At 61.2% G+C, this 49,359-nt stretch carries 48 protein-coding genes and 1 riboswitch; of the genes, 10 read left to right on the top strand and 38 right to left on the bottom strand.

Going from position 1 to position 49,359, the window contains the following annotated elements; translation table 11 throughout:
- Positions 1 to 70: 70 nt before the first annotated feature.
- A complete protein-coding gene (gene tyrS / locus DW136_RS07835) occupies positions 71 to 1,282 on the bottom strand; it encodes a tyrosine--tRNA ligase (protein ID WP_117629202.1) in 1,212 nt (403 codons plus the stop codon).
- Positions 1,283 to 1,379: 97 nt separating this feature from the next.
- Positions 1,380 to 3,356, bottom strand: a complete 1,977-nt coding sequence (locus tag DW136_RS07830) for a U32 family peptidase (protein ID WP_158551615.1) — start codon at positions 3,354 to 3,356, stop codon at positions 1,380 to 1,382.
- Between the two features lie 162 nt (positions 3,357 to 3,518).
- On the opposite strand from DW136_RS07830, the gene DW136_RS07825 reads away from it, so the two are divergent.
- A complete protein-coding gene (locus tag DW136_RS07825; RefSeq protein ID WP_117629204.1) occupies positions 3,519 to 5,735 on the top strand; it encodes a transglycosylase domain-containing protein in 2,217 nt (738 codons plus the stop codon).
- A 184-nt stretch (positions 5,736 to 5,919) separates the two neighbouring features.
- Here the strand turns inward: DW136_RS07825 and DW136_RS07820 are convergent, their stop codons facing one another.
- The 23 genes from DW136_RS07820 to yqeB form a co-directional block, all read right to left on the bottom strand.
- The gene (locus DW136_RS07820; protein ID WP_006235280.1) at positions 5,920 to 6,357 is read right to left on the bottom strand and encodes an arginine repressor; all 438 of its coding nucleotides are present in this window, start codon (positions 6,355 to 6,357) and stop codon (positions 5,920 to 5,922) included.
- A 132-nt stretch (positions 6,358 to 6,489) separates the two neighbouring features.
- Positions 6,490 to 7,488 (bottom strand): glycosyltransferase, encoded by a 999-nt coding sequence (locus DW136_RS07815; RefSeq protein ID WP_158549267.1) that lies wholly within the window; start codon positions 7,486 to 7,488, stop codon positions 6,490 to 6,492.
- Between the two features lie 203 nt (positions 7,489 to 7,691).
- Complete coding sequence (gene truA / locus DW136_RS07810; protein ID WP_117629206.1) at positions 7,692 to 8,516, bottom strand: tRNA pseudouridine(38-40) synthase TruA; 825 nt, start codon at positions 8,514 to 8,516, stop codon at positions 7,692 to 7,694.
- 92 nt (positions 8,517 to 8,608) lie between these two features.
- Positions 8,609 to 9,076: a 50S ribosomal protein L17 gene (rplQ, locus tag DW136_RS07805; protein ID WP_006235277.1), complete on the bottom strand. Its 468-nt coding sequence runs from the start codon at positions 9,074 to 9,076 to the stop codon at positions 8,609 to 8,611.
- A 30-nt stretch (positions 9,077 to 9,106) separates the two neighbouring features.
- Entirely contained in the window at positions 9,107 to 10,048 is a 942-nt protein-coding gene (locus DW136_RS07800; RefSeq protein WP_006235276.1) for a DNA-directed RNA polymerase subunit alpha, read from the bottom strand.
- A 32-nt stretch (positions 10,049 to 10,080) separates the two neighbouring features.
- Entirely contained in the window at positions 10,081 to 10,677 is a 597-nt protein-coding gene (rpsD, locus tag DW136_RS07795; protein WP_006235275.1) for a 30S ribosomal protein S4, read from the bottom strand.
- A gap of 19 nt (positions 10,678 to 10,696) precedes the next feature.
- Positions 10,697 to 11,101, bottom strand: coding sequence for a 30S ribosomal protein S11 (gene rpsK / locus DW136_RS07790; protein WP_006235274.1), 405 nt, complete (start codon positions 11,099 to 11,101; stop codon positions 10,697 to 10,699).
- A 14-nt stretch (positions 11,102 to 11,115) separates the two neighbouring features.
- A complete protein-coding gene (gene rpsM, locus DW136_RS07785) occupies positions 11,116 to 11,490 on the bottom strand; it encodes a 30S ribosomal protein S13 (protein ID WP_022094275.1) in 375 nt (124 codons plus the stop codon).
- Between the two features lie 14 nt (positions 11,491 to 11,504).
- Positions 11,505 to 11,618 carry a 50S ribosomal protein L36 gene (gene rpmJ, locus DW136_RS07780; protein ID WP_006363204.1) on the bottom strand — a complete coding sequence of 38 codons (114 nt, stop codon included), beginning with the start codon at positions 11,616 to 11,618 and terminating at the stop codon, positions 11,505 to 11,507.
- 150 nt (positions 11,619 to 11,768) lie between these two features.
- Positions 11,769 to 11,987, bottom strand: a complete 219-nt coding sequence (infA, locus tag DW136_RS07775; RefSeq protein WP_035137443.1) for a translation initiation factor IF-1 — start codon at positions 11,985 to 11,987, stop codon at positions 11,769 to 11,771.
- Positions 11,988 to 12,135: 148 nt separating this feature from the next.
- A complete protein-coding gene (gene map, locus DW136_RS07770; RefSeq protein ID WP_006235270.1) occupies positions 12,136 to 12,924 on the bottom strand; it encodes a type I methionyl aminopeptidase in 789 nt (262 codons plus the stop codon).
- Positions 12,921 to 13,547 (bottom strand): adenylate kinase, encoded by a 627-nt coding sequence (locus DW136_RS07765; protein WP_055252238.1) that lies wholly within the window; start codon positions 13,545 to 13,547, stop codon positions 12,921 to 12,923. The genes map and DW136_RS07765 overlap by 4 nt, the downstream gene beginning before the upstream one ends.
- An 18-nt stretch (positions 13,548 to 13,565) precedes the next feature.
- Positions 13,566 to 14,852: a preprotein translocase subunit SecY gene (gene secY, locus DW136_RS07760; protein ID WP_035137447.1), complete on the bottom strand. Its 1,287-nt coding sequence runs from the start codon at positions 14,850 to 14,852 to the stop codon at positions 13,566 to 13,568.
- Positions 14,846 to 15,295, bottom strand: coding sequence for a 50S ribosomal protein L15 (rplO, locus tag DW136_RS07755; RefSeq protein ID WP_006235267.1), 450 nt, complete (start codon positions 15,293 to 15,295; stop codon positions 14,846 to 14,848). Before rplO ends, secY begins: the two co-directional genes overlap by 7 nt.
- Positions 15,296 to 15,298: 3 nt before the next feature.
- Positions 15,299 to 15,481: a 50S ribosomal protein L30 gene (gene rpmD / locus DW136_RS07750; RefSeq protein ID WP_006235266.1), complete on the bottom strand. Its 183-nt coding sequence runs from the start codon at positions 15,479 to 15,481 to the stop codon at positions 15,299 to 15,301.
- A 2-nt stretch (positions 15,482 to 15,483) separates the two neighbouring features.
- On the bottom strand, positions 15,484 to 16,008 hold the full coding sequence (gene rpsE, locus DW136_RS07745; RefSeq protein WP_055252236.1) for a 30S ribosomal protein S5: 525 nt from the start codon (positions 16,006 to 16,008) through the stop codon (positions 15,484 to 15,486).
- A gap of 14 nt (positions 16,009 to 16,022) precedes the next feature.
- On the bottom strand, positions 16,023 to 16,391 hold the full coding sequence (gene rplR, locus DW136_RS07740; protein WP_006235264.1) for a 50S ribosomal protein L18: 369 nt from the start codon (positions 16,389 to 16,391) through the stop codon (positions 16,023 to 16,025).
- Positions 16,392 to 16,466: 75 nt separating this feature from the next.
- Positions 16,467 to 17,003 carry a 50S ribosomal protein L6 gene (rplF, locus tag DW136_RS07735; RefSeq protein WP_006235263.1) on the bottom strand — a complete coding sequence of 179 codons (537 nt, stop codon included), beginning with the start codon at positions 17,001 to 17,003 and terminating at the stop codon, positions 16,467 to 16,469.
- Positions 17,004 to 17,036: 33 nt separating this feature from the next.
- Positions 17,037 to 17,435 (bottom strand): 30S ribosomal protein S8, encoded by a 399-nt coding sequence (gene rpsH, locus DW136_RS07730; RefSeq protein ID WP_006235262.1) that lies wholly within the window; start codon positions 17,433 to 17,435, stop codon positions 17,037 to 17,039.
- A 119-nt stretch (positions 17,436 to 17,554) separates the two neighbouring features.
- A complete protein-coding gene (locus tag DW136_RS07725; protein ID WP_022094280.1) occupies positions 17,555 to 17,740 on the bottom strand; it encodes a type Z 30S ribosomal protein S14 in 186 nt (61 codons plus the stop codon).
- Positions 17,741 to 17,819: 79 nt separating this feature from the next.
- Complete coding sequence (gene rplE / locus DW136_RS07720; RefSeq protein ID WP_006235260.1) at positions 17,820 to 18,377, bottom strand: 50S ribosomal protein L5; 558 nt, start codon at positions 18,375 to 18,377, stop codon at positions 17,820 to 17,822.
- Between the two features lie 325 nt (positions 18,378 to 18,702).
- Positions 18,703 to 19,746, bottom strand: a complete 1,044-nt coding sequence (locus DW136_RS07715; RefSeq protein WP_118289356.1) for an XdhC family protein — start codon at positions 19,744 to 19,746, stop codon at positions 18,703 to 18,705.
- Between the two features lie 9 nt (positions 19,747 to 19,755).
- Positions 19,756 to 20,550: a selenium-dependent molybdenum cofactor biosynthesis protein YqeB gene (yqeB, locus tag DW136_RS07710; protein ID WP_117583042.1), complete on the bottom strand. Its 795-nt coding sequence runs from the start codon at positions 20,548 to 20,550 to the stop codon at positions 19,756 to 19,758.
- A 102-nt stretch (positions 20,551 to 20,652) separates the two neighbouring features.
- Here yqeB and yqeC point away from each other — a divergent pair, with 102 nt between their 5' ends.
- Positions 20,653 to 21,390: a selenium cofactor biosynthesis protein YqeC gene (yqeC, locus tag DW136_RS07705; protein ID WP_117583043.1), complete on the top strand. Its 738-nt coding sequence runs from the start codon at positions 20,653 to 20,655 to the stop codon at positions 21,388 to 21,390.
- Positions 21,391 to 21,469: 79 nt separating this feature from the next.
- On the opposite strand, the gene hydA is transcribed toward yqeC, so the two are convergent.
- The 5 genes from hydA to dpaL all read right to left on the bottom strand — a co-directional run bounded on the left by hydA (position 21,470) and on the right by dpaL (position 27,853).
- Positions 21,470 to 22,837 carry a dihydropyrimidinase gene (gene hydA, locus DW136_RS07700; RefSeq protein ID WP_117583044.1) on the bottom strand — a complete coding sequence of 456 codons (1,368 nt, stop codon included), beginning with the start codon at positions 22,835 to 22,837 and terminating at the stop codon, positions 21,470 to 21,472.
- A gap of 9 nt (positions 22,838 to 22,846) precedes the next feature.
- Positions 22,847 to 23,461: a nucleotidyltransferase family protein gene (locus DW136_RS07695; RefSeq protein WP_158551618.1), complete on the bottom strand. Its 615-nt coding sequence runs from the start codon at positions 23,459 to 23,461 to the stop codon at positions 22,847 to 22,849.
- A gap of 150 nt (positions 23,462 to 23,611) precedes the next feature.
- Positions 23,612 to 24,814 (bottom strand): knotted carbamoyltransferase YgeW, encoded by a 1,203-nt coding sequence (ygeW, locus tag DW136_RS07690; protein WP_055252229.1) that lies wholly within the window; start codon positions 24,812 to 24,814, stop codon positions 23,612 to 23,614.
- 201 nt (positions 24,815 to 25,015) lie between these two features.
- A complete protein-coding gene (locus DW136_RS07685) occupies positions 25,016 to 26,401 on the bottom strand; it encodes a YgeY family selenium metabolism-linked hydrolase (protein WP_099432046.1) in 1,386 nt (461 codons plus the stop codon).
- A gap of 237 nt (positions 26,402 to 26,638) precedes the next feature.
- The gene (gene dpaL, locus DW136_RS07680; RefSeq protein ID WP_117583046.1) at positions 26,639 to 27,853 is read right to left on the bottom strand and encodes a diaminopropionate ammonia-lyase; all 1,215 of its coding nucleotides are present in this window, start codon (positions 27,851 to 27,853) and stop codon (positions 26,639 to 26,641) included.
- A gap of 277 nt (positions 27,854 to 28,130) precedes the next feature.
- Between dpaL and DW136_RS07675 the strand changes: the two genes are divergently transcribed.
- The 3 genes from DW136_RS07675 to DW136_RS07660 all read left to right on the top strand — a co-directional run bounded on the left by DW136_RS07675 (position 28,131) and on the right by DW136_RS07660 (position 30,715).
- Positions 28,131 to 28,784, top strand: coding sequence for a transcriptional regulator (locus tag DW136_RS07675; RefSeq protein WP_117583047.1), 654 nt, complete (start codon positions 28,131 to 28,133; stop codon positions 28,782 to 28,784).
- 123 nt (positions 28,785 to 28,907) lie between these two features.
- A complete protein-coding gene (locus tag DW136_RS10000) occupies positions 28,908 to 29,894 on the top strand; it encodes a hypothetical protein (RefSeq protein WP_158556477.1) in 987 nt (328 codons plus the stop codon).
- Positions 29,895 to 30,193: 299 nt separating this feature from the next.
- A riboswitch (SAM riboswitch) is annotated at positions 30,194 to 30,284 on the top strand.
- A gap of 8 nt (positions 30,285 to 30,292) precedes the next feature.
- A complete protein-coding gene (locus tag DW136_RS07660; protein ID WP_117583050.1) occupies positions 30,293 to 30,715 on the top strand; it encodes a hypothetical protein in 423 nt (140 codons plus the stop codon).
- A gap of 21 nt (positions 30,716 to 30,736) precedes the next feature.
- Here DW136_RS07660 and DW136_RS07655 read toward each other — a convergent pair whose 3' ends face one another.
- The gene (locus tag DW136_RS07655) at positions 30,737 to 31,558 is read right to left on the bottom strand and encodes a 3'-5' exonuclease (protein ID WP_117583051.1); all 822 of its coding nucleotides are present in this window, start codon (positions 31,556 to 31,558) and stop codon (positions 30,737 to 30,739) included.
- Between the two features lie 258 nt (positions 31,559 to 31,816).
- On the opposite strand from DW136_RS07655, the gene DW136_RS10065 reads away from it, so the two are divergent.
- Positions 31,817 to 31,957, top strand: a complete 141-nt coding sequence (locus DW136_RS10065) for a hypothetical protein (RefSeq protein WP_199409661.1) — start codon at positions 31,817 to 31,819, stop codon at positions 31,955 to 31,957.
- 123 nt (positions 31,958 to 32,080) lie between these two features.
- On the opposite strand, the gene DW136_RS07645 is transcribed toward DW136_RS10065, so the two are convergent.
- On the bottom strand, positions 32,081 to 32,692 hold the full coding sequence (locus DW136_RS07645; RefSeq protein ID WP_233503776.1) for a DUF4143 domain-containing protein: 612 nt from the start codon (positions 32,690 to 32,692) through the stop codon (positions 32,081 to 32,083).
- Between the two features lie 840 nt (positions 32,693 to 33,532).
- On the opposite strand from DW136_RS07645, the gene DW136_RS07640 reads away from it, so the two are divergent.
- The gene (locus DW136_RS07640) at positions 33,533 to 34,531 is read left to right on the top strand and encodes a hypothetical protein (RefSeq protein ID WP_118289355.1); all 999 of its coding nucleotides are present in this window, start codon (positions 33,533 to 33,535) and stop codon (positions 34,529 to 34,531) included.
- Between the two features lie 408 nt (positions 34,532 to 34,939).
- Here the strand turns inward: DW136_RS07640 and xdh are convergent, their stop codons facing one another.
- The 5 genes from xdh to DW136_RS07615 all read right to left on the bottom strand — a co-directional run bounded on the left by xdh (position 34,940) and on the right by DW136_RS07615 (position 44,315).
- The gene (gene xdh, locus DW136_RS07635; RefSeq protein WP_117583054.1) at positions 34,940 to 37,717 is read right to left on the bottom strand and encodes a selenium-dependent xanthine dehydrogenase; all 2,778 of its coding nucleotides are present in this window, start codon (positions 37,715 to 37,717) and stop codon (positions 34,940 to 34,942) included.
- A gap of 12 nt (positions 37,718 to 37,729) precedes the next feature.
- Positions 37,730 to 38,209 (bottom strand): 4Fe-4S binding protein, encoded by a 480-nt coding sequence (locus DW136_RS07630; protein WP_117583055.1) that lies wholly within the window; start codon positions 38,207 to 38,209, stop codon positions 37,730 to 37,732.
- Positions 38,210 to 38,220: 11 nt separating this feature from the next.
- On the bottom strand, positions 38,221 to 41,220 hold the full coding sequence (gene ygfK / locus DW136_RS07625; RefSeq protein ID WP_118289354.1) for a putative selenate reductase subunit YgfK: 3,000 nt from the start codon (positions 41,218 to 41,220) through the stop codon (positions 38,221 to 38,223).
- Positions 41,221 to 41,369: 149 nt separating this feature from the next.
- A complete protein-coding gene (gene ssnA / locus DW136_RS07620; protein WP_118289353.1) occupies positions 41,370 to 42,725 on the bottom strand; it encodes a putative aminohydrolase SsnA in 1,356 nt (451 codons plus the stop codon).
- 195 nt (positions 42,726 to 42,920) lie between these two features.
- Positions 42,921 to 44,315, bottom strand: a complete 1,395-nt coding sequence (locus tag DW136_RS07615; RefSeq protein WP_055285183.1) for a uracil-xanthine permease family protein — start codon at positions 44,313 to 44,315, stop codon at positions 42,921 to 42,923.
- Positions 44,316 to 44,667: 352 nt separating this feature from the next.
- Between DW136_RS07615 and DW136_RS07610 the strand changes: the two genes are divergently transcribed.
- On the top strand, positions 44,668 to 45,324 hold the full coding sequence (locus tag DW136_RS07610) for a transcriptional regulator (RefSeq protein ID WP_233503003.1): 657 nt from the start codon (positions 44,668 to 44,670) through the stop codon (positions 45,322 to 45,324).
- Positions 45,325 to 45,446: 122 nt separating this feature from the next.
- Here DW136_RS07610 and DW136_RS07605 read toward each other — a convergent pair whose 3' ends face one another.
- Entirely contained in the window at positions 45,447 to 45,824 is a 378-nt protein-coding gene (locus DW136_RS07605) for a RidA family protein (RefSeq protein ID WP_089572469.1), read from the bottom strand.
- 298 nt (positions 45,825 to 46,122) lie between these two features.
- Here DW136_RS07605 and DW136_RS07600 point away from each other — a divergent pair, with 298 nt between their 5' ends.
- Positions 46,123 to 48,618 (top strand): U32 family peptidase, encoded by a 2,496-nt coding sequence (locus DW136_RS07600; protein ID WP_117639607.1) that lies wholly within the window; start codon positions 46,123 to 46,125, stop codon positions 48,616 to 48,618.
- A gap of 15 nt (positions 48,619 to 48,633) precedes the next feature.
- On the top strand, positions 48,634 to 49,293 hold the full coding sequence (locus tag DW136_RS07595; protein ID WP_233509001.1) for an RluA family pseudouridine synthase: 660 nt from the start codon (positions 48,634 to 48,636) through the stop codon (positions 49,291 to 49,293).
- Positions 49,294 to 49,359: the final 66 nt, after the last annotated feature.

Raw genomic sequence — 49,359 nt, 5'->3', positions numbered from 1 at the left:
TGAAAGGCAGATTGCCGCTCTGGCGGGTTTGCAGCGTCAACCGGTTACGCGGTTTGGTAAAACCGCGTAACTAAACCAACTTAAAGCCCTTGCGCTTGCCCACGGAGAGGGTGTCGCCCAGTTTGAGGGCGCTCGGATCGATGTTGTAGCTCTTGGGAGCCACAGCCTTGCCGTTGATCTTGACGCCGCCGCCGTCGATGTCGCGGCGGGCCTGACCGGCGCTGGCCGAAAGGCCCAGGTCCTTGAGCAGGCCGGCGAGGTAAATCTGACCCTCGTCGTTGACGGTCAGCTCAACGTGCTTCTCGGGGAAGTCGGCAAGCTGGCCCTCCTTGAACACGCGGTCGAACTCGGCCTGTGCCTCGTCGCCGGCGCCGGCGCCGTGGTAGGTGTCGCACAGGTCGCGGCCCAGTGCGCGCTTGAGCTCATAGGGGTCGGCGGAGCCATCGGCCAGGGCGGCATCGATCTTGTCGACCTCGGCCGGGGCGAGCGAGCTGGCCAGACGATAGTACTTGCCGATCATCTCGTCGGGGATGGACATGGTCTTGCCGAACATATCCTTGGGAGCGTCGGTCAGGCCGATGTAGTTGCCATAGGACTTGGACATCTTGCGCACGCCGTCGGTGCCCTCGAGCAGCGGCATGGTAAGCGCGATCTGCGGCTCCATGCCCATCTTCTCCATGAGCTCGCGGCCGGCGAGCAGGTTGAAGAGCTGGTCGGTGCCGCCCATCTCGACGTCGGCCTTGATCTGAACGGAGTCGAAGGCCTGCATCACGGGGTACAGAAACTCGTGCAGGGCAATCGGCGTCTGGGACTGGTAGCGCTTGGTAAAGTCGTCGCGCTCAAGGATGCGGGCGACGGTGAACTTGGAGCACACCTGCAGCAGGCCGGCCAGGTCCATCGAAAGGATCCAGTCGCCGTTGTGCACGATGGTGGTCTTCTCGGGGTCCAGGATCTTCATGGCCTGGCTCACGTAGGTCTCGGCGTTGGCCTCGATCTGCTCCTGCGAAAGCTGCGGGCGGGTGGAGTTCTTGCCCGAGGGGTCGCCGATCAGCGCAGTGCCGTTGCCGATGATAAGGGTGACGTTGTGGCCCAGGTCCTGGAACTGACGCATCTTGCGCAGGGGCACGGCATGGCCCAGGTGCAGGTCGGGGCTGGTGGGATCGACGCCGAGCTTGATGTTGAGGGGCTCGCCCTTCTCAAGCTTCTTGCGAAGGTCGGCCTCGGGGACGATCTGCGCTGCACCCGAGGTGATGATACGCATTTGCTCGTCAACAGACAGCATTGGGTATCCTCCTTTTGCTATAGCACCCTCACCGGATACGGCGGTGCTGGAAGTTCATAAACCCACTAATAATAACCAAAACAGCGCGACGCGGCACCTACGACAGGAAAATCCTCGTCCTGCCGCACGCGTCGATAACGACCGGCAAACGCGTGCCGTCACGTTCGACCAAAAAGCGCGCCTGCTGACGGCGCGAGCAGTCACGGCAACGGACCTGCCCCGTTGCATCCGTGGCGCAGGCGCCCTCGGCAGTCAGCAAGCAGTGCTCGCACACCATGAGCTCGGGACGGTCGGCATCGACAGGCCCCAAGACACCGGGGCAAGCGGCAAGCTCGGCAACACGCTCCGCATCATTGCCGAGCAACTCGGCCGACAAGCACACCCGCCCCGCACCGAGTCCGCGCAGCCAGGTAAGCGTGGCCCGATTGGCACAGAACACCGGCGCCGCCACGTCAAACGTTGTGCCCAGCTCGCGGGCCATCGCCACTTGTCCCAGATTGCGGCAGACGACGCGCCCGGCACGCTGCATAAGCGCCCGAGTCCGCTCGGCGTCGCCCGCGCGGCACACTTCGTCGAGCACCACCGTTGTATCGGACAGATCTCGCTCATCGCGCGGACCCACATCCATCAGCTCCCAGGCAAAGACCATACGAGCAAAATCCTCGCGCTTTACCGGCCCCGCCGACCCCGCCAACTCCGTCGACGCGCCGCCATCCACCGCAGCGTCCTCAAAGGGCAGCACCTCAACGGCACGCGCAACGGGCGCAATCGCATCCGCCTCGGCCCGCATGCGCTCCAACACCGCCGTCGTCTGATCCAACACGCCGGCGCTGCGAATCAGATAGACCTCGCAGCCCGCGTCCACCTTACGCTTGCAATGCACGACGACGCGCTTCCCCGCTGCGGCATCCACCGGGCAGGGCACCTGCGGCCAGCGCTTGGGCACATCGGGACGCGCGTCGACACCCGGATAGAACCGAATCTCGAGCGTGTCACCCGCCGCCACGGCGGCATCGAGCTCAACGGTCACCTCTTCGTGGCCCACAGCGACCAAGCGCCCCACGCGCACGCCCTGGTTGATCGCGCGCTCAAAGCTCATGAGCTCGGCACCCGAACGACCCCGCAGGTAAGCATCGGTAAACCCACGGTTAAACGACCTTCCCAGCTCGCGTTCAAGCTCTTCCACGGCACCGGAGTCCCACGCGCCGTCGCACAGCATATCGAGTGCCCGACGCCACACCCTCACCACGTTGAATACGTAATCGGGATTCTTCATGCGTCCCTCGATCTTGAGCGATGCCACGCCGGCGGCAACAAGCTCGGGCAGGTGCGCGATACCCAGATAGTCACGCGGACAAAGCAGGCGGTCTCCCTCGACGGCAACAACACTCTGCCCCGCCTCGTCCACTAGGTCGTACGCCAGACGGCACGGCTGCGTGCAGTCGCCGCGCATCGCCGAGCGCCCACGCCGCAGGGCCGAGAACTCGCACGCCCCCGAATAGCCGATGCAAATCGCACCGTGGCAGAATACCTCGATGGGCACGCCCGTGGCACATAGCGCCGCAATCTCGTCGACCGTCAGCTCGCGTGCCGTCGTCACGCGCTCGACCCCCAGTTCATCGGCGGCAAGCCGCACGGCACCCTCGCTATGAGCGCCCGCCTGCGTGGACAGGTGAATCTCGACCCCGGGAATCGCCGCGCGCAGCGCGCAGGCCAACCCGGCATCGGCGACAATCAGAGCATCGGCGCCCAGCTCCAGTGCATGAGCTCCCAACGCCACCGCGTCGGACAACTCATCGTCAAACACGAACACGTTGAGCGTTACGTACACATGCACGCCATGGGCATGCGCCACGGCGCAGCCGCGCGCAAACTCGTTATCCGTAAAGCCATGGGCGCTCACACGGGCGTTAAAGCCGCCCAACCCCGCATAGATGGCATCGGCACCCGCGGCGATAGCCGCAAGCATCTGGTCGAGTCCGCCCGCCGGCGCCAGCAGCTCGGGCAGCGCCGCACTGACAACATCCAATCCAGTCTCGTATTGTCCGCTCGGCCCCATCGTCCGAATCGCCATCGACAAACTCCTTACCAAGGTATGCATTCACTCTGAAAAATGCCGTCTTCCAGCATACACGAGGCCTCGCGCGCCCCGTTTGGTTTATCGTGTAATAACTTATGTCCATCCTGCCCCGACGGCACATCCACCGTCTGGCACGACATACCTGGAGGTCAATATATGGGTCCTCGCCAACGACAGGGACACAGCCGTTCAAAGACGCACGCCCTGCCCATAATCCTGCTCTCGTTTTTGGGCTTTCTGCTGATTGCGGGCGTGGCGTTTGGCATCGGCATGGTCGGTAACGTCAACCGCTGGCTGTCCGATCTGCCCGACTACACCGACGCCAACGCGTATCTGGTGAGCGAGCCCACCGAGATCGTCGACTGTAACGGCAACAAGATCGCGAGCTTCTACACGCAAAACCGCAAGTCCATCACCAAGGACGAGGTCTCCCCCTACGTGCTGCAGGGCACCGTTGACGTCGAGGACGAGCGCTTCTACGAGCACGGCGGTATCGACCTGTGGGGTATCGCGCGTGCTGCGGTGGCAACCCTCGGCGGCGGGCACGAAGGCGCCTCGACGATCACCCAGCAGCTTGTGCGCAACACCATCCTGCAGGAGGAGCAATTCGACTCGACCATTGAGCGTAAGGTGCGCGAGGCCTACATCGCCATCAAGATGGAGGACATGTACTCCAAAGACGAGATCCTCATGATGTACCTCAACACCATCTATTACGGCCACGGCGCCTACGGCATCGAGGCCGCAGCCGAGACCTATCTGTCCAAGAGCGCCGCCGACCTCACCCTGAGCGAGGCCGCGCTACTCATCGGCCTTCCCAACTCGCCTTCGCAGTACGACCCCACGGTCAATCCCGATCTGGCACTGTCTCGCCGCAACAAGGTTCTCGACAACATGCTGCGCCTGGGCCACATCACCCAGGAGGAGCACGATGCCGCACAGGCCGAGCCCATCACCCTCAATGTGACCGAAATCTCGGGCAGCGGCGTCGACGTATACTCGCAGCCCTACTTTGTCTCCTACGTCAAGCAGCTGCTGGAGCAGGAGTTCTCGACCGACGTGCTCTTTAAGGGCGGCCTGACCGTCAAGACCACCATCGACCCCACGATGCAGCAGGTGGCAGAGAATGCCGTCCGCGAGCAGCTCGACACGCTCTCGCTTGACGGCCTGGACATGGGCATGGTCGTCGTCGACCCCAAGACCGGCTACATCAAGTGCATGGTGGGCGGCTACGACTACAACGCCGACGAGAACCACGTAAACCATGCCACGGCCAAGCGTCCCGTCGGCTCCACCTTTAAGGCCTTTACGCTGGCAACTGCCATCCAAAACGGCATGAACCCCAACGTCACCCTCAACTGCAACTCGCCGCTCAAGGCCAAGGGCACCACGACCGAGGTCCAAAATTACGCCAACCAGAGCTACGGCAACATCACGCTTAAGCAGGCGACGGCATACTCCTCCAACACCGGCTACATCCAGGTGGCGGAAGCCGTCGGCAACAGCAAGATCATCTCGCTCGTCAAAAAGCTCGGCATCGACCCCGCCAAGGACAACATCGAGGACGTTCCCGTCATGACGCTCGGCACCGGCTCGATCTCGCCACTCGAGATGGCCGCCGCCTACGCGACGTTTGCCAACGGCGGCTACTATCGCCAGCCGATCGCCATCACCGAGATTGATTCTCGTACCGGTTCGGTGCTGTACCAGCACACCGACAATCCCTCACAGGTGCTTACCGAGGGCGAGGCCGCCGCGGTCACCGATGTTCTGTCCGGCGTCATGAAGGGCAGCGGTACGGGTGCTGCCGGCGCCCTGAGTGTCAACCAGCCCTATGCCGGCAAGACGGGCACCACCGACAACACCACCAACCTTTGGTTCTGCGGCTATACCCCGCAGCTGGCGTGCGCCCTGTGGACCGGCTATTCCGCGGGCGAGATCCCCATCCAAAAGTACGGCACGGACCTGCTGGGCGACAGCACCAACCTGCCTGTCTTTAAGCGGTTTATGAACACCGTTCTGACCGGTACCGAGCGCGAGGAGTTTGCGACCGGAACGGCGCCCACCTACAAGAACAACAGCGTCTGGAAGTTCTACGGCACCAACAACACCAAGAAGTCGGAGAACGACGACAAGGACGAGGACGAAGAGGAAGAGGAAACCACCACAACAACTACCACGACGACCACGACCACCGAGACCACGGGCGGCGACACCACCGGCGGCACCGGTACGACCGGTGGCTCGACGGGCGGCTCCACTGGTGGCTCGACGGGCGGCTCCACTGGTGGCTCGACCGGCGGCGATGGCGGCACGCCTACGCCTACGCCCACTCCCGACCCCTCGCCCACGCCTGACGATACGGTCGGCTAAGAAGTACGCGACTAAAGCCAACAAGGCCCCGAGCAGCTTATTGAACTGCTCGGGGCCTTTTAGTTTGAAGCGACCTGGTGGGCGGTCTTTATACCGGCAAACAAAAAGGGGTACCGACCAACGTCGATGCCCCTTACAAGCCACTATGTCAGCGCACGCAATGCCGAGCGCGCGGCCCGCACACCTACTTGCGAGAATTGCTCAGCTTATTGATCAGCGCCTCGAGGCGCTCGCCGTCCTCGGCCGTCTGGGCAATAACCAAAATCGTATCGTTGCCGGCAAGCGAGCCAAGCACATCGGGCAACTCTGCCGCATCAACGGCGGCGGCGATGCCGGAAGCCGTGCCAGGCTGAGCCTTGATCATAACCAGATTATCGGTACGCAGAACGCCCGTTACGAGCTCGGAAACCATACGCTGCAGGTGCAGGTCCTCTGCCAGAACATAGATGCCCTCAGGGAGCTTACGCAGCCCCATATCGGCAATATCGCGAGAGACAGTCGCCTGCGTGCAATCAAAGCCCATAGCACGGAGCTCATCGACCAGCACGCGCTGCGTGCGGACATCCTTATTGCGCACAATATCTCTAATGGCATCCTGGCGCCCATTGCGTTTTTTAGCCATACAAACCCTCTCTCCAAAAGATGGCGGAGACAATCAATCAGTGATTGAATAGTTTAACGCTATTTGAAGGCTTTTGTGTATAAGAACGCATTTCGAAACAATTCTATGCAAGTTTGTTTCGTAATGAGCCGTTTAGGCGGTTTTTGCGCCCGTCCGGTTAAGAAAAGCTGCCAGATGCGTACACATCACGCAGCGCGCGGGCTTGGCGCTGGCGATCGGCCCAAACAACAGACCGAGTCCCCGATGGTTATCCTTGAGCGCGGCGACCATCTGACGGGTTCGAGGCGCCTCGAGCATATCACGCATGCGGGCGGAACGCTCGATTGACGACACTCCATGCGGGCTCAGACACAAATTCTCGATGCAGGCGACCAGTCCGGCAAAGTAGAACTTTTGGCTTGCCAGCTTGAGCCGACCACCGCTATCTGCTTCCGAGAGTGAGTCCGCAAGCTCGTCGAGCGCCCGGGCGTCATCGGATACCTTGGCATACATGGTGGGATCAAAGGCATCTGTAAGCTTAGGCGCCGCCGCGTGGAAACAAGCGTCGCCGCATCCGGAGACGCGCTGTGCCTGCGAGAGCGCGCACGCCATAAACCCAACCGTGCGAAACGTCTTATCGCACAAAAGACATGCCTCAAACAGTGGACGGCTGTACATCACGCCAGAGACTTGAGCAACCAAGCCGCCTAAAATCAACTGGGGCAGCCCAGTCACCATAGAAGACTCGTCTTCTATGGCAATAGAGGCAGCATCCAAGACGCGCGAATGACGCTCGCGATGCGCATCGTATCGATCGAGCGACACCGAGGGGAGCACAATGTCTGCCGCAGTATCGCACGCGATATCGACCATCTTGGAAAGGGCCTGCGGAGCAAACCACTCATCGGCGTTCATGGCGATGATTTGAGAGCCGCGCGAGGCATCAAAACCGGCACGAAGACAAGCGCCGCGCTTCGCGTCCTCGACGTCAATCAAATCAATATGGATGTCCCTGTCGGCAGCAACTTGAAGCGAATGGCGCACACCGGGCACAGCATCGCGGCAGACAACGACAATCTGCAAATCATAGAGGTCTTGGTTCTGGATACTCTCGAGCGCACGCATCGCATAGCTGGGCGAACCTTCTACCACAAGGATCACCGAAAGTCGCGGATGCGAACAACGTCGAACCAAGTTTTCCATCCTCTCGATAGCACCAAATCAAACTGTCGTTCATGGTACACCCGAGCTATAAAAGCAACGAGCCGCCTAACATGTTGCACGCCAAGAACAGATGTTGCACACGCGCAGCTCACACATAGTATGTGCAAGGCACAGACGCGCCGAGCACTCCCCTAGTCGAGAACGACAAGCTCGTCGGGGCCGTAATCCACACCCATAAACGTAAGGCCGCAGGCAGGCGCCGTGGGACCCGCAGCGGTTCGGTCACGGGCGTCAATAACCTCGCGCATCCACTGGGGATCGCGACGATGCATGCCAATCTCCACGAGCGTTCCTACAATGGTACGCACCATCGAGTGCAAAAACGCATTGCCCTCGATAGTGAAGGTCAGGATATCCTCGCCAAAAGCGACCTCGTGGCCAAACTCCGCACGCATCACGCAGCGGTGCGTGGGCTTGCCCACAGCAGAGGCAACCTTGCAAAAGCTCTTAAAGTCCTGCTCGCCCAAAAGCGCAGGGCAGGCGGCCGCCATCGCATCGACGTCGAGGGGATAGCGATGCCACCACACCGCACCGCGCGAGAGCACGGGGCGCGCATCGCGATCGGCAATACGGTACGTATACGTACGGGACCGCGCGTCAAAGCGGGCAGAAAAGCCCCTACGGGCCTTGTAGACCTCGTTTATGGCGATATCTTTGGGCAGGAGGGCATCCATAGCCCTCAGCCACCTACGGCGCGTCAGAGCAAGCTCAGCGTCCGTTACGGGCACGCTAATGTACTGGGCCACCGCATGCACGCCGGCATCGGTACGACCCGCACACGTCAGATCGATCGGGCGGCGCAGCAGCGTCTCGATAGCGCGGCGCAACTCGCCCGCAACGGTCGTCTGGCCCGGCTGCTCGGCAAATCCGCTATAGGACGAGCCATCATAGGCAACACAGAATACAAGCGTGGCATCGAGCTCAGGAATCGAATTGAAATCAGACGGCGCGGTCATGGGCGCTCCCAACAAACAATCAACGGTATCGCGACAAAAAAAGAGGGGTACGCGAACGTACCCCTCGAATATAGCCTATGCAGACGGATTGTCTACTCAGCGGTCTCCTCAGCAGGAGCCTCCTCGACGGCCTCGACCTTCTTGGGAGCAGCGGCCTTCTTGGGGGCCGGAGCAGCCTTCTTGGCCTTAGGCGTGCAAGGCTCGGTGACGAGCTCCATGATAACGATAGGAGCGTTGTCGCCCTTACGGTTGCCGAGCTTCATGATGCGGGTATAACCGCCGTTGCGGTCCTGCCACATGCCCTGGGCAGCCTTGTCGAAGATCTCGGCAACGAGCTGCTTATCGCCGAGCTTGGCGATAGCCAGACGACGAGAGTGCAGGTCGCCCTTCTTGGCCCAAGTGATGATCGGATCGACGACCGAACGCAGCGCCTTAGCGCGGGTCTCGGTGGTCTTGATGCGGTCGTTCTCGAAGAGGGCCTTAGCAAGGCTCTTCTTCATGGCCTTGGTGTGGCTCGCATCGGTGCCGAGCTTCAGGCCCTTCTTAACGTTGTGACGCATGGTCTAGTTTCTCCTCAAATATGCGAAGCATTAAGCCTTCAGGCTCAGGCCCATGGACTCAAGCTTGTCCTTCACTTCCTCGATCGACTTAACACCGAAGTTACGGATGTTGAGCAGATCGTTCTCCGAGAACTCAACGAGTTGACGGACCGAGTGAATGCTGGCGCGCTTAAGGCAGTTGTAAGAACGGACGGAAAGGTCCAGATCCTCGATCTGCTTGTCCAGCTCGGCGTTGTCGTTGGTGACCTCGGGAGCGAAGATCGAAGCCTCCTCCTCAACCTCGGGGGTCTCGGCAAGGTTCATAAAGGCGGCCATATGCTGATTGATGATATTGGCAGCCTGGACCACGGCGTCGCGCGGGGCGATGGAGCCGTTGGTCTCGATCTCGAGGACAAGGCGGTCGTAGTCGGTGTGCTGACCGACACGGCAAGCCTCAACGAGCTTGGCGCAACGGGAAACCGGCGAGTACAGCGAGTCGACGTGGATCACACCGATGGGATCGTTGTCGCGCTTGTTGGCCTCGCCAGAGACATAGCCGCGGCCATAGCCGATGCGCATGCTCATGGTGAGATGGCCACCCTCGGTGAGCGTAGCGATGTGCTGCTCGGGGTTGACCAGCTCAAACTCGGACGGAATAAAGAAGTCCGCACCGGTGACCTCGCAGGGGCCGTCAACCGAGATGGTGGCGGTCGCCTCGTCGGTCGTGCCGAGAGCCCTGAAGACAAGACCCTTGACATTCAGGACGATGTCGGTGACATCCTCGACCATGTTAGGGATGGTCATGAACTCGTGCTGCGCACCATCGATCTGAATAGCCTCGACGGCGGCACCCTCGAGCGAGGACAGAAGAACGCGACGAAGGGAGTTACCCAGCGTATCGCCGTAACCACGCTCGAGCGGCTCGACGGAGACACGAGCAGACGTCTCGTTGATCTCTTCGACCTGAACCTGAGGCCTAATGAATTCTGACATGTATTACCTCCAGCCTCAGCAGCCCGGATGGACTACTTAGAGTAGAGCTCGACGATGAGCTGCTCGTTGATATCACCGCTGATCTGCTCACGCGTCGGCAGAGCGAGCACGTTACCAGACAGCTTCTCGATATCGACCTCGAGCCAGCCAGGGACCTCAAAGCGCTCGGAGGAAATCAGGGCCTCCTTGATGGGGAGGAGGTCACGGAACTTCTCGCCGACAGCGACGACGTCGCCGGCCTTGACGCGGTAGGACGGGATGTCCACACGCTTGCCGTTCACGGTGAAGTGACCGTGACGGACGGACTGACGAGCCTCTTTGCGGGTGCGGGCGAAGCCAAGACGGAAGACGACGTTGTCGAGGCGAGACTCAAGGATGATCATGAGGTTCTCACCGGTGACGCCGTTCATCTTGCGGGCCTTGTTGAAGTAGCCGTGGAACTGCTTCTCCAGAACGCCATAGATGAACTTGACCTTCTGCTTCTCGCGCAGCTGCATGCCGTACTCAGATTCCTTGCGACGGCGCTTGGGCTGACGGATAGATTCCTTCTTGCTGCTGTAACCGAGCTCAGCGGGATCGATCCCGAGCTGACGGCAGCGCTTAAGAACAGGAGTCCTGTCGATTGCCATATTGATACGATCCTTTCAGTTACACGCGGCGACGCTTCTTGGGGCGGCAGCCGTTGTGCGGAATGGGGGTCTTGTCCTGGATGCTCGAGACCTCGAGGCCAGCAGCCTGGAGGGAGCGGATGGCGGTCTCACGACCGGAGCCGGGGCCCTTGACGAAGACGGAAACCTTCTTCATACCGTGCTCCATGGCCTGCTTGGCAGCAGCCTCGGCAGCCATCTGGGCAGCGAACGGCGTGGACTTACGGGAGCCCTTGAAGCCCACCTGGCCAGCCGACTTCCAGGAAATGACGTTGCCCTGGGGATCGGTGATCGAAACGATCGTGTTGTTGAACGTAGAACGAATGTGAGCCTGGCCCACGGAAATGTTCTTACGGTCCGCGCGCTTCAGACGGGCAGCGCGAACGTTCTTCTTAGCAGTAGCCATCTATCTAGCGCTCCTTATTTCTTCTTCTTAGCACCGATCTGACGCTTCGGGCCCTTGCGGGTACGAGCGTTAGTGTGGGTGCGCTGGCCGCGGACCGGGAGGCCCTTGCGGTGACGAAGGCCGCGGTTGCAGCCGATGTCCATAAGGCGCTTGACGTTCTGGTTGCGCTCACGGCGGAGGTCGCCCTCAACCATGATCTGGTTCTTATCGATATAATCGCGGATGGCGTTAACCTCATCCTCGGTGAGGTCCTTAACGCGCGTATCCACGTTAACGTTGCACTCGACGCAGATCTTCGTCGCAGTGGTGCGGCCGATGCCGTAAATGTAGGTCAGACCGATCTCAACGCGCTTCTCACGCGGGAGGTCGACACCATTAATACGGGCCAACGTAGTCTCCTCTCTTAACCCTGACGCTGCTTATGACGGGGGTTCTCGCAAATGACGAGGACCTTGCCATGGCGCCTAATGATTTTGCACTTATCGCACATCTTCTTGACCGAAGGACGTACCTTCATCGTTCTTCCTTTCGGTAGCGCTCAAACTACTTCCCTACTATCTACTCGCCCAGCCGCAGGCGTTTAAAACTATGGCTGGTCTTCACACACAATCCGACCGTAGGTTGAGCTAAGCCTGCAGCCGGAAGTGGAGTGCGTGTATGCGTGCCGCTATTTGTAGCGATAGGTGATGCGGCCACGGGTCAGGTCGTACGGGGAAAGCTCCACGACAACCCTGTCACCGGGGAGAATACGGATGTAATTCATTCGAATCTTGCCAGAAATGTTGCACAGAACCGAATGACCGTTCTCGAGCTCGACCTTAAACATGGCGTTGGGCAGCGGCTCCTTTACCGTACCCTCGAGCTCAATTGCGTCTTCCTTCTTCACAAGCAATCATCTTTCTCTAGAAAACGACAGCGATTGAGTATTCTACAATACGCATGCACGTATCGTAATATCTTCGTAATGGCTCCACAACTAAGCGGAACTTGTTACTTTTCAGAAATGTAGATGCAGACGTGTTTGAACGCGGCCCCTACATTTCACCGCCCTGCAAGGAACACCAAGCACCTTGGGCATCCGTGGTGAGAATCACCGGACCGTCATTGGTAATGGCGACGGTATTCTCGTAGTGCGCGGCGGGCAGGTGGTCGTTGGTCGTAACAATCCAACCGTCGGAGCCCGTGCTCACATGGTTGGAACCCATCGTAACCATCGGCTCGATGGCAATGACCATGCCGGCCTGGAGGCGAACGCCCCTCCCCTTCTTTCCATAGTTAGGAACGTTGGGGTCCTCGTGCATCACGCGGCCAATGCCATGGCCCACATAGTCACGAAGCACGCCGTAACCGTGAGACTCGGCGAGGGACTGAACGGCATAACCGACGTCCCCGATATGGTTACCGGGAACAGCCTGCTCGATGGCAGCCTTAAGACAATCGCGCGTGACCTCGCACAGGGCCTTAGCCTCGGGCGTGGGGGTGCCGACGAAAAACGTCCAAGCGTTATCGCCGACCCAACCGTCGACAACGGCTCCCGTATCGATGGAGATGATATCGCCATCGCGCAGGATCATGTCGGGGTTGGGAATACCGTGGACCACGGCATCATTGATCGATGCGCAAATGGTCCCCGGGAACCCGCCGTAACCCTTAAAGGCCGGGGTGCCGCCATGCATGCGGATAATCTGCTCCGCAAGCTGATCGAGCTCAAAAGTCGAAACACCGGGGCGCACCATGGCTCCAACGTGGCGGAGCGCCATCTTAGATAGCGCTCCTGCCTTCTTCATCTGCTCGATTTGCGTTGCAGACTTAATCTTGATCATAGACCGAGAGCCTCTTTGACATCCCCGTACACGGTCTCGCGAGCCTGGTCGCCGTTGACCGACTTGAGCAGACCCTGGCCACGATAGTAGTCGACGAGCGGGCTCGTGGACTTCTCGTAGACGTCGAGACGATTCTTGATGGTCTCGGGCTTGTCGTCGTCGCGCTGATACATCTCGCCGGCGCACTTGGGGCAGGTAGCATCGGCAGCGGTGCCGGTGTAACCACAGGCGCGGCAGGTGCGACGCGAAGACAGACGATCGATGATGACCTCGGGGGCCACGTCGACCAGAAGGGCGCAGTCGATCTCGCGACCCATGGCGGAGAGCTCGGAGTCGAGCGTCACAGCCTGGGCGGTGTTGCGCGGGAAGCCGTCGAGGATGAAGCCCTGCTGGGCGTCATCGGCAGCAAGGCGCTCCTTGACAAGGTCGATCACGAGCTGGTCGGGAACGAGCTCGCCAGCGTCCATGTACTTCTTAGCCTGAATACCAAGCTCGGTGCCACCCTTGACGGCAGCACGCAGCAGGTCGCCCGTGGAAATGTGAGCGACGCCAAACTCGGCGACGAGCTCCTGCGCGACGGTGCCCTTACCGGCACCCGGAGCTCCGAGCAATACGAGGTTCATGAGCAATCCTCCTCTAGCCTATTTAAAGAATCCATCGTAATCATACATCTTGATCTGGCCTTCGAGCTTATCGACCGTGTCGAGCACGACGCCGACCATGATGAGGATGGACGTGCCGCCAAATGCCTGGATCAGATGGTTACCCGTGAAGGAGAAGATGATCGAAGGCACGATGGCGATGAGCGCCAAAAAGACAGCGCTGGGAAGCGTGATCTTGTTGAGCGCGTTCTTGATGTAGGCCGCGGTAGCCCTACCCGGACGGACGCCCGGAATAAAGCCACCCTGCTTCTTAAGGTTGTCGGCCGTGTCATCGGGGTTGAACACCATGGAGGTGTAGAAGTACGCGAAGAACACGATGAGGACAACGTTAAGCACCCAGTTGAGCCAACCGGTCGAAAGCGCAGAGGCAACTGCCTGAATCCAGCCGATGCCGGGGAAGAACACGGCAATCTGAGCCGGGAAGTACAGCAGCGCCGAGGCAAAGATGATCGGCACGACGCCCGCGGTGTTGACCTTGATGGGCAGGTAGGTGGTCTGGCCACCCATCATGCGACGGCCCACGACGCGCTTGGCATAGGAGACCGGGATGCGGCGCTGGCCGCGCTCAAGGAAAACAATCAGCGGGATAACCAGCAGGATGATGGCGCAGATGATCACCATGGTGATGATGCCACCGGCATTACCCTCGGTGCTGGAGAAGATAGCCTGCGGAAGGCCGGCCATGATGTTCGCAAAGATGATCAGCGACATGCCATTGCCGATACCGCGCTGGGTGATGAGCTCACCAATCCACATGATCAGCATAGCGCCTGCGGTGAGCGTACCGACGATCATGAGGTCGAAGATGATCTCGGGAGCGCCGGCGCCATTGAAGCTGATGCCGAAGCTCTTAAAGAGGAAGAGGTAACCCACGGAGTTGAGGATTGCCAGAGCCAGGGTGAGGTAACGCGAATACTGCGTAATCTTGGTCTGACCGACCTCGCCCTCGCGGGCAAGCTCATGCAGGGAAGGCACGACGGCCTGGAGCATCTGGAGGATGATCGAGCTGGTGATGTAAGGCATGATGCCCAGCGAAAACACCGACACATAGCTCAACGCGCCGCCAGAGAAAAGATTCAGGAGGGCCATAGCACCTGCGGCGACCGAATTGTTATCGGTCGAGAAAAGGCCCAGCATCCCCTGGAAGGGAATGCCGGGCACAGGAACGTGCGCACCAATGCGGTACACGACGAGCATAGCTATGGTAAAAAGAATCTTTTCGCGCAATTCTTTGATGCGGAAAGCATTCTTAAGACCATTTAGCACGGCAGCTCGACCTTTCCGCCAGCGGCCTCGATCTTGGCCTGCGCAGAAGCGCTGACCTTGTCGACCTTGACCGTGAACTTCTTGGTGAGCTCACCATTGCCGAGCACCTTGACGGGCTCGAACTCGCTCTTGGTGATGCGAGCGGCCTTAAGAGCGGCACCGTCGATTACGGCGCCGTCCTCGAACTTACGCTCGAGACGCTCAACGTTAACAGCGGTGTACTCGATACGACGGGGGTTGCGGAAGCCCGGAAGCTTGGGCAGGCGCATAGCCAGCGGAGTCTGGCCACCCTCGAAGCCGGCACCCTTGGTGCCACCAGAGCGGGAACCCTGGCCCTTCTGGCCGCGGCCAGAAGTGGTGCCGTGACCCGAAGAATTGCCACGGCCGACGCGCTTGCGGTTCTTGGTGGAACCGGGCGCGGGAGTAAGATCGTGAAGCTGCATTTGCTACTCCTCTACAATCTCGACAAGGTGCTTGACCTTGAAGATCATGCCGCGGACGGACTCGTTGTCAGCAATCTCGCGAACCTCGCGGATCCTGTGGAGACCGAGGGCACGGACAGTACGGACCTGGTCCTGCTTGCAACCGTTGGTGCTGCGGACCTGCTTGATCTTGATGGTGTCAGCCATGCTTAGTTCTCCTTACCGACGAACATCTCGGAGACCGTCAGGCCACGGCGAGCCGCGACGTCCTCAGGGCTGGAGAGCTCCTTGAGGCCCTCGACGGCAGCCTTGATGATGTTGAGGCCGTTGTCGGTACCGAGGGACTTGGACAGGACGTTCTTGATGCCAGCAAGCTCGAAGAGGGGACGCACAGCGCCGCCGGCGATAACGCCGGTACCCTCGACAGCGGGCTTGATGATGATGCGGCCGGCACCAAAGTGGCCGAGAACCTCGTGCGGGATGGTGCCCTGCTCGGTCACCGGCACGTGGAACATGTTCTTCTTGGCATCGAGAGACGCCTTGGAGATGGCCAGGGGCACCTCAGCGGACTTGCCCATACCAACGCCGACGTTGCCCTTGCCGTCGCCAACGACGACGAGAGCGACGAGGCTCATGCGACGACCACCCTTGACGGTCTTCGACACGCGGTTGATGTAAACGACGCGCTCCTCGAACTCGGAGGCCTCGCGCTGCTGCTTCTGATTACGAGCCATGTGCTACATACCTCCTAGAACTCGAGACCGGCGGCACGAGCACCGTCGGCGAGGGCCTTGACGCGGCCATGGTAGATACGGCCACCGCGATCGAAGGCGACCTTGGTGATGCCGGCCTCGATGGCACGCTTGCCAACGAGCTGACCGACCTTCTCCGCAGCCTCCTTGTTCGAGGTGTGGGTGCCCTTGAACTCGGCCTCGAGGGTCGAGGCAGAGACGAGCGTCAGGCTGGAGCCCTTGCTGTCGTCGATGATCTGGGCATAGATGTTGGCGTTAGTACGGGTCACGCGAAGACGCGGACGCTCGGAGGTACCCGAGACCTTGCCGCGAACACGACGCTGACGACGCTTGAGGCCTTCCAGCTTCGCCTTATGCTTGTTCATACGTAAACTCCTAAAAAGGTTGATCTTGCCAGCACCTGACGGGGTGCTGGTCTTATGCGAGTGAGTCGGTTACGACTACTTGGCGGCCTTACCCAGCTTGCGGCGGATGTGCTCGCCAACGTAGTGGATACCCTTGCCCTTGTAAGGCTCGGGAGGACGATGGCCGCGGATCTCAGCGGCGATCTGACCGACCTGCTGCTTGTTGATACCCTTGACGTTCACGTGGGTGTTGTCGGGAACCTCGAAGGTGATGCCCTCGGGAGCCTCGACGATCACGGGGTGCGAGAAGCCCAGGGAGAACTCGAGGTTCTTACCCTTCTGCTGCACGCGGTAACCGACGCCGGCGAGCTCGAGCTTCTTCTCGAAGCCCTCGGAAACGCCAACAACCATGTTGTGGATGAGGGCGCGGGTGAGGCCGTGGCGGGCACGGGTCTCACGCTCGTCGTCGGGACGGGAAACGGTGAGGACGTTGTCCTCGACGTTGATAGCGAGCTTCTCAAAGACATCGAGCTCGAGCTGGCCCTTGGGGCCCTTGACGACAACGTTGTTGCCGTTGACTGCCACTTCGACTCCGGCGGGAATCTGGACAGGCTTATTACCGATACGAGACACGGTGATCTCCTTTCCTTCTACCTACCGAGCGAATTACCAGACGTAAGCGATGATCTCGCCGCCGACGTTGTGCTTGCGAGCATCGCGGTCGGTCATGACGCCATGGCTGGTGGAAATAATGGCGGTACCAAGGCCACCGCGGACGCGGGGCATGTCGGCAACGCCGGTGTACTTACGCAGGCCCGGCTTGGAAATGCGGCGGATGCCGTTGATGACCTTAGCCTTCTTGGGACCATACTTAAGCGTGATGTGCAGAGTCTTCTGGGGAACGGTGTCCTCGACATCGTAGCCCTCGATGTAGCCCTCCTCGTGCAGAACACGAGCGATCTCGACGAGCTTCTTGCTGCTCGGCATGGAGACCGTGGCCTTGTTCACAGAGTTAGCGTTACGGATGCGCGTAAGCATATCTGCGATCGGGTCTGTAAGGTTCATACAGATTCTCCTTCGTTCTTGATGAACACGTGCTCTTGGTTCTTCGCCGCCCTTAACGGCAAAGCCTTTTTAGCGCGTTTTCCCTGTTCCAAACTGATGCTTGAAACGCTGGTAGTGACTTACCAGCTGGCCTTCTTAACGCCGGGAAGCTCGCCCTTGAGTGCAAGCTCGCGGAAGCAGACACGGCACAGGCCGAACTTGCGGTACACAGAGTGCGGACGGCCGCAGCGCTGGCAGCGCGTGTACTCACGAGTAGAGAACTTCTGCTTGCGATTGCACTTGACGATCATCGATGTCTTAGCCACTTATATCCTCCTCACATAGAGTATTGTTCGCCCCAAGCGCCGCCCCCTTCTGGGAACGGCGCTCATAGGGCAGGTGAACCTATTTCTTGAACGGGAAACCGAAGGCGTCCAGAAGGGCCTTGGCCTCCTCATCGGTGTTGGCGGTGGTCACGAAAGTGATGTCCATACCACGCTGGTGATCGACGGAGTCGAAGTCGATTTCGGGGAAGATGAGCTGCTCGGTGACGCCCATGGAGAAGTTACCACGGCCGTCGAAGCTCTTGGCGGAGATGCCGCGGAAGTCGCGGATACGGGGGATTGCGACAGAGGTCAGACGATCGAAGAACTCCCACATACGGTCGCCACGCAGGGTAACCTTGCAGCCGATCGGCATACCAGCGCGCAGGCGGAAGGTAGCGATGGACTTGCGGGCACGGGTGATCATCGGCTGCTGGCCGGTGATGGCGCGCAGGTCGCGCACGGCACCGTCGATGGCCTTGGAATCGGTAGCGGCCTCGCCGACACCCATGTTCACGACGATCTTCTCAAACTTGGGGATCATCATGACGTTCTCGTACTGGAACTTGTCCTGAAGCTGCTGCTTGACCTCGTTGTTGTACTTGGTCTTCAGACGCGGCACATACTTCTCTTCTGCCATTGTTCACTCCTTCTTGGGGTTTTAAGCACGGGGCGTGGCCACGATGGGTTGTCCTCGTGCCTCCTGGCTGCATCCGCGCCGCTCATGGCATTACGCGGTTTGGACTCGACACAGCAGGAGCCGACAAAACAATCGGTACTATACGCGCATCGGGAGCGTTTTTCCAGAAAAACCTCGTCTGCCTGCACAACTCCACAACTCCCCCGCACAAACCGATCCGCATGCGACGGAGGAAAATGACAGTTGCGGTGAAATAGGGACTGTTTGACGGCTTAACTGGCTTAAACAGCCCGCATTTCACCGCAACTTATTGATGGGGATGCGACTAGCGCTTGCGGGGGACGAGTTTGGTGCGGCGCAGGTGGATCATCTCGGCGGCGATGGAGATGGCAATCTCCTCGGGATCCTCGGCCTCGATGGCAACGCCGATCGGCAGGTGCAGCTCGTCGATCTGGTCCTGCGTAAAGCCCTCCTGCTCCAAACGGGCGCGCACAAAGGCCGTCTTGCGGCGCGAGCCCAAGCAGCCCAGATAGGCGGGTTTAGCGCGCATGGCCTGAATCACCACGTCGATATCGGACTTGTGGCCTGCTGTGGCCACGACCACCAAGTCGCGCGGGCCGATGGGGCACTGCTTGCTCAGGTTCTTGTAATCGACCAGGCGACGATCGTAGACACCGGGCACCCATTCGGGCGTCAGCGTGCCGGGGCGGTCATCGCACGCCACAACGGCAAAGCCCGCCGCCGTGAGTACGCGCGCCGTCGCAGCGCCCACGTGTCCGCAGCCAAAGATGTAGGTCAGGCCCTCGGGGCAGAGCGTCTCGATGTGCGCCGGGGGAATCTCGGAGGCGGCGTTGGTGTAGGTGACCTTACTCCCCTCCTCCACCAGCGAAAGCTCGGGGCAGCCCGCAATGGTATGGCGCGATGCCCCGCCATGGTACTCGGCCACATCGCCCTCGAGCGCGTTTGCGATAAACGGTTCAAAGTCGATGACGAAGTCGCCGATGCGTCGATACGCCAAGACGTCGGCAACCGACTGGAACAACAGCACCTGCGATACATCCAGGTGCAGATAGCACAGGCAGATGGCTCCGCCGCAGATCATGCCGGTATCGGAGTTCTCGCCGCCCATGGTGTAGCGGACCAGACGCGATTTACCCCCGGCCAGCAGCTCGCGCGCCTCGTTCAGCGCAAAGAGCTCGATCTTGCCGCCGCCGATGGTACCTGCTTGGCTGCCATCGGCAAAGACGGCCATCCAGGCGCCCACGCCGCGCGGCGATGACCCTGCCGTGCCGGCAACTACCACCAGCTCGCACGTCTTACCGGCCTTCAGAGCGCCAAGCGCAGCATTCACCACATCGAGCTTTTCCATTGCAATTTCCTATCCCTGGAATACACCGGTGAGCATGGCGAGCGCCTCGAGCACGCCGCCGCCGACCGACGTCGCCTTGTCCGAAATATAGTTGATATAGCTGGCATCGCCGCGCGGGTCGACGTCGGCACATTTAAAGCCCTCGGTCACCTGAACGCCGTCGGCCAAAAGGCCGCGCAAGCAGCCATCGATCTGCGTGCACATGGGCGTATCGCCCGCGTAGCCAATCACGTCCCCGGCGCTCACGATATCGCCGATCGCATGGTCGGACCTAAACACACCGGCAGCGGGGCTGTGGATAACACGTTCCTTGCCATAGCCGGCGATGACACCCGGCACGCCCGTGTTGGGCTGGGGCGAACCTTGGGTAATGACACGGCCGAGAAAATGCCCGCGCATGGTCTCGACCACGGCGTCGCAATCGACCGGCGCGGTAAAGCCCGGCCCCACGGCAATGACGGCAGGCGCCATGTCGCGCGTGGTGCCCAAGTTGCGCTTGGCCAAAATCGCGTCGACCACAGCCGCGGGTTTCAGCTCGCCGAGCATCTTGGCCTGAGGGTCCACCACAACGGCGACGTCTCCGGCCTCGGTAATCTCAAGCGCCTCAGCCGGCGTCTGCGCCAAGCGAGCGCGAATGCCTTCGACCTCGACCTCGCCCAGGCGAATGGCCTCGCAAAAACTAATTGTGCGGCGGATGCACGTGGGAACCGCGATATCGGCCATAACGACCGACACGCCGGAGCGCACCAAACGGGCAGCGACGCCCGTGGCGATATCGCCGGCGCCGCGAACATAAACGAGCATTCCCGGGGCACCTCCCTGTGCTACGGTTTGAGCAGAGCAAAAGCGGTTCGACCGCTGCTCTGATGATTATTTATTATCACAGTATTATACGGCGGTGAACATATGGAAACGGTTAACGGTAATCTTGCCTCGGCGCTCAGGATCGAGCCGGGCATTACCGCGATTATCGGCAGCGGCGGCAAGTCGACCTTGCTCAAGACGCTGAGCCTTGAGCTTATGCGCGCTGGCGGCCGCGTGCTCCTCTGCACCACCACGCATATGTTTCCCGTCGCCGGCGTGCCGTGGGACGGATCGAGCCGTCGTCTGGACGCCGCGCCCTGGAAGCCAGGTGCCCTACACGCCCCAGGCTGCACCTGCGAGGCCTGCGCGGGGCTTGTGCGGGGAAGGATCTGCCAAGCAGGTGTCTTGGACCCCCAGACGGGCAAGCTCTCCTCCCCCGCCGCGCCGCTCGACCAGCTGGCGCAGCGCTTTGACTACGTCCTGGCCGAGGCGGACGGCAGCAAGCGGCTCCCGCTCAAGGCGCACGCCGCCTGGGAGCCGGTAATTCCCGCCGCCACGGCAAACGTTGTCTGGGTCGTCGGCGCCTCGGGGCTCGGCAAGCCCATCAACGAAGCCGTCCACCGCCCCGAGCTCTTCTGCGAGCGCTGCGGCTGCGAGCCCACCGACGCTGCCACCCCAGAGCGCGTCGCCCAGGTGCTCAATGCCGAGCTGCAGATGCTGAACCTCAACAATGCCCGTATCATGCTCAACCAAGCCGACACGCTTGCCGACCCAACAATGGCAGATCGCTTCGAGGCAGCCCTCAACCGCCCCCTCATCGCCACCAGCCTCCAGGGGTAGCAAATTTGGGACGGGGCTCTTTTTGCTACCCCGTCCCAAAAAATCATCTCCCAAATTAGCTACCCCGGCGGTCTTCCCGTTAGCGGGGCACGTAGCGGCCGGGTTGGGCTCCGGTGGGCTCGCCGTCGCGCGCGGCCAGCACGCCGTTCACAAACACGGCCTTGGCGCGGCCATGTGCCTCAAAACCCTCGAGCGGCGTGTAGTCCACAGCCTGATGCTGCATCGCGGCACTGATCGTCCAGCGCGCCTTGGGATCCCACACGCACACGTCGGCATCGGAGCCCTCGGCAAGACAGCCCTTGCGCGGGTACATGCCAAACACGCGCGCCGGGTTCTCGCTCATCAGGCGGCAGAGGTCCTCGGGGCCCAGCTGTCCCTCAAAGCTCGTGGCAATCGCGACGGGACGATGCTCCACGCCGGGCCCGCCGTTGGGAATCGCGCGGAAATCATCGCGTCCTCGGTCCTTTTGCCCGTGCAGGTTAAAGCTGCAATGATCGGTCGCAATAGTATCGATCTCGCCAGCCACAAGCGCCTCGCGCAGCGCGGCACGGTCACCGGCATGGCGCAGCGGCGGGCTCATCACGTACTTGGCGCCCGCAAAGCCGTCCTCGCCCTGCTCCAGATAGCAGGTGTCGTCGAGCATCAGATACTGAGGGCATGTCTCGACATAGATGTTCTTCTGCCCGCGCGCTTTGGCAGCGCGAATGGCCTCGAGCCCCAGCTTGGTCGAAAGGTGCACCACGTTGACCGGAGCGTCCCCGGCCAAGTGCGCCAGATACAGCAGGCGGCTCACGGCCTCGGCCTCACACACGTCCGGACGGCTGAGCGCATGGCCCTCGGGCCCGTGGATACCCTGCTCAAACACGCGCTTCTGCAGCGCGTTGACCAACGTGCCGTTCTCGCAATGCACGCACAGGATACCGCCCACGCGCTTGAGCTCCTCCAGCACCTCGAGCGTCTCGGCATCGTCCAGGCGCAGATGGTCGTAGGCAAAGTAGGTCTTAAACGACGACACGCCCGCCTCGCGCATGGCCGAAAGATCGGCGCGGTTGCGCTCATTCCACTCGGCAAGCGCCATATGGAAGGCATAGTTGGCGGTGCAGGTGCCGTCGGCGCGATGACGCCACTCGACCAAGGCATCGGGCATGGTCACGCCGCGATCGGCCGTCGCGTAGTCCACAATGGTCGTCGTGCCGCCGCAGGCAGCCGCGCGCGTGCCGGTCTCAAAGCTATCGGCTGTCCAATCCATGCCGGTCCAGCACTGCATGTGCGTGTGCCCATCGATAAAGCCCGGGAACACCCAGCAGCCCGCAGCATCCTCGACGGTATCGCCCTCGGCCGGCTCAATCGCCGCGGCAATCCGCACGATCTTATCGCCATCCATGGCAAGATCGGCGCGGCGAAGCCCCTGGGGCGTCACGAGTGCGCCGTTTTTGATGATGATCATAATTGCTCCTTATTGATTGATGCAGTTGGCCACGCGATCAAAATACGAGCAGGCGGCGATATGCTCCGTTATGCGTCGCTGTCCCTTGACGGTATCGACGTCCCACAGCTCGTAGGCACGCGCCTCGACCAGCACCACGTCGGTACGGTCCTTGAGGATCGAACCGCCGCCGTCCTTACCCTCAAGACACATAAGTGCATCGAACAATTCCGCCGGAAAGAGCACCGGGCTCGAAGGCTCGCCGTTGCACGCAAGACGCACCGGATGATTGCGGTCACGCTCGTCAAACGCACGAACCATACCCTCAAAAGAATCCGAACTCACAAGCGGCTGGTCGCCCGGCAAAAAGAGGCAGCCTTTCCAGTTGCGTTCGACTCCCCACGAAAGGCCCGCACGGACGCTTTCGCTGCGCAGTTTGCCATCGTGCAGCACACACGGGCAATGCTTGTCCTCGCAAATCTGGGCGACCTCGGGCCAACGCGTCGAAACCACGACGTCAAAGCCCCGGGGAACCGAATCAATGGTCCGGGCAATCAGCGGCTTGCCATAGATATCGGCAAGCATCTTGTTAGAGCCAAACCGCTTGCCCTCGCCCGAAGCCATAATGACGCAACCAAGTTTCATGGCGATACCTCCCCTGAAGCCATCGTACCCATAACTCGCGTCGCGGGGCATCTACATCGAAAGCGCTTATCCCGCACGCCCACGATGCAAAAAGGGGCACCCCGCCGGTTGGCAGAGCGCCCCCTTTACATGGCTTACCCCAGCGCGGCTTTAGGCCTGGAACCAACGGGCGGTGTTGCGCTCGTCGAGGGCCTTGAGGGTAGCGGCGGGATCGGCAACCTTCTGCAGGAACATCATGGCTGCGATGGCGTACGGCTTGTAGCTGGCCTCCTTGTACATGCCCACGCGGTGCATGTCAAAGACGTCGGCGTTGACCTCGCCGTGCTCGCAGGAGACACCGGAGATGTCGGCGGGCAGCGGGTGCATAAAGATGGTGTCCTGGCCGTTGGCGGTCTTCTCCATGAGCTCGGTCGTGGAGCACCAGTCCTGATGGGTGGCGTTCTGAGCGAGCAGCTCCTTCTCGAGCGCTGCGATGCCGGCGTCGTCGCCCTCGGCGTACAGGTTGGTACGCTTCTCCATGGCGGCAAACGGAGCCCAGCTCTTGGGGATCACGATGTCGGCGCCCTCGAAGGCCTCGGCCATGGTGTTGACCTGCTTAAAGGTGGTGCCGGACTCGGCGGCATAGCCCTTGGCGCGCTCGACGACCTCGGGCATGAGGTCGTAGCCCTCGGGGTGGGCCAGGGTGACGTCCATGCCAAAGCGGGGCAGCAGGCTGATCAGCGACTGCGGGCAGGACAGCGGCTTGCCGTAAGAGGGCGAATAGGCCCAGGTGACGGCAACCTTCTTGCCCTTGAGGTTCTCAAGACCGCCAAACTCGTTGATGAGGTAGAGCATGTCGGCAGAGGACTGCGTGGGGTGATCGGAGTCGGACTGCAGGGAGATGAGCGTGGGACGGTGATCCAGAACGCCGTCCTCGTAGGCCTGCTGGACAGACTCGGAGACCTCGGCCATGTAGGCGTCGCCCTTGCCGATGTACATGTCGTCGCGGATGCCGATGACGTCGGCCATGAAGGAGATCATGGTAGCGGTCTCGCGGACGGTCTCGCCGTGAGCGATCTGGGACTTCTTCTCGTCCAGGTCCTGCAGCTCGAGGCCGAGCAGGTTGGCGGCCTTAGAGAAGGAGAAGCGCGTACGGGTGGAGTTGTCGCGGAACAGGGAGACGGCCAGGCCCGAGTCGAAGATCTTGGACGAAACGTTGTTCTCACGCAGCTCGCGCAGGGCGTCGGCAACGATGTAGAGAGCCTTGAGCTCATCGGTGGTCTTATCCCAGGTGTGCAGGAAGTCGCTGCCGTACATGCCCTTAAAATCGAGGCCGTTCAGCTGCTCGACGAGCTCGGTAAACTTGGCGTCCATGTAAATATCCTTTCCATAGATGAAACGATCGCAATGAGTAGATGTGCTCCGGCATGCGCGTGTGGCTAGAACATGCAGAGCGCTATGACGAGGACCCGCTACCGTTGAGGAAGCATGGGAGATAACGACCGCGGGCCCCAAGTCAACAGGGGGTGCCGGGGACACAGGCTGTCCCCGGCTCAACAAGATCGAGGAATGGGACTAGTCGATCTTGTTGTTGGTCAGACCAGCGCGGAACACGGTAGCGTCGCCATCGGCCTGGCTCGGATCGTAGAGGTTCAAAGCAGCAACATACATGGCGGCAGCGGTGACCAGGTCGTCCTTGTAGGTGACCTCGTTGGGAGCGTGAGCCTGAGACTCGGCACCCGGGCCAAAGCCAACGCAGGGGATGCCATAGCGGCCCTGGATGGAAACGCAGTTCGTGGAGAAGGTCCACTTGTCGCACAGCGGACGGCCGGTGCGCTTGTCCATGCTGGGCTCGCAGCCGATGCGCTCGTCACCGAACATGGCCTTGTGGGCGTCGACGAGGGCCTTGACGTGCGGAGCGGTCTCCTTGTTGATCCACGTGGGGAAGTAAGCCTCGGTCTCGTAGACCTCGCCGGTCCAGGACGGACGGTCGTACATGTACATGGAGACCTTCACGTCGTCGCCGTACTTCTTGGCGGCCGGCAGGTTGCGGATCTCGTCCAGGCAGGACTCCCAGGTCTCGCCGGCGGTCATGCGACGGTCGATGGAGATGGCGCAGGAGTCAGCGACAGCGCAGCGGCTGGGGCTGGTGTAGAAGATCTGGCTGACGGTGCAGGTGCCGCGGCCCAGGAAGCGGGCGTCCTCAAAGTGCTCGGGGTTGTACTTGGGGTCGAGCATCTTGACGAGGCCCTTGATGTCGGTCGACTCGTCGCAGCCGTTGTTGTTGAGGGCGCGGACGTCGGCGATGATGTCGGCCATCTTGTAGATGGCGTTGTCGCCGCGGTCGGGAGCGGAACCGTGGCAGGAGGTGCCGTGAACGTCGACGCGGATCTCCATGCGGCCGCGGTGACCGCGATAGATGCCGCCGTCGGTGGGCTCAGTGGAAATGACGAACTCGGGCTTAATGCCGTCCTTGTTGTAGATGTACTGCCAGCACATGCCGTCGCAGTCCTCTTCCTGGACGGTGCCGACGACCATGATCTTGTAGCCCTCGGGGATGAGGCCCATGTCCTTCATCATCTTGGCAGCATAGGTAGCAGAAGCCATGCCGCCCTCCTGGTCGGAGCCGCCGCGGCCGTAGATGATCTCGTCGGTTTCGTAGCCCTCATAGGGATCGGCATCCCAGTTCTCGATGTTGCCGATACCGACGGTGTCGATGTGGGAGTCGATGGCGATGATCTTGTCGCCCTCGCCCATAAAGCCCATAACGTTGCCCAGGCCGTCGACCTTGACCTCGTCATAGCCAAGGCTCTCCATCTCGGCCTTGATGCAAGCGACAACCTCACCCTCCTCGCAAGACTCAGAGGGGTGGCTAATCATTGCGCGAAGAAAACGCGTCATATCAGCACGATGGGACTCAGCCGCAGCCTTAATGGCATCAAAATCGAGTTCTTTAGTCATAACAGTCAACCTTTCTACAAGGGTTTACCTACAGGTAGATATTTCAGATAGATCACTTGTGCCAAGCGGCGTGAGGTTGAGCACCCCACAAGCAAGTAACCATAGGAGGCGGACGGAGGACTTTGCTCCGTCGCGAGTTCCGCACGAGCCGGAGAGCACTTAATGTGCTCTCCGTGCGAGCAGGACTGTCCGAGCAGGGAGTAAAGTCCTCCGGCTGCCTCCGGACAGGTCAGTCTGCTAGCAAGTGGGGTACTCGCCCTCCCAGACGATGCGACGGTACTGATCCGGGTCCGTGTCACCTTCCGTGGAGAAGCAGAGCACGGAGCTTGTCTTGTCCAGACCGATGAGCTCTTTGAGCTCGGCGTACTCGGGATCGAGCATGAGGGTCTCGACCAGGCCGGTGGTCACGGCGCCGGACTCGCCGGAGATGACGCGCGGGTCGCCCTTCTCGGGAGCGCCCAGGGTGCGCATGCCGCGAGCGGTGACCCAGTCGGGGCAGGACACGAAGGCGGTGGTGTGGTTGCGCAGGATATCCCAGCCAAGGATGTTGGGCTCGCCGCAGCACAGGCCGGCCATGATGGAGGGCATGTCGCCGTCCACGATACGCGGGTCGCCGTCGCCGGCGGCAGCGCCCTTGTACAGGCAGGCGGCCGGTGCGCACTCAACCACGACGAAGGTGGGCGGGTTATCGGGATACAGGTTGGTGAAGTAGCCCACCACGGCGCCGGCCAGCGAGCCCACGCCAGCCTGGACAAAGACGTGCGTCGGGCGGTTGATAGCCATCTCGCGCAGCTGCTCGGCAGCCTCGGAAGCCATGGTGCCGTAACCCTCCATGATCCAGGACGGGATCTTCTCGTAGCCCTCCCAGGCGGTGTCCTGAACGATGACGCCGCGCTCGCAGGCGTCGGCCTCGGCGGCGGCCATGCGCACGCACTCGTCGTAGTTGACCTCTTCGATGGTCACCGTGGCGCCCTCGGCGGCAATGTTATCGAAGCGGGGCTTGGTGGAACCCTTGGGCATGTGCACGACGGCCTTCTGGCCCAGCTTGTTGGCAGCCCATGCCACGCCGCGGCCATGGTTGCCGTCGGTGGCGGTAAAGAAGGTAGCCTGGCCAAAGTCCTCGGCCAGCTGATCGGAGGTCAGGTAATCGAAGGTGCAGTCGGCAACGTCCTTGCCGGTCTCGTCGGCAATATAGTTGGCCATGGCAAACGAGCCGCCCAGGACCTTAAAGGCGTTGAGGCCAAAGCGATAGCTCTCGTCCTTAACGCACAGGTTGGACAGGCCCAGGCGCGCGGCCTGGCCGTCCAGGCGGGCAAGCGGAGTAACGGTGTACTGAGGGAACGACTGGTGGAAGGCGCGGGCCTTCTTCACGTGGTCGAGGCTCATGATTCCCAAGTGCTTGTCATCGCTCTTGGGCATCGTGTTGCCCGCCCACTGGATCTTATCGGCCATACGGTGAACTCCTTAAGTCCTCTCTTGCCGGCCCCCGCATACGCGTTTCAGCCCGATCCCATTCACACGGCTGAACTTTTATGTGGATGCCAAACAAAAAGTTTGTTAGTAATGTTCTATCACACTTTTTGATTGGATAACCTAACAAATTGTTAGTTGCCGCAATCGGTACCTTTTCGCCGCCGAACGGTCACATAACGCAGCAACGCTTTCGTTATTTGCGAACAAGTGTGGTTTATGGCAAAGTGTGCCCAAACTAATTTTTAGGAAGGCACCCATGACCCCCGCACAGATTGAGTTTTACAAGCGCCTTGCACACGGTCTGGCGCTCCAATTTGGCCCCAACTGCGAAGTCGTCGTCCACGATCTGGAGACCGAGGACGTGGACCACTCCATCGTAGTGATCGAAAATGGCCACGTCAGCGGGCGCAAACTGGGCGACGGCCCCAGCCATATCGTGTTTGAGTCCATGCACGAGGGCACCACCGACGTACACGACCGCGAGCCGTACCTCACTAAAACCACCGATGGCAAGCTGCTCAAGTCCTCGACCATCTTTATCCGCAACGACGAGGGCAAGCCCGTCGGCATTTTGGGCATCAACTTTGACATTACGCTTATGAAGGCTTTTGAGCGTTCGCTCGACGCCTTTACCGGCACCGGCGGCACGGGCTACACCGAGCCCGAGCCCATTACCAAGAACATCGGCGACCTGCTCGAGGACCTGCTGCACGAGTGCGAGCAGTTTGTGGGCAAGCCCGCGGCGCTCATGACCAAAGACGAGCGCATTCGTGCCATTGGCTACCTCGACCGTCGCGGCGCCTTCCTCATTTCCAAGTCGAGCGAGCGCGCCTGCGAGTTCTTTGGCATCTCCAAGTACAGCTTCTATAGCTACCTCAATGAGGCCAAGGCGGCGGCCGACGACAAGTAGGCACTCGCCTAGATTGCCCCTCCCCTTTTGGGCGCGAGTTCTGGAAAGCTCGAATCCAAGACCGAGCCGCTTGGGAAGTTCCATATAATCGATGTCATTAGTATTTCGAAAGGGTGGAATAGAATGGCGTTGAGCAAGGCATCATGCACCGGTCGCGGATTGATTCCGGCAATTGGTGGACATGTGCACCGCATGTTCGATGAGGGTGAAGACGACCTGTTTTCGCTGAGCCTTGACGACGTGATGGATGATCGCCCGTGGACCGCCGACGAACTCATGGGCGGTGGGGCTCGCCCGTCAAGCCCCAATCCCGCACTTGCGCCTAAGCCCGCATCTGCGCCGACTCCTGCGCAGCCGCCTGTTTCGACGCCCGCATCTACGCCCGCACCCATTTCGGCGCCCGCGCCCGCTCCCCGCCCCGCAAGCGACCCGTCCGAGACGGCGGCATTTCTCGCTGCAGCGACGCAGGGCAAATCGGCCGACAGCACCGTTATGTACAGCGCCCAGCAGTTGCCTGTTCCTGCGGCACGCAAGCCTCCGATCACAAGGCTCGATGAGCCCGTTGCCCATCAGGTTGCCTACGATTCCTGGGCTGCAGCCGATCTGGATGAGACCTCAACCGGCATGCCGGTGCTCGACGTTCCAGTTAACCCGCTTTTTGCCGCCAACACGAGCGCCGCGGATTATGAGGGCGGTGCGGCATATTCCGATTATTCCGATAGCTATACTGGCACCGGTCGCATCGAGACCGAGGATTATGGCACCGCATCGAGCAATTATCTCAACGATCCGTACGCTGCCGCGCCTGCACCGGAATATGACCCGGAGGCCGCGTCCGCGCCGGCGTATACCAAAAGCACGGGCGAAGAGCGCTTCGCCGATTATTACGCCGAGGAAAAGGCGCTGCGTTTCTCGGAATTTCCGCAGGCAGTCAAGGTTGCCTTTATCGCCATTGTCATTGCCCTGCTCGGCGTCATTGCGTTTGAGGGATTCCGTCTGTTCTCCGGCCCCACCCAAGCGGAGTCGGAGACCCAGCAAAAAGAGGACGATAACAAGTATCTGGACATCAACACCCTCAAGGGCGACCCCAACGACGGAGACGATGAGTAGCGAGAGCTGAAGGCTGCCGCAGGATCTCGCATCCAGCACCGGCTTCTAAGTGCTGTCTTGTCATCCAGCTACACTTTTCCTGATAATTTGCCTATCGAATTTGACACTTTTCCGAAGTTCTAAGGTGCCTATTTCGACACTTTTCCGTACTTTTAAACGGCTGATTTCGACACTTTTCCGGATGAAAGCCGAGTGATCACTTGGGAAACCAACGCCGTCCGCGCGTCATTTCGCAAGCGGCGCTTGATTTCTGTCCGCGCGCGCTGATAGACTTCCTCTTGCCCGCAGGGAGCGGGCGCGTTTTATCCAGAGTCGGGGTAGAGAGTTGGCTCCACGATCCCGACGCCAACCGGCCAAGAGGCACGGTGGCCCTGCCAACATCGATGAAAGGAGTCCGTATGGACAATTTCTCTGTGCGCAGTGAGCGCAACTTCCACAACCTGGCAGCCAAGCCAAAACGAATGCATCTTCTGGATAAGCCAAATGGCTACGCCTCGGCCATGGTCAAGAGCAGCCTCTCCCACCAGATGCGCTTTACCGTGCAGAAGCTCGAGGAAGAGCTCTGCGCCGCCGGCGACCCGCACGTGCTGCAGGTCAAGCTGCTCGGAGACGATTCGCGCGAGCCATCCAGCTGGAATCTGTTTGCCGACGGCAAGTGCGTTGCGGACGGATCCGGCACCTTTGCCCGCGAGTGTTTCTGCGAGGGAGCCGAGGTGTTCCTGAACCTGTGCCGCGACGCCGTGCGCGCGGCCGAGCTGCGCCAATGGAGCCAGAGGGAGTACGAGCTGCTGAGTGCGGCACGCGGGATTGCGAGGGCGTAGGCAGACAGGCCAGACAGCTCGTCATACTGGTTGACGCTTCGATTCAAACAGCAGGGCGGGCTCGCGCTTACAGCCCCGCCATGCCAAACCGAATGGCGTTCTCAAAAGGCCTACCCCCTCCGCCTTCAGCTTTAGCAGCAGGTCGCCCAGCTCGGGGCACTTGCTGGAAAGGCGCGTCTGAGCTCGCTCGCCCATCCCCCACCGTTGACGGACCTCCTGGGCGCGCGGGCTCACGCGGTAGTCCCCGTCCATCATCTGCTTGAGCAGCTTGGCGGTCACGCGCGCATCGGCTAGGGCGCTGTGGGCGTGACCCGTCGACTCGTCGAACTCGATGCCAAACCACGTCGCTGCGTCACTCAAAGAGACGCACCCGTGGCTGCTCATGTCCATGATCGAGGTGTAAAACGCCTGCAGGTCGGCCCAGTCCGTAGGAAATGCGGAAAGATCGATATGCTTTGCCTGGCACTCAGTCAAAAGCTGTCGACGATCCGCCCCGCTCCAACAGACCACCTGGGCGGAGTAGCGACCGATCCAATCGCTGAGCCTTTTGATCACCATGTAGAGCGGATCGGCCATCGCAGTGTCCACGGCCGATATCCCCGTAAGCTCGCGAACGGGGAACGCAACGCCTTCGGCATATTCCGTCTGCACAAACTGCGAGAACTCGCCCATCACGTTGCCGCGGTTATCGAGCTTAACCGCGCCGACCTCGATAATCTCGTTGCGCAACCCGCGGCGCTGGCGCTGCCTTGACACCGGCGCAAACTCGAAGTCGAGCACAATCTGACGCGCAAAGTTCGTCGTATCGATAGCCGAGATACACGGCGTCTTTTTGTCTGGCACGGTGAGGGCCTTTCTCCGTCAACTGCCGCCTGTTTCACAGGCAGCTACATTGCCGTAAGGATAAGTGTCCGTGCGGACATGAAATCGCACAGTGCAGCTTTCCGACATCCTTGCGTAAAGCTGCGCTTTGAGATGGTCACGTCGTTGTTATTATCGAACATATATTCGTATTTATGGCTGCAGTTTGATAGACTGGTTATTGTTGGCGGCAGTTCCATGTGCCGGGCAGCGCCCTCCATGCGACGGGAGGTGATGCCCATGACCGATCTAACTGATTTTGTGAAGCTCCTGACCGCTTTGGTCTCGCTCCTCACGGCGCTTATCGGACTTACCGAGGCACTCAAGCAGCGTACGAAGCATAAAAGAGGGGTCGACGCCGCTAAGGCGATGACCCCTTAATCCAAGCAACGGCGCTGCCCAGCTCTTCACTACTTGGGCTGCCGTCGACCTTATTTTACCCACGGGCGCCGGGTTTACCAAATGGATTTTCGGTAAAGGAAGCACGGCACGCCCGCAAAACCGCTACGCCCCAAGTGCCGCCATGGGGATCACCGCCACGCCGTCGTCGCGTGTGTAGGCAATGCTCCCCTTTCCAACCACGACCGCCAAAAACGCCGGCGCGGCATTCTGGGCGGCAGGATTGGAGAGCACTTTCCTCTCCAGCGCCTTGAGATTTCTCGCTCCATCGTCTGCTTTCGCATCACTCAGCTTGACCTCGATAGCTCCCCAGCGCCCGTCGTGCTCAACGATCAGATCGACCTCAAGGCCCTTCTCATCTCGGAAATAATGGACACTGTTGTCGACACCGCCGTAGGTGGAAAGGAACACGCGCACGTCGCGCAGAACGAGGTCCTCAAAGAGCATCCCCAGCGTTTGCATATCGCCAAGCAGCCGCTCAGGGGTAGCCCCCAGCAACGCCGCCGCAAATGACGGGTCGCAGAAGTAGCGCTTGGGGCGCACGCGAACGCGAGCCTTCGAGCGCATGGGCGGCTCCCATCCGCACAGGTCCTCGGTCAGCTTGAGCCTGTTGAAGAGATCCAGGTGCGCAGCGATGGTCCTCTCGTCGGGGCCCGCCTCACCGTACGAGGCGTCCTTTATGAGCGTCTTGTACGTGACAGCCTGGCTCTCGTTCATGGCAAGAGCTCGCAAAAGGCCGTGTGCAAGCTCGGGCGATCATGCGATATACGAAATTACGCCATTCTCAATGCGGATTTTATGCTACTTCCAATGTAGTTTTTACGCCGTTGCGGATGTAGTTTTTACGCTATGTTCATTGAAGGTTTTACGCTTGGCATCCTTAGCGCGACGCTCGCTCAACCCCTGACCACCGGATTGCCCGAATTCCGGGATGCTGCCTCCGCTCCAAACAAAAGGCCCAGCTCGCGATGAGCTGCCTCCCATTTCTTGAACATTAGAAATGGGAGACTTTCCACCCCATGCCTCTATCGGAAACGGCATCCCGTCCTGAGCATCGAATCCGGGACGTAGTTTCCGCATGCGGCTTCGTTAGGAAAGCATGTTCCACTCTGAGCGCTCATTCCGGGGTGCAATTTCCGCCAGAGACACCGCCGGGAAAGCACATCCCGGTTTGGAGCCGAAATCTGGGATGTAGTTTCCGCTTGAAGGGCGATCCGGAAAGCACGTCCCATCCCGAGTGGCAATTCCGGGTCACAGTTTCCGCAGATACAAGGCGACAGTCCGCCGCCCTTATCACATGCCTTCAAATATGCGATCCAGAAACACAAAACAGCAGATAGAATGCTCTTTTTCAAAAAGTACACGTCCCTAAACTTACCAGGTCTTCATAACTTGTTGCCGTTCACGGGAGCCGATCACCGCCCACCGATTCGAATGTAAAAATGTCGCCGAAAACAGGCCATCTACCTGCATGGTTAGATTTTGGTCAGCTTTTGGTCAGCTGAGCGGCAAGTTCCAGCTGATACGTTTTTGCTACCCAAAAGGAGGCGGTAGCTCATGACCCATTGCAATGACCAGCTCATCGACCAACTGCTCACTCAAGCCGAACAAGAGGGGCGCTGTCTGATTCCCCCGAGCACGGCGATCCGAAAAGCGCTCCTTCGGCGCACCGGCGGCACGGTTGTCTCGCCCATGCCGGGGTTGTTTGCGCGAAAAACGCGCTGGGATGAACTCAACCGAGCGCAACGCCATTGCGAGATTATCCACGCCCTTGCGATCATCCATCCCGATTGGACGTTCTGCTCGTTTTCGGCAGCTTGCCTGCTGGGGCTCGAGGTCTCGTGGCGACACCTGAACGTCGTGCATGCTTGCAGCTCGACAAAGCCGTCGGCTCGTCCGGGCGCACATATTCAGCGACACCAGATTGAGCCGGCCGGAGCAATACGCAGAGCCGACGTATCGGTAACGCCGCCCATCCAAACGGCCACAGATTGCCTGCTGCAAACTGGTTTTGCCGACGGCATGCCCATTGCCGATTCGGCGATCTCAAAGCTCGGCCTTGCGCCGGAACAGCTGATGAAGGCCGTTGAGCAACGAGCGACTGCCCGCAATGGGCGCGCGATTCGCACCGCCCTCACAACGCTTCGATATGCCGACGCCCGCGCCGAGAGCGGCGGGGAATCGGTCGCCCGAGCCGTCATGATCGAGACGGGCTTTGCACCCGACTGGCTTCAATACGAGCTGACGGACCCCTTCGATTCGGCCAAACCCATACGAACGGACTTTGCCTGGGAGCGCCAGGCGCAGGAACTCACGCTGGGCGAGCTCGACGGGCTCATCAAATATACCGACCAGACCATGCTGGCCGGACGCACCACCGCCGAGGCGCTCGTTGCCGAACGACAGCGCGAGGCGCACCTATCGCTCTACGGCCATCCGCTCATCCGCTTTACCATGATCGAAGTCCGTTCGGCAGGCATGCTCGCGAAAAAGCTGCAGACGGCAGGCATCCGCCAGACCATGCTCCCGACATGGCTCAACGATATTGAGCTGTAGGGGCTGCTGAGCTTATGCCCGTCTGCCTGCCAAACCGGGACACACTTTCCGGTTGGCAGCACCCGCGGAAACCATGTCCCAGATTGAATGCTCAAAATGGGATGCGCTTTCCCGACGAAGCTCCTTGCGGAAAGCGTGTCCCAGAATGAAGACTCAGAATGGGATGCAATTTCCGCTTGAAGGCCGATCCGGAAACTGCATCCCATTCTGAGCGCCAATTCCGGGACGCAGTTTCCGGTTGAGGGCTGTTCCGGAAAGCGCATCCCATTCTGGAGCCGAAATCTGGGACGCAGTTTCCGCTCCAAACAAAAAGCCCCGGCTCGCGATGGAGCCGGGGCCAAAGGCGCAGCATATACAGTTGATGTTGAGCGCGAACAGCCCGTCAGCAATGGGCGTCCGCGTTCTACCCTACCCGCGGTGACGAGCGCGGCTGTACGGCGTATCCACCATGGGCAGATTTGGACGCAGCTTGCCGTCAAACGCGCGGTAGGCATTCTGCACGGCGGGCGCCGTGGGGATCGTTGCGATCTCGCCGATGCCCTTGCCGCCGTATGCCACGGGCAGCAGTTCGTCCTTCTCCACGTAGATGGCGTGGATATCCGGAATCTCGGGCGCACGGAACAGCCCGAGCGTGCCGTACCTTGCCTGGGGTACGCAGTCCTTAAGCGGCCAGTCCTCGGTGAGCGCATAGCCCATACCCATGAGCACGCCGCCTTCAATCTGACCTTGGATCGAGATGGGGTTGACCACCTTGCCGGAATCGTGCGCGGCATAGACCTCGCTCACGCGGCCGTCATCGTCCAGAATGACCACGTGCGTGGCAAAGCCGTAGCAGATGTGGCTCTTGGGATTGGGGACGTCGGCGCCCAGTTTGTCGGTCGGCTCCAGATACACGTAGCCAAACTCGCATCCCTCGAGCGCCTTGATGGCGGCCGCGGGATCCTGAGGATGCATGCCCTGGCCGGCGACGAGTTCCTGTGTGCGTAGCTGATAGGCGCGACCGTCGTCGTACTCGATCTTGACGCCGTCACCATGGGCGCTCACCGGGGCGGTAGGCGCAGGCTTGCCGGCCTCGATGCCAACCATGGCATCGCGCAGCAGGAAGGCGGCACCGCGCACGGCCTCGCCGGTCACGACCGTCTGACGCGAGCCAGACGTGGTGCCGGAGTCGGGAGCGTTCTCGGTGGAGCACTCGCCGTTGGCAATGCAGCTCAGCGGCAGGCCGCATGCCTCGGCAACGTCCTGCAAAAAGACGGTGTTACAGCCCTGGCCGATGTCGGACGTGGCGGCATAGACCACGGCCACGCCGTTCTCGACGCGAATCTTGCAGCGGCCGGCATCGGGCAGGCCCACGCCCACGCCGGCGTTCTTCATGGCGCAGGCGATACCGGCGTGTCCGGGATGCGCATAGTAGGCATCTTTGACCTCGAGCAGCGTCTCCTTAAGCGCCGTGGAGCAGTCGGCAATCTGGCCGTTGGGCAAAACCTCGCCCGGCTCGATGGCGTTTCTATAACGAATCTCCCACGGGTCCAGACCGACCTTCTCGGCCAGCAGGTCGATCAGGCTCTCGAGCGCAAACTCGGACTGGCACACGCCAAAGCCGCGGTACGCGCCGGCGGGCGGGTTGTTGGTGTAGTAGCCAAAGCCGCGGATGTCGGTGTTCTGGTACTTGTAGGGGCCGACGGCATGCGTGCAGGCGCGCTCGAGCACCGGGCCGCACAGCGACGCGTAGGCGCCGGTGTCAAAGTTGATCTCGCAGTCCAGACCGGTAAAGTTGCCTTCGGCGTCGCAACCCAGCGTAAAGGTGCCGTCCATGGCATGGCGCTTGGGATGGAACGCGAGCGACTCGGCACGCGTGAGCTTGCACTTCACAGGACGCTGGAGCTTATAGGCAGCAAGCGCGGCCAGGTGCTGGATCGAAACGTCCTCCTTACCGCCAAAGCCGCCGCCCACGAGCATGGTCTCGACGACCACGCGCTCGGGCTCGTTGTCCCAGCCAAACATGTGGGCACACTCTTTGCGCGTGTCGTAGGCACCCTGGTCGGTCGACTGCACCTTGACGCCGTTCTTGTACGGGAAGGCAACGGCGCACTCGGGCTCCAAGAAGGCATGCTCGGTAAAAGGCGTGGTAAAGCGCTGTGTCACGGTGAACGCGCTCTCTGCCAGCGCCTTGGCGGCGTCGCCGCGCGTCACATGGCGGCTCTGGCACACGTTGTCCTTGAGCTCCACCGTGTTGCCAAAGGCAAAGAAGCTGTCGTGCAGGCGCGGGGCGTCGGCAGCCCTGGCCTCGACAATGTTACGCACGGGCTCCAGCGGCTCGTAATCGATCTTTACGAGCTTCTTGGCCTTCTCGAGCGTCGCTTCGTCCTCGGCGACCACCAGCACGATGGCGTCACCCACGCAGCGGGTGATATCGCCCTGGGCGATCATGACATCCCAGTCCTGGATAAGGTGGCCGACCTGGTTGACCGGCACGTCCTCGGCGCGCAAGATGCCCACCACACCGGGCAGGGCCTCGGCCTTGGAGGTATCGATGGAGAGCACGCGGGCGCGCGGATACTTGGAGCGCACGGCGCTGGCGTAGGTCAGACCCGGCTGATCGAGCTCGTCGATGTCATCGGGATACTTGCCCTCGCCGAGCACCTTCTTGCGCACGTCGATACGGAAGGCGCGCTTGCCCACGCCGTAGTCGTCGCCGCGCTCCAAGTCCTCGTCGATCTGCTTTTCGCCGCGGAGCACCGCAGCGGCCAGCGAAATGCCCTCGATAATCTTCTTGTAGCCGGTGCAGCGGCAGACGTTGCCGCGGATGGCGTACTTAATCTGCTCCTCGGTGGGCTCGGGGTCCTCGGCGATCAGCGCCGCACCCGCCATGACCATGCCGGGGATGCAAAAACCGCACTGCACGGCGCCCACGGCGCCAAAGGCGTACACAAAGGCCTCGCGCACGTCCTGAGGCAGGCCCTCGACGGTCACGATGTTGCGACCGGCGGCAAGGGCGGTGGTCAGCACGCACGCCTTGACGGCCGCACCGTCCACATGGATGGTGCAGGTACCGCACGCGCCCTCGGAGCAGCCGTCCTTGGCGGAATGGATGTGCAGGTCGTCGCGCAGGTAGCGCAGCAGCGGTTTGTTTTGGGTCGTCGTGCGCTCGACACCGTTAACGGTAAAAGTGAATTCCTGTGCCATGGTGATTCCCTTCTACACGCCGGCGGCGATGCCGGTGCGGTCGTGGATGGCGCCATGCGGGCAAACGACGGCGCACATGCCGCACGACAGGCAGTCCGCGCCGTCGATATGGGCACAGTTGTCCTCGATGCGGATAGCGCCGGCAGGGCACTTTTTGGCGCACATGCCGCAACCGATGCAGCTCGTGTCGCAGACCTTGCGCGCAATGGCGCCCTTATCGGTGTTGTTGCAGCGCACCAGAATGTTCTGGTAGCCGGGGACGAAGGCAATCACGCGCTGCGGGCATGCCATGCCGCACAGGCCACAACCCGTGCACCTGGAGCGGTCCACGCGGGCGATGCCATCAACCAGCGCAATGGCGCCGTGGGGGCAGGCCGTGACGCAGGCGCCACAGCCAATGCAGCCTTCGTTGCAGCGGGCGTCGCCGCCTGCGGAGGCACAGCCGCTTCCGCAGGCAACGTAGGCCACGTTATGTTGAATGGATTTGGCCATAAGAGACTCGCCTATTTCTTAAGAAGGTACGAATAGTTGTCGCGCACGGCCCTGATGGTCAGGCGGACGGCCTCGGGAAGACCGGTGTTGACGGCATCGACCGAGACGGTGCGGACCGTGCCGGCGACGCGGACTTTAAAGTGGTCCTCGTCCACAGCCAGGAAGCCCTCGTTCTCGGAGTTCTCCATGTCCTGCTCGCTCCAGAACAGGGTGAGCTTGTCCTTATAGGGACGACCCTCCTGGTAGGGGCAGAACACGGCGCAGTTGCCGCACTCGTTGCACATGCCGTCGACATGTACCACCTGATGCTTGGCCAGGCCCGGCACCTTAATTGCCACGTTGGCGCGGTTGGGGCACACGTCGCAGCAGACCTCGCACACCGAGCCGCAGCCCAGGCAGCGGGTCTTGGTGCAGTTGCGCTTGTCGCGGCACAGCGACCCCTTGCGCTCGTAGCAGGTGTCCTCGCGACCGGCCTGCTCGTTGCAGTCGGCGTACTTGTTAAAGTCCACGCCGGCAATGGCACGGGCGACCTCGGCGGCGTCGGCGATAGCCTCGACCACGGTAGCAGGACCGCGGCGGCAGTCGCCCGCAGCCCAGACGCCCTCTACGCCGGTGGAGGTGGCGGCAAGACGACCGCGGCGGTCGTGCTCGACGCCCGCGGCATCGTACAGGCTGGCATCGATGCCCTCGCCCACGGCGCAGATCACCGTGGTGGCGGGAAGCTCAACGGTCTCGCCCGTGGCGACGGGGCTGCGACGGCCGCTTGCATCCGGCTCGCCAAGCTCCATAACATCGCAGGTCAGCACGGCACCGTTGAGTGCCTTGGGCGCCAGCAACTCGCAGAACTCAACGCCGTCGGCAAGAGCAAAATCGAGCTCTTCCTCGTCGGCGGGCATCTGCTTCTTGGTGCGGCGATACACCAGGCGCACGTTCTTCACGCCAGCCAGGCGCTTGGCCACGCGGGCCGCGTCCATGGCGGTGTTGCCGGCGCCAATGACCACGACGTCCTCGCCCAGCTCGAGCTTCTCGCCCTTCTTGGCGGCCTCGAGGAACTCCAGCACATCGAGCTCGGCACCCTCGCCCAAGCCCGCAGAGCCGGGCATCCAGGCACCGGTGGCCACGACCACGTCGGTAAAGCCCTGGGCCTTGAGCTCGTCAATGGAATCAACGCGAGCGTTGAGCTGCACCTTGGCGCCAAAGGCCAGGCAGAGCTCGGCGTCGTGGGAGATATCGTCGCTCGCGATACGGAACTCGGGGATTACGTGACGGACCACGCCGCCAAGAGAGTCGCGGGCCTCAAAGATGGTGACGGGCACGCCGGCACGCGTCAGGAAGAACGCCGTCGCCAGACCGGCCGGGCCGCCGCCGATAACGGCAACGTTGCGCTCGGCGTCGTTGGCAATGGCCTGGGTGCGCAGCTTGGGCAGCACGGCGGTCATGGCCTCGCGGGCGGCCTTGAGCTTGCTGGCGCGAATCTGGGCGCCCTCGGGCTCGTAGAATGCGCGCTCGCAGGCACGGCCGCAGGGATGCGGGCAGATGGTGCCGGTAATGAACGGCAGGGCGTTGCGCTCGATGATATTGTTGAGCGCGTCCTCGTAGCGGCCCTCGTCAACAGCCGCCAGATAGGCAGGGATATCCTGCTGGATGGGGCAGCTCGTACGGCAAGGCGTGGTAAAGCAGTCGGAAAGCGGGCTCTTGCCGGCGACCTTGCGGTCGGGCAGCGGGCGCAGCGGCTTCTTGTAGAGCGGGTTGGTGAGCGAGTCGGTCTGGATCGCAGTCACGGCCTCGAGAGAGACGCCCGCGAACGGCTTGCCATCCAGGTCGGTAAACTCGCCGGCCATCTGGCTAAAGCGCTCGTAGCCACCGGGCTTGAGTACGTCGGTCGCCAGGGTAACGGGCCAAATGCCGGCATCGTACAGGGCACGAATGTTGTAGACCGTGGCACCGCCGGAGTAGCTGATGCGCAGCTTGCCATCGAACTGCTCGGTAATGCGGCGGGCGGCCTCGATGGTCAGCGAGAACAGTGAACGGCCCGACATGTACATCTCGGTGGAAGGCAGCTCGTTCCTCGTCACGTCGACGGGGAACGTGTTGGTCAGCTTGACGCCAAACTCCAAGCCTCGCTCGGCGCACAGGGCAATCAGGCGCTCGAACATGGGCACGGCGTCGGCCCACTGCAGGTCCTCGCGGAAGTGTGTATCGTCGAAGACGATGTAGTCAAAGCCCAGCTCGTTCAGACGCTGGCGGGCAAACTCATAGCCCAGCAGCGTGGGGTTGCACTTGATGTAGGTGTTGAGGCCCTTCTCGGTGATGAGGTAGGTCGCGATGCGCTCGATCTCCGCCGGCGGGCAGCCATGCAGCGTGGACTCGGTTATGGAGTTGGACACGCGCGCCGGGATGGACTCGACAAACGCGGCGTCGACATGCTCAAACTTGTCCAGGTTGGCGAGCGCCCATGCGCGGCACTCGTTCCAGACGTCGGAGCCGCTGGCGTCCTTCATGCCTTCGATGTAGGCATCGACCTTGGGGCTCTTAATGCCCTCCAGGTCATAGCCCACCGACATGTTGAAGACAAAGCCGTCCGGGCTGCCCAGACCGTACTCGCGAGCGATCAGGTGGCAGGCAAACCATGCCTTCACGTACTCGGCAAAGGCCTGCGGAACCTCGAGCTCGGTCGACCATTCGCAGTTGTAGCACTCGTCCTGAGCCACGATGCAGGGCTTGTTGACGCACTTGGAGAGCTCCTCGCCGTCCATAACCTGGACGGTCTTGAGCTCAAAGAAGCGAGAACCGGCCACATAGGATGCCACGATGTTCTGGGCAAGCTGCGTATTGGGGCCGGCGGCCGGGCCAAACGGAGTCTCGATGCGCTCGTCAAAAATGGGAAGCGCACCCTCCTGGTTGGTCGTGACCATCTTGCGCACGCCAAAGATGGCGTCCTGGGTCTTGTGCTCCTCGATGATCCAGTTCATCAGCTGCGAAAACGGGATCGGCCTCATGATGTCGCTCATAGTGAGCTCCTCTCTGTAACGCCCGGCGAGACCGCGCGGCGGGCGCAAATACGGTGTAGCGCTAGCACAGCGCCGGCGACCCCGCGGAGGTCGCCTATACGCGCGTCGGATGCGGCGAAACATCTGACGCGCGCGAATCTACTTGTGAATTAGTAGGTGCGACCGTTGAGCGTGCTCCAGAGCTTCTTGGACTCAGCCATGGTCCACGCGTTGATCTTGTCCTCATCAATGCCAACGAACTCGCGATCCTTGTACAGGACGCGGCCGTTGATGATGGTGGTGCGGCAGTTTTTGCCCATCATGCCAAAGAGCATGTGGCCGTCGATATTCTCCTCGCTCAGCGGCGTAAAGGGCTTGTAGTCCATAACGATGACGTCGGCGGCAGCGCCGGCCTCGAGCACGCCGAGCTTGCGATCGAAGTACTTGCTCGCCATCTTGGCGTTGTTCTTGAAGAGCATCGTCATGGCCTCGCACCAGCCCACGTTGGGCATGGCGGCGTTGTGGCGTTGAATGATCAGGAAGACCTTGAGGCTCTCGAGCATGTCGTGGGTGTAGGCGTCGGTGCCCATGCACACGGGGATGCCGCGGCGGAAGAACTCGAGCACGGGGGCGCAGCCCACGGCGTTGCCCATATTGGATTCGGGGTTGTTAACGAGCCAGGTGCCGGACTCCTTGACGATATCCATCTCGGCGGGCGTCACGTGGATGCAGTGGCCCAGCATGGTGTCGGGACCCAGCAGGTTGTGCTGCAGCAGGCGCTCGACGGGGCTGATGCCGCCGCGGTTGAGGCGGGAATCCCACACGTCGTTCATACCCTCGCATACGTGGATGTGGAAGCCGGTCAGGCCGTTGTTGGCCTCGGCCATCTTGTCCATGGTCTCGTCCGACAGCGTAAAGGTGGCGTGACCGCCAAACATGGCGGCGATCATGTGGTTGTCGTTATCGCGACGCTCCTTGGCGGCCCACTGGGCAAACTCGGCGTTCTCGGCAATGGCCTGGTCACATTTTTCCTGGCCGCGTCGATCGGAGACCTCGTAGCACAGGCACGAACGCATGCCCAGCTCCTGAGCGGCATCCTTTATGGTAAAGAGGCTTCCCGGAATCTCGCAGAAGCTCGCATGGTGATCGAAGATCGTGGTGACGCCATCGCGGATGGAGTCAAGAATCGTGGCATAGGCGCTGGCCTTGGTGCCGTCGAGCGTCAGGTTGTCGTCGATCTTCCACCACTGCTGCTCAAGATTCTCCAGGAAATTGGTAGGGTTGCAGCCCTTAATGGCAAGGCCGCGGGCCAAACCCGAGTAGATGTGGGTGTGGCAGTTGATGAGTCCGGGCATGATGAGGTTGCCCCGGGCGTCGACGTACTCGGCATCCGGGTACTTGGCCTTGAGCTCGCACTCGGGGCCCACTTCGACGATCGTATCTCCGTCAATGGCGACCGCACCGTTTGGAATGAACGGGGTCTGAGCATTGCGGGTAAAGACAGAACCGTTAGCGACCAGAAGCATGGATGCTCCCTTCAACATCAGGGGCGGGGTTTGACACCTCTGACATGGCGGAGTGCGAAGCGCCGGCCTACACCGGAAACGGGCCCTCTCCCGTCAACGCTTCACCAAAGGGACAAACCCTTTGAAGTGCGGCTTGGCGCCGCATGACGTCGGCGGACGAGGCGATGCGCCCGCCGACGAATAGCACCGAATTGGCTACTTCTTGCTCTCGGGCAAGACCAGATCCACGGCAGCGTCCTTGGCAGCATCGATGTGCTGAGCCACGACCGGCGTCTGCGGAAGAATCAGGTTAAGGACGATGGCCATGATGGCGGTGGGGGTTACGGCATTGGAGCCGATGACGGTGGACACCCAGGCGGGCATACCCTCGCCGGCAAGGCAACCGCTGGCCATCCAGATACCCAGGCCAAAGACGACGGAGGTACCGACGATGGTGGTAGTGCGCTGCGTGAGGCCCTCGCGGGTGAACATGCGCACGCCGTTCATGGTGATGGTGCCAAACACGCCCACGGTAGCACCGCCGATGACGGGCTGCGGGATAGCGGAAAGGACGGCAGAGAGCTGCGGGAACAGACCGGCGATGGCAAAGACGGCAGCGATAATCACAAAGACCCACTTGTTGACGACCTTGTTGGAGCAGATGATGCCCACGTTCTGGCCAAGGGCGCTGGTGGGAAGACCGCCCAGCAGGCCGCCGACCATAGAGGTAAGGCCCTGGGACACGATAGCGCCGGAGAGCTCGCGCTCGGTGGGCATACGGTCGATGGAGCCCAGGCAGGCGGCGGAGACGTCACCGATAACCTGGATGGCAACCATGGGGAACACGACGGCGAGGGTAATGCAGACCTCGGGATCAAACTCGAGCGCGTAGGGCATGAGCTTGGGAAGGGCGAAGACCTGAGCGGTGGCGACGCTGGAGAAGTCGATCATGCCGAAGGGGATGGAGACGATCATGCCAACGATCATGCCAAAGAACACGGAGCCCAGCTTGAGCGTGCCCTTGCCAAAGTTGGCGAGCGCAAAGACCACGGCGAAGGTGATAAGAGCGACGCACCAGGCCTGCGGGGTGCCCCACAGCGGCGTGCCCATGCCGCCGGCCATGTACTTGACGGCCGTGGGATAGAGAGAGACGCCAATGGAGAAGATGACCGTACCGGTCACGACGGGCGGGAACAGCCACTTGATCTTGCTGTAGGCCAGACCAAAGAGGACCGCGACGGCGCCGCCGACGATCTCGCCGCCCAGCAGCGCACCAAAGCTAAAGCCCGAGGCACCCATGGCCTGCAGGGCCGGCAGGAACGCGAACGAAACGCCCATGACGATGGGCAGGCCGCCGCCGATGCGACGGAAGGGGGCAAAGGCCTGAAGGGCCGTGTCGATCGCCGAAAGAATGAGCGCGACCTGGATGATGTCGGTGCTCTGCTGGCTATTAAAGCCGTAGACACCGGCCATGATGACAGCCGGGGTGATGATACCGGCAAACGAAGCCAGTACGTGCTGAAGGGCACACGGGATCATTTCCTTAACGGGAGGCATGCCTTCACGAGTGAACAGGGCTTCAGTGCCGTTCGTAACCGTCTCCTGGGTCATTTGACCACCAATCCTCGAAATAGTTGTTTTCGCATCTAACGCTCTATTGTGACGCAGTGCGGGGTTGAGGTTGTGCCTTCGTTGCATATCGTATTAAAGATGATTCTCATTCTCAATAATAATTTTTTGTTATCAGACTATTCTTCGGCTGAAATAACTCGTTTCCGCAGGTCAGGAATGTGTCTGGTCTAAATAACATCTTACTTTTCTTTTGGTCGACCGTTTACCGCCAAAATCATACCGTTCGTCTGCATTACGCAATGTACCTGCGGATATACGAGATGATGAGCAGCGTGTTACCATGAGAAAAAATTGTTATGAACATTTCCGATTTCACCCAAAGGAGTTGCCCGTGAACGAGACCGTACGCCGCTTTTTGCCGATGGTCGATTTCCTGGAGCAGATACTCGGCAAGAACAGCGAGATCGTGCTGCACGATTTCTCGGATCCCGACCACGCCATCGTCGATATTCGCAACGGCATCGTGAGCGGCCGTAAGATCGGCGGTCCTGCCACCGATCTGGCGCTCAAGATCATGCACGACCCCAAGTATCGCGACCTGCCGTTTATTACGGGCTACGAGGGCCGCGGCGCCGGCGGCAAAACGCTGGAGTCGGCGACGTACTTTATCCGCGAGGATAACGAGATCGTCGGTATGCTCTGCGTCAACACCGACCTCTCGACCGTGCGCTCCATCAACACCATGGCGCAGCAGCTCATGGCATGCTTCGACGCGGCGCCGACGCGCACGGAGCCCGCCCCTATCGAGGTCGAAAGCCTTTCGGAGTCCACGCAGGAGCTCATCGACCGCAGCATTGCCGAGTTGCTGAGCGCACGCGGGCTGGATGTAGCGTCGCTTGGTCAGAGCGACCGCGTGGACGTCATTCGCCACCTCAACGGCAACGGGGTGTTCATGCTCAAGGGCGCTGTGGCCTGCGCCGCCACCGCGCTGGGCATTTCGGAGCCCAGCGTATACCGCTACCTGCAAAAAGTCCGCAAGGAAGGCTAAACGTGATCCCTTGGGGACGAAGGGAAACGGATCATTTTTGTCGCATCGCTTGACAAAAGACCCTGCAGCTCGCACGCGCTGCAGGGTCTTTTTGCATGTCATGTTTAGTTGTTACCAACACCTTAGAGAGCGGCGACAACCTCGATCTCGACCAGACCGCCAGCCGGAAGGGCGGCAACCTGGAAAGCGCTGCGCGCGGGGAACGGAGCCTCGAACTTGGAGGCGTAAATCTCGTTCACGGCGGCAAAGTCGGCGATGTCGGCCAGGTAGACCGTGGTCTTGACGACATCGGCAAACGTGGCGCCGGCAGCGGTCAGCAGAGCCTCGACGTTGGCGAGGGACTGCTTGGCCTGGGCCTCGACACCCTCGGGCAGCTTGCCGGTCGCGGGATCGATGCCCAGCTGGCCGGACAGAAACACCATGTTGCCAGTCTGGATACCGGGGGAATACGGGCCGATGGCTGCGGGTGCGTTATCGGAAGACACGACGGTCTTGCTCATATTTTTCTCCTTACAAGTAAAAGGGAACGGGAGCGCGGCGTTCACACCGGGAGGCACAGTTCGGTCTGAACACCGCGCTTGATTGGGATAGTAGGGGATGAGTTTGCCCGATGCAAGATAATTATCAGCCTTCGAGAATATTTTATCGCCCAACGGTTTCCCCGGACCGCTGAACGGTTCTCATATGAAGCAGCCAGTCCAAGCTGCTGAAGACTTTATCCCGCTTAGAGCACGGGCATCGCCTGCCGCGATGGCACCACTATACTTTTGATTATCTGAGCATTTTGAAAGGCAGGATATGACCGCAACCGCCAGTCGAACCACCAACCGTAGACCCGAGCTCTTGGCCCCCGCCGGAGGCCCGGAGCCCTTCGCCGCCGCACTCGCTGCCGGGGCAGACGCCATCTACTGTGGCATGGGCAGCTTCAACGCCCGCCGCAAGGCAACGAACTTTACCGACAAGGCCTTTGAGCAGGCCTGCCGCGCTGCACACCTGGCCGGCTCGCGCGTCTACGTCACGGTCAACATCGTCATCAAGCAGTCCGAGATGGCCGATGCGTTGCAACTCATCCATCGCTGCTCCACGCTGGGCGCCGATGCCTTCATCATCCAGGACTGGGGTCTGTTCTTTGAGGTCAAGCGCACGATGCCCGGCATCGAGACGCATATCTCGACCCAGGCGAACATCCATGACGACCGCGGAACCATCTGGTGCCGCGAGCAGGGCGCCGACCGCGTGACCCTCTCGCGCGAGCTCTCCATCGACGAGATCGCCGCCATCCACGACGCCGCGCCCGATGTCGACCTCGAGGTCTTTAGCCACGGTGCCATCTGCTTTTGCTACTCGGGTCTGTGCCTGCTGTCGAGCTTTGCCATGGCGGGCCGCTCGGCCAACCGCGGCATGTGCGCCCAGCCCTGCCGCCTGCCCTACGAGCTAATCGACGAGAACGGCCGCACGCTCTCCCCCGCCGGTCGCGAGCGCGCGCTGTGCCCGCGCGACACCAACACTTCGCAGCTTGTTCGCCGTCTGTATGACGCCGGCGCCGCATCGCTCAAGCTCGAGGGCCGCATGAAGGCGCCCGATTACGTGTATTCCATCGTCGACGTGTATCGTCATCAGATTGATGACATGCTGGCCGGAACCACCGTTGCCAAGGACGAGAAAGCCGCCCGCCAGCGCCAGCTCAAGCGCTGCTTTAACCGCGACTTTACGCACGCCTATCAGGACGGCACCTCGGGCGACGAGATGATGAGCTATGAGCGTTCCAACAACCGCGGCCAGATCGTGGGCACGGTGCTGGGCAGCCGCCCGGCCAACCGAGATGTGCGCGGCCTCAAGCCCGACGACCGCCGTCGCCGCGCCGCCATCGCCCGCATTGAGCTGTTTGAGCCCGTGGAAAAGGGCGACCTGCTGGAGCTTCGCCACGATGATGAGTTCGATCAGTTCCTAACCACTATCGCTGCCGATGATGCCGCCGTCGGTGACATCATCGAGTGCCGCGTGCCCCGCAGCATGCCCGAGGGCTGCCGCGTGCGCGTCATCCGCAGCCAGCGCGCCATCGACGCCGCCGGCGCCGCGCTCAAGCGCGACGTGCTTCGCCGCCGCGCCGTTGATGTAACCGTTGTGGCGCATCTGGGCGAACCGTTTACCGTGACGCTCACCTGCTGCGACGCCCCATCGCTTACGGCCACGGCCACGGGCTTTACCGTCGAGGCCGCCAAGACCCGCGCGGTCGAGGCGTCCGATTTGGTAGAGCACGTCGGCCGCATGGGCTCCTCGCCCTTTGAGGCAGCGAGCTTTGACGTTTCGCTCGACGCCGGCTGCGGTATGGGCTTCTCCGCCGTGCACAAGGTGCGCGCCGCCGCCTGCAAGGCATTGGAGGAGGCCATTCTGGCGCCGTACGAGGAGCGCGCGAAAACGCTCGAGTTGCCGGTGATTGTAACCAGTGGTTCCCGCCCCGCGCCCGCGCACTACCGCGACGAGCCGCAGATCTGCGCCACCGTCACCACGCTCGAGGCTGCCGAGGCAGCCCGCGCGGAGGGCGCAACGCGCATCTACATGACCACCAACGCGCTCGATGCGGCCAAGCTCTCCCCCGCCGATACGTTTGAGCAGGGCATCGTACCCGTGCTCGATGAGGTCTGCCGCGCCGTTGACCACGTCCGCGTTGACCCGTGGGTTGTTGCCGGTGCCACGGTCGCTATTGGCAACATCTCTGAGCTTGCCCTGGCCGCCCAGGTTGGCGCCACGGCCGAGATTCGCTCTTGCCTGCCGGTTCATAACACGCCCTGCATGGAAGCGCTTGCCGAGCGCGGAGCCGGTGCGTTTTGGCTCTCGCCCGAGATCACGCTCGACGAGATTGTCTCGCTCGGCGCCGCCGCGCCCGCGGCGCTGGGCATCACCGTCTTTGGCCGCCCGCGCGTCATGACAAGCGAGCATTGCATTCTGCAGGTTGCCAACGGCTGCATCCACGATTGCGCCAACTGCCGCCTGCGTGCCCGCAAGCTCTCGCTCAAGAATATCGACGGCAAGGTCATGCCCGTGCGCACCGACATCCATGGCCGCTCTCGCTTGTACGACGCCTACCCCATCGACCTTACGCCGCAGGTACCACAGCTGCTCGACGCCGGCGTGCGCCGTCTTATGGTGGACGGCACGCTGCTCGAGACGGATGAGGTGGGCCGCGCCGTCGCACGCGTCCGTCGCGCTGTCGAGGCGGCTCAAGCCGGCCGCAAGCCGGCCGCCCGCCTGCGCGGCGCCACCTCGGGCTGCATGTTTGTGGGAATTAGCTAACCGAAAGGCTTACACGTGAACGAAGAACCTCAAGTCCTCTATTGCGACGCCTGGCTCATGGTCATCGACAAGCCCGCCGGCATGATCGTCCACGGCGACGGCACCGGCGAGCGCACGCTCACCGACTACGCCAGCGACCTGCTGCTGGCGATGGGCGACGGCTTTGCCGCGACCGATATGCAGCCGCTCAACCGCTTGGACCGTGACACCACCGGCGTGGTGCTGTTCTCACTCGACAAGCAGACGCAGCCCGCCTTTGACCAGATGATCATCGACCACGCGTTCGAAAAGCACTACCTGGCGCTCGCCGAGGGCAAGATCGACTGGAACGAAAAGCTCATCGACAAGCCCATCGCCCGCGACCGTCACGACAGCCGCAAGATGCGCGTCGGCGCCAGCGGCAAGCCGTCTCAAACGCGCGTGAAGGTGCTCAAACGTCTTAAGAGCCGTCGTGGCCTGCCCACGCGCTCGTATATCGATGTCGAGTTGCTCACCGGCCGCAAGCACCAGATCCGCGTACATCTGGCCAGCGAGCGCCATCCCCTGGTGGGCGATGACCTGTACGGAACGCCGCGTCCCTACGGCCTGATGCTCCATGCCCACAGCGTGTCCTTTACGCATCCCGTAACCGGCGAGCACATCCACATCGAAGCCCCCTGCCCCTGGGAGCCCTAAACCACCACAAAGGGGACAGGCACCTTTTGAACTGCATCCCATTTCTTGGACTTTGAAATTAAGGTT

This window comes from Collinsella sp. AM12-1 (assembly GCF_003472325.1).
Lineage (GTDB): Bacteria > Actinomycetota > Coriobacteriia > Coriobacteriales > Coriobacteriaceae > Collinsella.
Note: the sequence above shows the minus strand (reverse complement) of the source record. Positions and strands in the feature narration are given on the sequence as shown.

Bases quoted from the DNA above. Each gene is read 5' to 3' on its own strand.
- tyrS (WP_117629202.1), bottom strand. From the start codon at position 1,282: ATGCTGTCTGTTGACGAGCAAATGCGTATCATCACCTCGGGTGCAGCG.
- DW136_RS07830 (WP_158551615.1), bottom strand. From the start codon at position 3,356: ATGGCGATTCGGACGATGGGGCCGAGCGGACAATACGAGACTGGATTG.
- DW136_RS07825 (WP_117629204.1), top strand. From the start codon at position 3,519: ATGGGTCCTCGCCAACGACAGGGACACAGCCGTTCAAAGACGCACGCC.
- DW136_RS07820 (WP_006235280.1), bottom strand. From the start codon at position 6,357: ATGGCTAAAAAACGCAATGGGCGCCAGGATGCCATTAGAGATATTGTG.
- truA (WP_117629206.1), bottom strand. From the start codon at position 8,516: ATGACCGCGCCGTCTGATTTCAATTCGATTCCTGAGCTCGATGCCACG.
- rplQ (WP_006235277.1), bottom strand. From the start codon at position 9,076: ATGCGTCACAACGTTAAGAAGGGCCTGAAGCTCGGCACCGATGCGAGC.
- DW136_RS07800 (WP_006235276.1), bottom strand. From the start codon at position 10,048: ATGTCAGAATTCATTAGGCCTCAGGTTCAGGTCGAAGAGATCAACGAG.
- rpsD (WP_006235275.1), bottom strand. From the start codon at position 10,677: ATGGCAATCGACAGGACTCCTGTTCTTAAGCGCTGCCGTCAGCTCGGG.
- rpsK (WP_006235274.1), bottom strand. From the start codon at position 11,101: ATGGCTACTGCTAAGAAGAACGTTCGCGCTGCCCGTCTGAAGCGCGCG.
- rpmJ (WP_006363204.1), bottom strand. From the start codon at position 11,618: ATGAAGGTACGTCCTTCGGTCAAGAAGATGTGCGATAAGTGCAAAATC.
- map (WP_006235270.1), bottom strand. From the start codon at position 12,924: ATGATCAAGATTAAGTCTGCAACGCAAATCGAGCAGATGAAGAAGGCA.
- DW136_RS07765 (WP_055252238.1), bottom strand. From the start codon at position 13,547: ATGAACCTCGTATTGCTCGGAGCTCCGGGTGCCGGTAAGGGCACCGTC.
- rplO (WP_006235267.1), bottom strand. From the start codon at position 15,295: ATGCAGCTTCACGATCTTACTCCCGCGCCCGGTTCCACCAAGAACCGC.
- rpmD (WP_006235266.1), bottom strand. From the start codon at position 15,481: ATGGCTGACACCATCAAGATCAAGCAGGTCCGCAGCACCAACGGTTGC.
- rpsE (WP_055252236.1), bottom strand. From the start codon at position 16,008: ATGGCTCGTAATCAGAAGCAGCAGCGCGAGGCCTCCGAGTTCGAGGAG.
- rplR (WP_006235264.1), bottom strand. From the start codon at position 16,391: ATGAACAAGCATAAGGCGAAGCTGGAAGGCCTCAAGCGTCGTCAGCGT.
- rpsH (WP_006235262.1), bottom strand. From the start codon at position 17,435: ATGAACCTTACAGACCCGATCGCAGATATGCTTACGCGCATCCGTAAC.
- rplE (WP_006235260.1), bottom strand. From the start codon at position 18,377: ATGGCAGAAGAGAAGTATGTGCCGCGTCTGAAGACCAAGTACAACAAC.
- DW136_RS07715 (WP_118289356.1), bottom strand. From the start codon at position 19,746: ATGGAAAAGCTCGATGTGGTGAATGCTGCGCTTGGCGCTCTGAAGGCC.
- yqeB (WP_117583042.1), bottom strand. From the start codon at position 20,550: ATGCTCGTTTATGTTCGCGGCGCCGGCGATATCGCCACGGGCGTCGCT.
- yqeC (WP_117583043.1), top strand. From the start codon at position 20,653: ATGGAAACGGTTAACGGTAATCTTGCCTCGGCGCTCAGGATCGAGCCG.
- hydA (WP_117583044.1), bottom strand. From the start codon at position 22,837: ATGATCATCATCAAAAACGGCGCACTCGTGACGCCCCAGGGGCTTCGC.
- DW136_RS07695 (WP_158551618.1), bottom strand. From the start codon at position 23,461: ATGAAACTTGGTTGCGTCATTATGGCTTCGGGCGAGGGCAAGCGGTTT.
- ygeW (WP_055252229.1), bottom strand. From the start codon at position 24,814: ATGGACGCCAAGTTTACCGAGCTCGTCGAGCAGCTGAACGGCCTCGAT.
- DW136_RS07685 (WP_099432046.1), bottom strand. From the start codon at position 26,401: ATGACTAAAGAACTCGATTTTGATGCCATTAAGGCTGCGGCTGAGTCC.
- dpaL (WP_117583046.1), bottom strand. From the start codon at position 27,853: ATGGCCGATAAGATCCAGTGGGCGGGCAACACGATGCCCAAGAGCGAT.
- DW136_RS07675 (WP_117583047.1), top strand. From the start codon at position 28,131: ATGACCCCCGCACAGATTGAGTTTTACAAGCGCCTTGCACACGGTCTG.
- DW136_RS10000 (WP_158556477.1), top strand. From the start codon at position 28,908: ATGGCGTTGAGCAAGGCATCATGCACCGGTCGCGGATTGATTCCGGCA.
- DW136_RS07660 (WP_117583050.1), top strand. From the start codon at position 30,293: ATGGACAATTTCTCTGTGCGCAGTGAGCGCAACTTCCACAACCTGGCA.
- DW136_RS10065 (WP_199409661.1), top strand. From the start codon at position 31,817: ATGACCGATCTAACTGATTTTGTGAAGCTCCTGACCGCTTTGGTCTCG.
- DW136_RS07645 (WP_233503776.1), bottom strand. From the start codon at position 32,692: ATGAACGAGAGCCAGGCTGTCACGTACAAGACGCTCATAAAGGACGCC.
- DW136_RS07640 (WP_118289355.1), top strand. From the start codon at position 33,533: ATGACCCATTGCAATGACCAGCTCATCGACCAACTGCTCACTCAAGCC.
- xdh (WP_117583054.1), bottom strand. From the start codon at position 37,717: ATGGCACAGGAATTCACTTTTACCGTTAACGGTGTCGAGCGCACGACG.
- DW136_RS07630 (WP_117583055.1), bottom strand. From the start codon at position 38,209: ATGGCCAAATCCATTCAACATAACGTGGCCTACGTTGCCTGCGGAAGC.
- ygfK (WP_118289354.1), bottom strand. From the start codon at position 41,220: ATGAGCGACATCATGAGGCCGATCCCGTTTTCGCAGCTGATGAACTGG.
- ssnA (WP_118289353.1), bottom strand. From the start codon at position 42,725: ATGCTTCTGGTCGCTAACGGTTCTGTCTTTACCCGCAATGCTCAGACC.
- DW136_RS07615 (WP_055285183.1), bottom strand. From the start codon at position 44,315: ATGACCCAGGAGACGGTTACGAACGGCACTGAAGCCCTGTTCACTCGT.
- DW136_RS07605 (WP_089572469.1), bottom strand. From the start codon at position 45,824: ATGAGCAAGACCGTCGTGTCTTCCGATAACGCACCCGCAGCCATCGGC.
- DW136_RS07600 (WP_117639607.1), top strand. From the start codon at position 46,123: ATGACCGCAACCGCCAGTCGAACCACCAACCGTAGACCCGAGCTCTTG.